Origin of the sequence: Candidatus Merdisoma sp. JLR.KK006 (genome assembly GCF_036941035.1) — a bacterium.
GTDB lineage: Bacteria > Bacillota > Clostridia > Lachnospirales > Lachnospiraceae > Laedolimicola.
In genome coordinates this window covers 1-57671 of record NZ_JAYMNS010000024.1, presented here as the reverse complement: position 1 = coordinate 57671, position 57671 = coordinate 1, and the positions used below count along the sequence as shown (strand labels likewise).

At 45.6% G+C, this 57671-nt stretch carries 45 protein-coding genes (1 of these 45 running past the window's edge); 5 read left to right on the top strand and 40 right to left on the bottom strand.

The window, feature by feature from the left end; genetic code table 11:
* Both nagA and VSQ61_RS16550 read left to right on the top strand, forming a co-directional pair.
* Positions 1–1136: the 3' portion of an N-acetylglucosamine-6-phosphate deacetylase gene (nagA, locus tag VSQ61_RS16555; protein WP_334345500.1), read on the top strand. It extends 7 nt beyond the left edge of the window; 1136 of the gene's 1143 nt are visible here — the last part of the coding sequence; its start codon lies beyond the left edge, outside the window; its stop codon occupies positions 1134–1136.
* Positions 1137–1163: 27 nt separating this feature from the next.
* On the top strand, positions 1164–2459 hold the full coding sequence (locus VSQ61_RS16550) for a class II D-tagatose-bisphosphate aldolase, non-catalytic subunit (protein ID WP_334345499.1): 1296 nt from the start codon (positions 1164–1166) through the stop codon (positions 2457–2459).
* Positions 2460–2549: 90 nt separating this feature from the next.
* Here the strand turns inward: VSQ61_RS16550 and VSQ61_RS16545 are convergent, their stop codons facing one another.
* From VSQ61_RS16545 to VSQ61_RS16495, 11 genes are all read right to left on the bottom strand, one after another.
* Positions 2550–3722 (bottom strand): hypothetical protein, encoded by a 1173-nt coding sequence (locus VSQ61_RS16545; protein ID WP_334345498.1) that lies wholly within the window; start codon positions 3720–3722, stop codon positions 2550–2552.
* Positions 3723–3726: 4 nt separating this feature from the next.
* Positions 3727–5055, bottom strand: a complete 1329-nt coding sequence (locus tag VSQ61_RS16540; protein WP_334345497.1) for a hypothetical protein — start codon at positions 5053–5055, stop codon at positions 3727–3729.
* 66 nt (positions 5056–5121) lie between these two features.
* On the bottom strand, positions 5122–10485 hold the full coding sequence (locus tag VSQ61_RS16535) for a fibronectin type III domain-containing protein (protein ID WP_334345496.1): 5364 nt from the start codon (positions 10483–10485) through the stop codon (positions 5122–5124).
* Positions 10486–10701: 216 nt separating this feature from the next.
* Positions 10702–11484 carry a hypothetical protein gene (locus tag VSQ61_RS16530; protein ID WP_334345495.1) on the bottom strand — a complete coding sequence of 261 codons (783 nt, stop codon included), beginning with the start codon at positions 11482–11484 and terminating at the stop codon, positions 10702–10704.
* Complete coding sequence (locus VSQ61_RS16525) at positions 11477–12616, bottom strand: C39 family peptidase (protein ID WP_334345494.1); 1140 nt, start codon at positions 12614–12616, stop codon at positions 11477–11479. The genes VSQ61_RS16530 and VSQ61_RS16525 overlap by 8 nt, the downstream gene beginning before the upstream one ends.
* Positions 12617–12895: 279 nt before the next feature.
* Positions 12896–13918, bottom strand: a complete 1023-nt coding sequence (locus VSQ61_RS16520; RefSeq protein WP_334345493.1) for an alcohol dehydrogenase catalytic domain-containing protein — start codon at positions 13916–13918, stop codon at positions 12896–12898.
* The gene (locus tag VSQ61_RS16515) at positions 13915–14571 is read right to left on the bottom strand and encodes an L-fuculose-phosphate aldolase (protein ID WP_334345492.1); all 657 of its coding nucleotides are present in this window, start codon (positions 14569–14571) and stop codon (positions 13915–13917) included. The genes VSQ61_RS16520 and VSQ61_RS16515 overlap by 4 nt, the downstream gene beginning before the upstream one ends.
* Before the next feature lie 30 nt (positions 14572–14601).
* A complete protein-coding gene (locus tag VSQ61_RS16510) occupies positions 14602–15672 on the bottom strand; it encodes a 2-hydroxyacid dehydrogenase (RefSeq protein ID WP_334345491.1) in 1071 nt (356 codons plus the stop codon).
* A complete protein-coding gene (locus VSQ61_RS16505; protein ID WP_334345490.1) occupies positions 15669–17072 on the bottom strand; it encodes a PTS galactitol transporter subunit IIC in 1404 nt (467 codons plus the stop codon). The genes VSQ61_RS16510 and VSQ61_RS16505 overlap by 4 nt, the downstream gene beginning before the upstream one ends.
* A gap of 18 nt (positions 17073–17090) precedes the next feature.
* Positions 17091–17447, bottom strand: coding sequence for a PTS sugar transporter subunit IIB (locus tag VSQ61_RS16500; RefSeq protein WP_334345489.1), 357 nt, complete (start codon positions 17445–17447; stop codon positions 17091–17093).
* Positions 17448–17487: 40 nt separating this feature from the next.
* Positions 17488–17940, bottom strand: coding sequence for a PTS sugar transporter subunit IIA (locus VSQ61_RS16495; protein WP_334345488.1), 453 nt, complete (start codon positions 17938–17940; stop codon positions 17488–17490).
* Between the two features lie 208 nt (positions 17941–18148).
* Between VSQ61_RS16495 and VSQ61_RS16490 the strand changes: the two genes are divergently transcribed.
* From VSQ61_RS16490 to VSQ61_RS16480, 3 genes are all read left to right on the top strand, one after another.
* Complete coding sequence (locus VSQ61_RS16490) at positions 18149–20140, top strand: BglG family transcription antiterminator (RefSeq protein WP_334345487.1); 1992 nt, start codon at positions 18149–18151, stop codon at positions 20138–20140.
* Positions 20141–20153: 13 nt separating this feature from the next.
* Positions 20154–21311 (top strand): iron-containing alcohol dehydrogenase, encoded by a 1158-nt coding sequence (locus tag VSQ61_RS16485; RefSeq protein ID WP_334345486.1) that lies wholly within the window; start codon positions 20154–20156, stop codon positions 21309–21311.
* 278 nt (positions 21312–21589) lie between these two features.
* Positions 21590–21862 (top strand): HPr family phosphocarrier protein, encoded by a 273-nt coding sequence (locus tag VSQ61_RS16480; RefSeq protein WP_334345485.1) that lies wholly within the window; start codon positions 21590–21592, stop codon positions 21860–21862.
* 379 nt (positions 21863–22241) lie between these two features.
* Here VSQ61_RS16480 and VSQ61_RS16475 read toward each other — a convergent pair whose 3' ends face one another.
* From VSQ61_RS16475 to VSQ61_RS16335, 29 genes are all read right to left on the bottom strand, one after another.
* Complete coding sequence (locus VSQ61_RS16475) at positions 22242–24317, bottom strand: ABC transporter permease (protein WP_334345484.1); 2076 nt, start codon at positions 24315–24317, stop codon at positions 22242–22244.
* Entirely contained in the window at positions 24314–25078 is a 765-nt protein-coding gene (locus VSQ61_RS16470) for an ABC transporter ATP-binding protein (protein WP_334345483.1), read from the bottom strand. The genes VSQ61_RS16475 and VSQ61_RS16470 overlap by 4 nt, the downstream gene beginning before the upstream one ends.
* A gap of 128 nt (positions 25079–25206) precedes the next feature.
* On the bottom strand, positions 25207–26226 hold the full coding sequence (locus VSQ61_RS16465) for a sensor histidine kinase (protein ID WP_334345482.1): 1020 nt from the start codon (positions 26224–26226) through the stop codon (positions 25207–25209).
* Positions 26223–26906 (bottom strand): response regulator transcription factor, encoded by a 684-nt coding sequence (locus VSQ61_RS16460; RefSeq protein WP_334345481.1) that lies wholly within the window; start codon positions 26904–26906, stop codon positions 26223–26225. Before VSQ61_RS16460 ends, VSQ61_RS16465 begins: the two co-directional genes overlap by 4 nt.
* Before the next feature lie 242 nt (positions 26907–27148).
* Entirely contained in the window at positions 27149–27913 is a 765-nt protein-coding gene (locus tag VSQ61_RS16455) for a nucleotidyltransferase domain-containing protein (RefSeq protein WP_334345480.1), read from the bottom strand.
* A complete protein-coding gene (locus VSQ61_RS16450; RefSeq protein ID WP_334345479.1) occupies positions 27913–28932 on the bottom strand; it encodes a nucleotidyltransferase domain-containing protein in 1020 nt (339 codons plus the stop codon). The genes VSQ61_RS16455 and VSQ61_RS16450 overlap by 1 nt, the downstream gene beginning before the upstream one ends.
* Positions 28933–29102: 170 nt before the next feature.
* A complete protein-coding gene (locus VSQ61_RS16445; protein ID WP_334345478.1) occupies positions 29103–31388 on the bottom strand; it encodes a hydratase in 2286 nt (761 codons plus the stop codon).
* A 120-nt stretch (positions 31389–31508) separates the two neighbouring features.
* Positions 31509–34133, bottom strand: a complete 2625-nt coding sequence (locus tag VSQ61_RS16440; RefSeq protein WP_334345477.1) for a sensor histidine kinase — start codon at positions 34131–34133, stop codon at positions 31509–31511.
* A gap of 2 nt (positions 34134–34135) precedes the next feature.
* A complete protein-coding gene (locus VSQ61_RS16435; protein ID WP_334345476.1) occupies positions 34136–34840 on the bottom strand; it encodes a response regulator transcription factor in 705 nt (234 codons plus the stop codon).
* A gap of 366 nt (positions 34841–35206) precedes the next feature.
* On the bottom strand, positions 35207–36091 hold the full coding sequence (locus VSQ61_RS16430; protein WP_334345475.1) for a DegV family protein: 885 nt from the start codon (positions 36089–36091) through the stop codon (positions 35207–35209).
* A 61-nt stretch (positions 36092–36152) separates the two neighbouring features.
* The gene (locus tag VSQ61_RS16425) at positions 36153–38078 is read right to left on the bottom strand and encodes an NAD(+) synthase (protein WP_334345474.1); all 1926 of its coding nucleotides are present in this window, start codon (positions 38076–38078) and stop codon (positions 36153–36155) included.
* A gap of 62 nt (positions 38079–38140) precedes the next feature.
* The gene (gene hslO, locus VSQ61_RS16420) at positions 38141–39022 is read right to left on the bottom strand and encodes an Hsp33 family molecular chaperone HslO (RefSeq protein WP_334345473.1); all 882 of its coding nucleotides are present in this window, start codon (positions 39020–39022) and stop codon (positions 38141–38143) included.
* Positions 39023–39036: 14 nt separating this feature from the next.
* Positions 39037–39801 carry a class I SAM-dependent DNA methyltransferase gene (locus VSQ61_RS16415; RefSeq protein ID WP_334345472.1) on the bottom strand — a complete coding sequence of 255 codons (765 nt, stop codon included), beginning with the start codon at positions 39799–39801 and terminating at the stop codon, positions 39037–39039.
* A gap of 116 nt (positions 39802–39917) precedes the next feature.
* Positions 39918–40172, bottom strand: a complete 255-nt coding sequence (locus tag VSQ61_RS16410) for an HPr family phosphocarrier protein (RefSeq protein WP_334345471.1) — start codon at positions 40170–40172, stop codon at positions 39918–39920.
* Positions 40169–41068, bottom strand: coding sequence for a DNA-binding protein WhiA (gene whiA / locus VSQ61_RS16405; protein ID WP_334345470.1), 900 nt, complete (start codon positions 41066–41068; stop codon positions 40169–40171). The genes VSQ61_RS16410 and whiA overlap by 4 nt, the downstream gene beginning before the upstream one ends.
* A 24-nt stretch (positions 41069–41092) precedes the next feature.
* The gene (rapZ, locus tag VSQ61_RS16400; protein WP_334345469.1) at positions 41093–41971 is read right to left on the bottom strand and encodes an RNase adapter RapZ; all 879 of its coding nucleotides are present in this window, start codon (positions 41969–41971) and stop codon (positions 41093–41095) included.
* A gap of 199 nt (positions 41972–42170) precedes the next feature.
* Positions 42171–43082 (bottom strand): UDP-N-acetylmuramate dehydrogenase, encoded by a 912-nt coding sequence (murB, locus tag VSQ61_RS16395; RefSeq protein WP_334345468.1) that lies wholly within the window; start codon positions 43080–43082, stop codon positions 42171–42173.
* Between the two features lie 105 nt (positions 43083–43187).
* Positions 43188–46022, bottom strand: coding sequence for an excinuclease ABC subunit UvrA (uvrA, locus tag VSQ61_RS16390; protein ID WP_334345467.1), 2835 nt, complete (start codon positions 46020–46022; stop codon positions 43188–43190).
* Positions 46023–46129: 107 nt separating this feature from the next.
* On the bottom strand, positions 46130–48118 hold the full coding sequence (gene uvrB, locus VSQ61_RS16385) for an excinuclease ABC subunit UvrB (RefSeq protein WP_334345466.1): 1989 nt from the start codon (positions 48116–48118) through the stop codon (positions 46130–46132).
* Between the two features lie 312 nt (positions 48119–48430).
* Positions 48431–49714 (bottom strand): tyrosine-type recombinase/integrase, encoded by a 1284-nt coding sequence (locus VSQ61_RS16380; RefSeq protein WP_334345465.1) that lies wholly within the window; start codon positions 49712–49714, stop codon positions 48431–48433.
* Position 49715: 1 nt separating this feature from the next.
* Positions 49716–50909, bottom strand: a complete 1194-nt coding sequence (locus tag VSQ61_RS16375; RefSeq protein WP_334345464.1) for a tyrosine-type recombinase/integrase — start codon at positions 50907–50909, stop codon at positions 49716–49718.
* Positions 50910–50928: 19 nt separating this feature from the next.
* The gene (locus VSQ61_RS16370; protein WP_044984356.1) at positions 50929–51117 is read right to left on the bottom strand and encodes a helix-turn-helix domain-containing protein; all 189 of its coding nucleotides are present in this window, start codon (positions 51115–51117) and stop codon (positions 50929–50931) included.
* A gap of 112 nt (positions 51118–51229) precedes the next feature.
* Positions 51230–51769 carry a type II toxin-antitoxin system PemK/MazF family toxin gene (locus VSQ61_RS16365; RefSeq protein WP_172509083.1) on the bottom strand — a complete coding sequence of 180 codons (540 nt, stop codon included), beginning with the start codon at positions 51767–51769 and terminating at the stop codon, positions 51230–51232.
* Positions 51770–52511: 742 nt separating this feature from the next.
* Positions 52512–52988, bottom strand: coding sequence for an RNA polymerase sigma factor (locus VSQ61_RS16360; protein WP_172507915.1), 477 nt, complete (start codon positions 52986–52988; stop codon positions 52512–52514).
* Positions 52989–53520: 532 nt separating this feature from the next.
* A complete protein-coding gene (locus VSQ61_RS16355; protein WP_172539601.1) occupies positions 53521–54213 on the bottom strand; it encodes a hypothetical protein in 693 nt (230 codons plus the stop codon).
* 8 nt (positions 54214–54221) lie between these two features.
* On the bottom strand, positions 54222–54812 hold the full coding sequence (locus tag VSQ61_RS16350; protein WP_172539600.1) for a heme exporter protein CcmD: 591 nt from the start codon (positions 54810–54812) through the stop codon (positions 54222–54224).
* A gap of 134 nt (positions 54813–54946) precedes the next feature.
* Entirely contained in the window at positions 54947–56257 is a 1311-nt protein-coding gene (locus VSQ61_RS16345) for a recombinase family protein (protein ID WP_334345463.1), read from the bottom strand.
* 89 nt (positions 56258–56346) lie between these two features.
* Positions 56347–56757 carry a recombinase family protein gene (locus tag VSQ61_RS16340; RefSeq protein WP_334345462.1) on the bottom strand — a complete coding sequence of 137 codons (411 nt, stop codon included), beginning with the start codon at positions 56755–56757 and terminating at the stop codon, positions 56347–56349.
* Positions 56750–57671 (bottom strand): recombinase family protein (locus VSQ61_RS16335; protein ID WP_334345461.1); only part of this gene is annotated, 922 nt, incomplete at its 5' end. The genes VSQ61_RS16335 and VSQ61_RS16340, both read right to left, overlap by 8 nt.

Genomic DNA, 57671 nt, shown 5'->3' with positions numbered 1-57671 from the left:
TTCAAAGTAAAAAAATATGGATTGCAGATCAGTTTATAGCTGCTATGCTTAACATCAGGGACGGAAAAATTGCTGATATTATTCCCTATGGAAGTATGCCGGCTGATGTAGATTATCAAGATCTGCGGATCGTCCCCGGCTTTCTGGATATCCACTGTCATGGCGCCTACGGTTTCGATACCAACGATGCCAATGAAGATGGTTTAAGAAACTGGACAAAGCATATAGTGGACGAAGGTGTCACTGGATTTCTGCCAACTACCATCACTCAGAGCGAAGAAGTATTAACGAATGCAGTTGCCAATGTAGCCAAGGTCATGGAAGATGGCTATGAAGGCGCTGAGATCCTTGGTATTCATTTTGAAGGGCCCTATCTGGACATGGCGTACAAGGGCGCACAGCCTGAGCAGTACATTGTAAAGCCCAATGTAGAGCAATTCAAACGCTATCAGGAAGCGGCCAAAGGCAAAATCCGCTATGTCACCATGGCTACGGAAACAGATGAAGACTTTGCCCTGACTCATTATCTGGCCACCCACGGCGTAACTGTGAGTATCGGGCATTCTGCCGCCACCTATGAGCAAGCAGTTATGGCCTATGCCCATGGGGCACGTTCCATGACCCATGTATACAATGGCATGACCCCCTTCACTCACCGTGCCAACGGACTGGTCGGCGCCGCCTACCGTATCCGCACTATGTACGGCGAAGTTATCTGTGACGGCAATCATTCTACAGTTGCCGCTCTGAATAATTACTTTATGTCCAAAGAACCTGATTATTGTATTATGATATCCGATGCTCTTATGGCAAAAGGCTCACCTGCAGGCACTCATTACCTTTTCGGCGGAAATGAAATTGAAATCTATCCGGACGGAAGTGCACATCTGGTTCCTTCTAAGACTCTTGCAGGTTCTACCCTGAAGCTGAACGAAGGACTTCGAATCTTAGTGGAAGAAGCTCTGGTTCCTTTCCATTATGCTATTAATTCCTGCACCCTCAATCCGGCACGCTGCATTGGCGTGGATGATCGCAAGGGCTGCATCGGTGTCGGCATGGATGCAGACTTGGTTGTTCTGGAACAGGATTATCAGGTGCATCAGACCTACTGTATGGGTAAACCACAGTTGTCCTAATAATACACAGAAAAGGAGAAAGATAAAATGAAACATCCAATTCAAGAAATGATGGAACAGCGCAGACAGGGAAAGAAGTGCGGCATTCCCTCCTATTGTACTGCTAACCCGTTGGTATTAGAGATTATTCTAAAACGTGCAAAGCTTTTGAATACGCCCGTACTGATTGAGGCAACTGCCAATCAGGTCAATCAATACGGCGGCTACACCGGAATGCTCCCCAAGGATTTCTATAATATGATACAGAAAATGGCACAGGAAATCGGTATCCCGGAAAGCTTGATTATTCTGGGAGGCGATCATCTGGGACCTCTGACCTGGCAGAATCTTGCCGAAAAGGAAGCCATGGAAAAATCGGCAGAGCTCGTATACCAATATGCCAGAGCCGGATTTACCAAAATCCATTTAGACACCAGCATGAAAGTTGCAGATGATCCAGAGGGGCTTTTATCCACAGAAATCATTGCCCGTCGGGGCGCAGAGCTTTATAAAGCTGCCATGAAGGGATATGAGGAATTGAAAGCCGAGAAACCTGATGTTATGCGTCCTGTATTTATCATTGGAAGCGAGGTTCCTATTCCAGGCGGAGCGCAGGAAGCGGAGGATAGTCTGGCCGTTACCAGTCCTGCCGCTTTCCAGGATACCGTTGCTGTCTATCGGCGCATCTTTGAGGAATCCGGTGTAGGAGAAGGCTGGAAAGATGTGGTTGCTGTTGTTGTTCAGCCTGGTGTTGAGTTTGGAGACGATCAAGTGTTTCTGTATGAGCATGAGGCTGCAGCAAATCTTTGTGCAGCATTGGAATCATATCCGGAAGTGTGCTTTGAGGGACATTCTACTGATTACCAGAGTGCGGAATGCCTGAAAAACATGGTTCAGGATGGTATTGCCATTCTAAAGGTAGGGCCTGCCCTGACTTATGGCCTTCGGGAAGCTTTGTTTGCCTTAAGCTTCATGGAAAAGGAGCTTGTGCCAGATGAAAAGCGCGCTAATTTCATTGAGACATTAGAACAGGTTATGCTGGCACAGCCCGGCAATTGGCAGAAGCATTACCATGGTGATGACAGGCAGCTTGCCCTGGCAAGAAAATACAGCTTTTCTGATCGTGCCCGTTATTATATTGGACAGCCCGAAGTAACAGAGGCAATTGACAGGCTATTTGCCAATCTAAAGGAATATCCGATTCCTATGAATATGCTGCATCAATATATGCCTGTTACTTATGCAAAGGTTCGAGACGGCATCATTCCTCTGGACCCCAAGGAGCTTGCTCTGGATGGCGTGACCAATTTTATGTTAGACTATGAATATGCGGTATCTGTATAGCTGCAGCCCCATGTAACAAATAAGGCTCTGCCGCAATTAGCCGGAAACTAATTACGGCAGAGCCTTATTTGATTCTTATTTAGATGCCCTTTACTCTTCCGGGGAACCGGCCTCACTCACATGCTCCATAATCTCTTCTATCGTATGGTTAAGACCGTTTATATTCAGATAATCCATTCGATCCATATCCAATATAAAGTCCCCTTTCTCCGGGCGGCTTCGGTAAAGGCGCACCTCCTGGTGTATATTGCCTTCTTCCTCAGAATATACATTCCGCTCATACTCTGCAATGATGATAATATCCAAGGCTCCATCCTGATTATAGTCTTTGAAGCTAACAGCCAGGAGCTGGTTAAACTGCTCATTTCTCCGATAATTCTCTTCCTCCACAGCCGGAAGCGCAAAAAGCTCCACTCCGTCACTGGGCTTTATGATACTAAAGGTTACGTCTTGATTTCCATAAGCGCTTTTATCCGGTGCGTAGGACACGAAAAGCACATCACCCCAGGGAGCGCCCAGATCCACATTAAAGCTCTGTTCCTCTATTCTCCAGATATCCTTGGAATACTCCACGCCCACCGTATAGATATTGGACACAAATTGATAGCCATCTCCATGCTTTTTTAAAGTCAGCCTGCTGGACGGATAGGGCATATAATTCTCATCCCCCGGCACACAGCTCAGTTCAAAGGTATATTCGCCTGTCTGTCTTCCGCTGACGCAGGTAAAATTTATATAATTTGTATCTCCATGCTGCCATACCCATGCATCTGTATCCGGCAGATACACCCATGTAAGCTTCTGCGTCATTTCATTCAGGCTGAGTCCCAGCTTTTCTTCCAGAACCCCGTTAATTTCATCAGTAGTCATTCTGGTGCAATCTGTATAGATCTCTTCCTCTCCGGTGATTTCCAGATATGCTGTCTCTTCCTCCGGGCTTAGAGGCGTTGTGTCAATACCTGCTCCTGTATAGAGCGCCTGATTCAGATCCACATCTTCTGGTCTGGTATACTCGGAGAGTAGAAAACCATAATTGCCATAATTACTTCCCTGATTAATCCATCCAGTAAACTCCCGAAGCTCTTCATTTGTCAATTCCCGGTCCATATCTCCAATCTCCGGAGCCCAAATTTCATCCTCTGTATCATTCACCTTCTCTGACTGCTCCTGTTCCGGAACCTGAACCTCCTGTTCTTTTTTACATCCTGACAGAAGCAGCAATCCGCAGGTTGCCGCAATCCAAAGCTTTTTTAATTCTTTCATGATCTTAGCTTATTTTTCTCCTTTTTCTTACATAGGGTTTGTTATTGTCTTTCCATACAGGCTGATCCGGATAGGTGTGCTTTTTCTGCGCATGCCTCTTTGCTGCCCCCTTCTTAGTCTGCACCTTCTGTACATGCCTTTTTGACTGTCCGTAGTTCCCAGAAGTTTTCTCCATCTGTGCTGCAGATCTTTTTCTGCGGACTTTATCAGCCTGTGAGGTTGACCTCCCTTTCTGAGAAGACCGCTGTTCTTCATGAAGAGAGACTGATCTTCTCCCTGTTCCTGCTGTCGAACGTGCCATATGGGAAGCTGCCTGTATGCGCCGTCTCCTCCGCTTTTTCCGTTTTCCGGATGCTTTTACTGCCAAGCTGATTCCTATAGCTGAGGCAACGGATGCTGACACTGCGAAAAGGCCAAAAAAGAGCTTTGTCCACACATCCATATCCACAGCTCCGGTCTTTTCTTTCCAAAGCTTTGCGCCTTCCTCCCAAAGAAGATCCTCTGAAAACCAAGATTCATCTTCCTCCTGTTCGCTGTCTATGAAATTATCTGAATCCGATTCTACATCAATCCTATCGACCCCTTCAGTCCAGTCTGCATTTAAAACTTTCTTTGAAATTCCGACAACTCCAGCATTCCCTGCTGTCTTATCTGTTGACTGTACGCTATTGCTGTCCTTGACGGAGCTTCCACTTCCAAAGGCGCCATTTTCATTGCTGCTTCCATCACCCGGGTTAAAATTCTCATTGGATGAGCCGGGGGTGCCTGTTTCTCCGCCAACTCCTGAATTATTATTGTCCGCATCCCCACCCGTATTACCGTTATTTATCGTCTGTCCTCCATCTCCTGTATTAACCTCGCCCTCATACATTCCATGGGCTTTATTAACCGTTTTAAAGCTGTTCTTTACCACCTTTACCGATGCAGTCTTATCTGAATTTACAACTACCTTTCCTAAAGGAATCTCAGGATTTTGAGCTTGATTCAGTCCTTTTCCGGAATACAGATCCTTTTTTCCGGAAATATAGATACTCAGGATTCCTGTGTCCTCCTGATAATTGTACTTCTGTACTGTTGCTCCCGAAAATCCGGCATCAAAATCAAAGGAAATATCCTCCTTTTTTATGGTTCCCTCCCCTGTCTCTATCTGAAAGCTGAGCTGCAGGGCTACGATTTCCTCCGCTGCCTCTCCCGGCAGTTCCAGGGTTGCTTCCACTTTCCCGTCTACATTCGTCAGGGAAACGGTTTCCTTTTCCGCAGCCCGAACCGACAGCACAAAAGCCGTGAAACAGACAAGGGAAATTCCCAGCCAGAGAATGAGTTTTTTTGTCATTTCTTTTTCTCCTTATATTCAGTCTCTCTGTTGCCGTGTTTCCATTCTTCTGTGTCCTGTCATACACTAATTTCTGCTGCCCAGAGTAATCTCCGAAAGTGTCTGAGGTACTGTTACAAATTCCGTGTCGCTGACCAGGCGCTGGCCTTCATTGGTCAAAGCATTATCCACCCGATACAACTCTGCCCGCACCTTTTTGGGAAGAGTGTCATTTCCGGAGGGCGTAATCCAATAGATCCAAGTTCCCTCGGAAGTTTCGCCCAGCAGGGCATCCTTCGGATCCTCTGCCAAAATAACCTGATGCGCCGTAAGCGTTCCGTCTGCGTCCGTACCGCCTACAATGTTTCCGTTTTCATCATAAAGGACTACTACATTATAGGCCGGATTTCCCTTATAGGTTCCCGTGAACACAATAGAGCCTTTGGCAATTTTCTCATTTTGACCGTAAGAATAATCGTTGCTCAGAATACCCATAGCCTTCTGGCCCCCCTGAGCCGACAGGAACTCCACATTATCTCCTGACGGGCCGTACAGGTTAAGTTCTGCAATAGAAAGGTTCTTGCCTTTCTGCCCTGTAGCAGTCAGTCTCACATAGGCCGCATCGTAAGTGCAGACCCAGTTGTCCTCACCGTTGGTAAAATATACTGTCTCCTGTCCGTCCGAAAGCTTAAAGGTCCCCGTCCGAACCTCCCGGTATACCTGACCATCCTGGCTGACCTCAATCTTATACTCTCCTACCGCCTGACCGCTTCCTGACGAAATGTATTCAAGAGCAGATACCTCCGTGATCCGATTCAGCTCCAGAAGAATATAGGGATCCTCTGACTCTGTTTTTCCGGTAAAGACTGTTGTTTTATTGCTGTCAATCACTTTTGTTGCTGTTGATAGAATCTCACTTTCACAGGGACTTTGCTCTGTACCGTTAGGCTTGGTATCCTCTGCAGATGTCATATTGGTAGAAACCGTCCATCCACTCTTATCCTGCAGACCGTCACCCTTTATCTTTACGGAGCCTGCCTCACAGGTCTGAGAACGATTCATATATTTATCAATGGCTGTGACCTCATAGCGAATCACATGATTTGCCGCAAAAGCTGCCTGATCCGTAAATGTACCTGTCTGTGTAAATCCGGCTGTTTCCCTGCGCTCTTGTCCTTCCTCTACAAATACACGGACAATCTCATAACCCTGAAGCAATTCCGAATTTCCTGTGCAGGTCATAGTCAGGGTCACCTGGCTGTTATTTGCCGAAGCCCTGGCTGTCACTATCTGCTTTCCTTCAAAGGTTTCACCCGTTCCATGCTCCATCTCATAGACCCGAGCCGCATCATCCACATAGTAAATAGCACGTTTCTCAGGCTCAAACTGCTTCATATAAGCCAAAGTCGCCGTATCCGGCTTCATGCCCCAGCGGATGAAAAATTCACTTAGATCTTTTTCTGCCGCCGCACTTGCCAGACGCATCAGGTTCTGATCTCTTCCCCCGTCCAGAGAAAGGGCCACTCCGCCCGGCTTAGGTGCCCGGCTGACATCTCTGGCATAGCTGTCTACTCTTGCAAAGAAAAGATGTTCAAAAGTTTCCTGATAGGTATCATAGGTCTTATAATTATAGTCCCGATCATAGGCCAGATGAAGCTGCCAGTACATGCCAAGCTGCGTAAATACATTGCTTGCATAGCCCTCTGTACCGGATGTCACCTTCTTAAATACCTCCGGATACTGGAAACGGACCGTGTTGTTGGTATCCCTGGACTGAGCCAATACGGAAAAATAATTATTGGTCACTTCTGCATGGGCATAGGCTCCCTGATTGATCTCATGGCCAATCTCATGGGCAATTCCCCAGCCATAATACCTGCCGCTCTGGTATCTTCCGCTCTCGTCCGATACCACCGGAACTCCCCCCATCATGCCGGATGTCTCATTCCACTCAATACCGATGTGATTTCCGGCCGCATACATGAATGCTCCTGCAAACATCTGCATGTAACGAATGTTCAGATATTGATAAGGCAGATGATTTTTGGCTATGATACTGCTGCTCGTTCCCTCTGCAAAGGAATTTGTCAAACCCTTATGCTGATAGAACAGCGTCATCATTCCCTCCATAGCCTCCGCAGTGCTTAAAAGCTGCTCCTCCGGATTCGATCCCAAGCCTGCCAGAACCTGGCTTGCCGGAAGGGAAAACATCATTTGATCCAACTGAATATCCGTAAGATTCAAAATACATTCTTTCTCATTATAGCTATAATTCACATTTTCATTCTCAGAACTGTCGTGATGCTCCTGATGCTTTTTACTCAAGCTTGATACGTATGTTCTTAGCTCAGCTACATATGCCTGAATCCTCTGGGACCGTTCTTCCTCTGAGGTACCATACAGGCGAAGCACAGGATAGCTGCTTCCGCCGCTGACACGAACTGCATAGGCATCTGCTTCATTGTTTCCTGTATACTGAATATAGAGTGCTCCGCCTCTTTCCTTTTCTGTAGAGCAAATCTTGGGAACTGTGATTTCATTCCTTCCGATTTTCAGGCTTATAGAGCTGCTAAGGCTGCCGGATTCCGCATGCTGCTGGGTAAATACCAGACTCAAATCCGTTCCGGCCCCCTCTTTCTTTCCCGAATGGCCCACATAGACTACTATCTTATCATCAGCTGCCGCTGTAACTCCAAGAGGCTGCCATGCATTTAAGCCGCCAACCGAAATCCCTGCATCTTTTTTGGAGGTAATATCCGGGTTCACCTGTAGAACCCCGCCAAGGCCTCCTGTCTCCAAAAGCTCCTTAGCCGTATCCAATTCCTTTTGCAGCGCCTCCCGCTCCGGATGATACTCGCTGCTTACCGGATCATTGGTATCCAGACGCTTCTGAAGCTCCTCAATGGTATTGGCTGTCACATTCTCCCGAAGGGAAATATGAAGATCGTCTCCATAAAGGTTCATAATATCCTGCTCAATGCTGTCATATTCATAAAAGCGGATTTCCGATATGGTAACTTTCCGAAGACCGCCATTATATCTTCCAATGCCAAGCTGTATCTTTGAAGTGCGGACCGGCTCCTTGAACTTAAGCAGATAATAATCTCTGTTATTGCTTCTTTTCTTTACCAGAGAAGCGTTTTTTACTGTCTGCTTTGCACCGTTCTCATCCCAGTACTGAACGGTAAAATAGGAATAGAGCCCCAGGTCCAAAGGTTCCGCAAAGGCTATCATTCCGAGCTCGTACACTTTATCCAATTCTGTGATAACACCCTTATCCGCACTTGGATAGGCACCGCCATAATCCCAGTCCTCCCGATAGACATAGGAAGCATAGTTGTTGTCAAAAAGACCCAGTGCACTGTTCTTCTCCATATCCAGACCGCTGTCCACCATATAGGCACCGCCTCCTATGGTGGCTGTGGTAATATGGCTGCTCAGCACGCCGTTTCCATTGGAAGTATTAATCAAACGGTAAGCCGGAAGCTTTGCATCAATCAGGCCGCTTAAGGTTTTATCCGAAGCATCCTTTGACTTCGCTCCCTCTCCCAGCTCATTAGTCGCCGTCACATACACAATATATTTTGTATTGTCTTTCAAATCATTAATCTGATAGTACAGTCCCTCAATTCCTGCAATTTTCTGGAACGAAGCTGCTCCGTCCTCTTTCCAGTATACATTGTAGCTGTCTGCATCCTCCGCCTTTTTCCAGCGCACATCGATGCTTCGATAGCCGCCCTTTACCGACAGATTGTCAGGTGCCGGAGGCTTGGAGCTGGCTTTGGGCACTACTTTTTCTTCTGTACTATAGGCACTCTTCCATTCTCCGTTTGTAGAACGTACCTTTACCGTGTACTCTGTTCCATTCACCAGCTTGTCCTTTGCAAACTGAGCGATGGTTAGCTGAGTTGCCGCAGTTTTCTTATAATCTGTCTTTCCTCCGCTGGTGATAAACACCTCATAGCCTGTCACATTTCTTGTCGGATTCCAACTTATGGTAAAAGACTTATTTCCCGGTACTGCTTTCAGTCCAACCGGAATATCTGCGGAAGGTTCCGGAATTCGGCTTTCCATATCGTTTAAAAATTCTACCCGGGAGATCTCGGCCAGATTTGTAGATTTGGCTGTTTTTGTGATCTTTAAAGTTACATGCTTAATAGCGATCTGGCTGCCCAGATCGATACACAATGCTCCGTTTTCATCCCATTTCACACTGATACTTTGACTTTTTTCATAGTTTGGAGCGCTTAAGAGCCGCAGATCAGCCGGAGCCAAAAAGTCCGCAAACTCATACTTCTCCACTCCGTCTTTTTCATAGCGGATCAGAAGCTGGCCTGCCTCAATTCCATTTTCACTGTTTCTGGGGGATGCAATTACAACGCCGTCAAGATACACTTGCTCTGAGGCAGTGAAATCAAAGTCTACCACTACTGGGTTTTCTTCGGATATGGTTCCTCCCCCTTTCGACGCAAGTGTCACATTTCCGCTATCGCCTTTTAAAAGATCTGTCAAACTGCCATTCTGAACAACCGTCCCCTCCGCCATACTTGGAGCCGCAGTCTCCTCCGGAATCAGTTTTTCCAGAGAAGACTCCTGATTCTTGCTTCCCTCCATTGTGGTAAAATAATCAAGATCCAGCAGATCCACTATACCGTCACCATTGAGATCGCAGCTCTCATTCGACTCACCGCTTTCAATGGCATTTACTATCATCTCTCCATCCTTGTCATCAAGGACCTGGTTATTATCCACATCTCCATAAACAATTAAGCCAGGATGGTTCTTCCCCTCATCCATCTGAGGGATGCTTCCTGTATAAACCTGAACCCGATACCCCAGCTTGTTTACATCAACTTTCTGTTCATAGGTAATGTAGCCTTGACCTGATATCTTCAGATGGTATGCCTCCTCATTAAGCTCCGGAAAACGCACCGATGCCTTTGGCGCTGTCTCGTCTCCCTGCTGCCGGACAGGAAGCGTCACCTTTTTCGAGACTGAACCGCTGCTCTCTCCTGTGAGCGTTACATCAAATTGCTGCTCCTTAGACACCTCAATCCCCGAAAAGATCTGAATCTCCACAGAGCCCTTCACAGGATTTCCCTGTACGGTGGATGTTGTCTCATCTTTCGGATCTATTATTTTCAAGTCTCCCTGCTGGGGGTCATTTTCCGTTGATTCCGTACTTTTCGGTTCCGTCTCACTATCCAGGTTTCCATTTGGTTCGACAGACTCATTATTCTCTGATGTTTGAGAATCCTGCGGCAAAGTCTCTTCCCCTGAACCATTGTCATTTTCCGGAGCCTCTGTGGTTGTTTCCTGAGGCTCTGTGGTGATCACCATTGTTTTTCCATAACTCTGATTCATTCCTGCCAACACAGTACTGTTTCCGGAAGAAACCATCAGTATGGCAGCCAAAATTCCTGCAAAAACTCTTGATATCTTCTTTCTCATAATTTCCTCTCTCTTTTATGCATTTTTCCAAACGGCAGATAGATGTCGAATCTGCTGCATTTTTGGGTGATATGACACTATTTTATTATGAACACCCGCAAAATGCAACTATTTTCGACAATTTATGTAACCTATGAAAAGCTGTCGTGTTTCTGCCGCTGCCTATAAAAATGCTAAAAGAAGCAGTTGTCCTATTTTGTTTATGACAACTGCTTCCTACATTAAATAATTCAATATAATTTCTTTTATGGTGTCCTCTCCCAAGTGCCGGATCCCCCAAGTGCTTCCAAGCTTATTGCACATATTTCTATAGTTTCCGTTAGGAGTAAGCTTTTCCTCAGACTGATTATAGGCTTCTACTTCCTCATCTATCTCTCCAATCAGCTCTCGGGCAGCCGTATCGCAATTGTGCGTATAAATCTGGTAAAGAGGAATATCCGCCCTGGCCAGAAACTCATCCACCTGCTGCTGAATTTCTTCTTCCTTTTCTCCGGAATTCTGGTACATCTCTCTGCATAATCTCGCATACTCATCTTCTGCTTCTACATAGAGCTCTGCAGCTTGTACTACCTGTTCATACTGTTCTCCTGTAATTCCCCGCCAGAGGGCCCTGTCAAAATTGCTGCATTCTTCATATTCCCCTGCCGTAAGATTGCCTGTATCCAGCAGCTCTTTCACGCAGTCCTTATCCAGAATAAACTCTTTCATCTTTCCAACGCCCTTTTTCCCAAGGAGGCATTGAAGCAGATTATACTGCATGCCATTATAGCTGAATATACGCCCTTCCCCATCTTCATCCACCAGCATCAGAGCTCCATGGCCAAGGCCTTTCATGCCATCCAGGTTCAGCAGATAATAAATCCTGCAATCCTCATTCTCCGCCGTCGGGCATTCCCTGTCAGGCATATTGCTGCGGGTTATCAGCCGATATGCCGCAAAGTTCAAAAGCAAAATCAGAATTATTCCGGATATTTTCCCTGCTTTTTTCTTTTTATTCATCCGAAGTCCCTTCTGCACCGTTATAGCTGTAGGCCCACAAATTCTTAATCTGGCTCATAAGTTGATTGATATCCCAGGATTCTTTGCTTCGGATCTTGCTGTTTGGATCATTTAGAGTAATTTTCCCTTCCTCATCTACTCCTGTAAGTACCAAAAAATGTCCGCTATTCGTAAAGTCCCCGGGACCTACAACACAGATTACGGGAGTACCTGCTTCCAGAGCTGCTCTGATATGCTCTTCATCAAAAATCATTGCTTCCGCCGTTAAACCCAACCGTGAAGCTCCCTCGGTCATCAGATCCCAGGAAGATCCTGCTCCGGATACATAGTAGCCGCTGTTCTCTGCCATGCGGGCGGTTTTGTAAGGATTCCATGTGCTGTTGCCGCTTAAGCTGCAGTATACCATAGACAGACAGGTGGGTCCGCAGCCAGTCAGTGCAAGGAAATCATCACCGTAGATTTCATAGCCCCAGCGTTCATCCCACTGAAGAAACAGAGGAACTTCTCCCTGCTTTACCTCTTTGGAAATATCAATATCCACATGCTTGTCCTTGTTTTTCGGATAATTTAATACAAAGTCCTTTGTTTCCGGATTCTTTTCCAAAAGCATCAGCAGACTCTCGGGATATTCTTCCTCGGCAGCCAGCTCCTCAATATCTATCTGTTCTGTCTCTTCTGCCTTTTCTTCCTTTTCCTCTGGCTGCACATTCCAGTTCTTCATCAATCTCACTGCCAGAAACAGGGCAACGCCAAGGAGTGCGGTTGTACATAGCAGCACTCTTCTGCGGATTTTGGCTCTTCGCTTTTTTTGAAGCTTAAGCTGTCTTTTTCGCTCCTGTTCTTTTTTTTCCCGTTCCCGACGTTCTACCTCCAGTCTGTCCGGCCAGTCTCTGGCGGCTCCCCTTGGATGAGGCTGCCTGCGAACCGGCTGTTCTGTTGTTCCTCCTGTACCAGCCGGCCTGCGAACCGGCGTTCTCTGCGCACTTCTGCTTTGTTGATTTGCTCTGCGCCCCGGCGATTCATAAGAATACCTTTGTCTGCTGCGGCTCTGCTGCCCCTGACGGCTTTCTCCTATTCTTTGATCGATAGGCCTTCCGGAATCACTTCGGCTTCTTCTGTCATCCTGTCTCATTGACAATTTCCCCCATATAAGATTTGGATGTAACAGTTCCCCTTTACTGTTCCGCATCAAAAGTCGAACTGTTACAGCTTAAATCTCCCTTATCCTTATTATTGCAGACAGGGCATGAATATTTCTTTAGTTTTTCTTAGGAAAATTAGAGTAATTTCTTACATTATATCAAAAAATTTTTAAAATTCAAAAAATATCATGCTAATCCTTTAAACCTATTTAAAAGAGGATGTTTCAAGACTATAACCAATTTACAGCCCAAAAACACCCTCTTATGCATCAATCCAAAATAATTTTATTTTTAATGCACCGCCCCTTAGAATGCTCCAGAATCGCTTCCTCAATCTGTTCTAACATATAACTCTTCGAAATAAAATCTTCTGCCTTTATTACACCATTTTTCAACATTTCAAAAGCAGCCATCGTATATTGGGGAATCGTATGATACAGCCCCATGAGCGTCAGCTGCGAATAATGTACTAAATTCGCATCAGCTTCCAGCTTTGTACCGGCCTTTGTTCCTCCAAATAAAAGTACGATTCCTCCTTTCCTTGCCATTCGAATATTTTTTTCCCAAACCTCCGGATACCCGGCAGCTTCAATGGCAATATCACAGCCTCTCCCCTCAGGCGTCAATGCTTTCACTAATTCTACGGTATCTTTGCCGGATGCATTTACAGCCTTGGCCGCTCCCAACTTCTTTGCTGTCTCCAAACGCACATCTGACAGATCTGTTGCAATTACATATGCGCCCTTTTTTACAAGCAGCGCTACATACATCAGCCCAATAGGGCCGGCACCATTTACAACAACCGTATCGCCAAGCTTTACACCTGCGCTTTCCACCCCATAGGTTACGCAAGACAAGGGTTCCATCAATGCGGCAGTCTCATGAGACATCCCCTGGGGAAGAATAAATGTATTCTGTTCCACGATTCTCTGTGGAATTACCTGGTATTGGGAAAAAGCTCCCATATTCCAAAGAATATCATCACACATAGAATGGAGCCCTTTTTTGCAGTAAAAGCATTTCTGACAGGGTGCGGAATTATGGCATACAACTCTGTCCCCAACCTTTACCCTTGTCACACCCTTCCCGACGGCATGCACAATACCCGAAGCTTCATGGCCAAATCCATACGGCGGAATATCTCCAGGGTATCCTCTCATATAAGTTTTTACATCTGTACCGCATGTAAGGGCCACCTTATTGCGGACAACAATTTCTCCATACCCCGGAACAGGAATCGGAGATTCCTCAACCCGAATATCTTTCGGATTATAAAACACGACCTTTTTCATTCCTCTGCCTCCGGCTGAACCCCATAGGCTGCAAACTTTTCAATAATCACATCCATCTGCTCTTTATTGAGCAATACAGGCTCTCCCACTGCCTTGCATTTATAATAAATCTCAGCACAAAACTCAATCTCTTCCGCCGTGTCAAAGGCAGTAGGCAAATCAAGGCCCCCTGCAAGCAATCCATGATTCCCCAACAGCACCGCATAGCGATCTTTCATTCCTTCCAGGGCGCTTTGGGCCAGTTCTTCCGTTCCAAATGTCTCATACTTTGTACAACGAACATTCCTCCCCGCAGAGCCAATTAAATATGAGCAAGGTTCAATTCCCCAATTCAAGCATGCAAGAATACTTGCATAAGGGCTATGAGCATGTACTACAGATAAAATATCTGTTCTTTCTCTGTAGAAAATACCGTGCATTTCATATTCACTGGACGGCTTTCTTTTCCCGTCCACAACATTTCCTTCCGGATCCATAATCACAATATCCTCTGGCATTAATTTAAAGTAATCCATGCCGCTTGGGCTGATTGCCATAAGCTTCAGCTCCGGACTATATACACTGATATTTCCGCCGGTTCCTTTTGTTAACCCATGTGTAATGAGCATCTTTAAATATTCTACAATTTCTGTTCTTTCTTGTTCCATTAACATGATGCCTGCCTCCTGTACATATGATTTTCTTTAATTCTTTAACCTATTGCAAAGATGCTTTTCATTTCCGTTTTCAAGATAATCTCGAATTACATTTACCAACTGGAACGGAGAGCGTGCAATCGAATCTACGGTATCTCCCGCAATATGCGGCGTCAGTGTCACATTCTCCATTTTTGTCAAGGGATGCCCTGCTTCAAGCGGTTCTTCCTCAAATACATCCAACGCTGCTCCTGCAATTTTGTGTAATTGTAATGCATTCAGCAGCGCATCTTCGTCAATCAACCCTGCTCGAGATGCATTAATAAGATAAGAAGTTTCTTTCATTTGAGAAAGCAGCTCCCGGCCAATCATTCCTCTATTCTCAGCTGTTAAGCGTAAATGAATTGAAATGATATCCGCACGTTGGAATATATCTTCCAGAGCTTCCACCGGTTCTACCGGCATTGTCTTCACAACAGCCCCAGGAAGAAATCCATCATAGCCGAGCACCTTTACATTAAGGGCATGAAGCTTTTTTGCAAGAAGAGCCCCAATATTCCCCAATCCTACAATTCCAACCGTCATATTGCTTAGGGTTGATGTAAATTCCGTATTGCAAAAGTCTGTTGTCCATTCCCCCATACGGATTTTATGATGACTGCGTGCAATATTTCTGGTTTCAGCCAGCATCATTCCCAATGTAAATTCTGCTACCGCTTCTGCATTTCGGATAATATGTACCAGCGGAATTCCCCGTTTCGTAAGAGCAGATACCGCTACATTTTCTGCCCCTCCCCGGCAGATTCCTACAAGCTTAAGTGCTTTTGCTCTTTCCAGCAGCGCTTCCGGAAGAGGGCAAAAATGAATCAACAGCATATCAGCGCTTTCAATAAGATTATCCAGCTCCTTGGGATAGGCTGCTCCCTCCGGACCAAGCTGTTCAAGCCTGGTTTGCATTTCTGAAAACTCCTCTTTATTTCCGCTGCCCCACATCAGGCTATGGACTTCTACATTTTCAAAAGGCAGTGTATGTGCCGCTTCTGTTAAAGCAGCCGGAGACACGTAGGCATCTCCGACTACCAGAATACGACGGATTTGGTTCTTTGCATTCTCCATCATCCTGCATTCACCCCATCAGCTTCTTCCGCATCATTGCAAGTAAGCATGTAACGGATAACAGCCTCTTTATTCTTTTTGAAAAATACATAGAGAACAATATAAGCAATAATTGTCAAGCCAATCCAAAGCGGATTCTGAGACAGGAACGCCGCAAACAGTAATGCCAGAAAGGGCATAAAACAAGTACACGTAATCAGCATTGCAGAGCCGGTTAGCTCAAATCCAACCTGTACCGCAACTCCGGTATAAAGTTCCGCCATCCATCCCCACACATACAGGGCAAGCGAAAAATAGAGGATCGTTCCAATTAAAGTTTTCAGCATATTTCCCTTTGAAATACTAATCATCGGAATCATGCAGTAAGGCATAGCAATCAAATCCACCATAATTAGTGCACGATTTCCAGGCAGGGTAAAGGCAAGAATCAGCATAATGGGAATCATCAAGGTTCCTACCATAATCGTCGCCGGCTCACCATAGCCGGTTGCGTCATTAACCGCCAAATACCATTCTCTTCCTTTTCCATGTTTCTTAGCCGCACCTTTTGTAGATTCTGTTAATAATGTAAATGCCGCCGCAAACAAAGATGCAATCTTCGGGAAAATGGCCATAACTGCAGCAGTACTAATTGCTGCCGCAGCAATCTCCCCCCATGCGGCCAGAGTTCCCAGATCTTGAATATTTCCTGCAAATCCAAGAATCAATCCTACAATCAGGCCTAATACCATAGGTTCTCCAAAAAGACCAAGCTTTTTCTGCACATTTGTAAGATTAATATTCACTTTATGCAATCCCAGCTTATTCATTATAAAGTTAACCAACACATAAAACGGAACACCCTCCGCATGGTGCGGAGCCGTCAAAGCACATCCGGGATAATTGTAATACGTTGAAAAACAAGGGGCCAAAATCTCTGCAAACAGCAATACATACAGATTCATAAGAACCATCAATCCCATAGAGAGCCATGCTTTTCCTGTTGCCAGATATAAAGTTGACCCCCAGAGCATGAAAGAATATGTGTTCCACAAATCTGACGGCATGAAAATATCCGTCCATTTAACCGCAAATAATATCAACTGCAATATAATCGCAATTACTAAAAACGCCATGCCAATCTTTGTTGAATAAGCTACCAGTGCACATGCCTGCCATCCCACATCAAGTACCGGCAGATTGATGCCCGTATTATTTACCATTTTATCAACAATGCCGCTGATTGTTGGCATATATGCATTGATCATCAAGCTAAAACCAGTCAAAGCAACACCTGCCAGTAACGCCGAACGAAATGCCTTACTTGGTTTTGCACGCATAGCCACTGCAATAATAAAGATAATTACCGGTACTGATACCGATGCCCCAAATGTATCAAATATTTCTGACAAGGTAACTAACATATTTTTTTCCTCCTTCTCCTATTTTCCCAATTCATCCAAAACATGCAACGCCTCTTCCATAAACTCTTCCTCTGCAAATCCGGTCATAAAATTTACCGCATTGATTTTCGGAATATTAACTTCTTCCTCCACCGGACTGGTATAAGCAATAAAATCATAATCACCTGACATCAGCGCAGTCTTAACTCCTCCCGGATTTACCTCCGTCGCTTGGAATCCGTAGCCCAATTCTTCAAATTTTTCCTGCATTTTTACTGCAATCATTGTGGAACTGACAGTACCCGACCCACACACCGATAAAACCCTAACCGTCTTTCCCTCTCCCCTCAGCGGAACAGCGTTGTCAGATTTTTTGTTTTTCTTCTTAAACAGCATTCATTTCCCTCCTTACATTATTTTTTGCGTATGCCAATATTTACGGTTCATCAATATAGCGCAGTGTTTTGTACATTTCCTCAGCCGTTTTACTTTGCATTAATGTATCGATAACCTCTTTCTCTGAAAACAAACGCAAAATCTTTCTAAGCAATACCAATTGTTCCTGGGGATTCGAAATAGCCATCATCAATATCAAAGATACGGAGAGCCTGGAATCTGTTGAAGCCATTTCCAAAAATGTAACCGGCTTTTCCAGCTTCGCCACTGCAATGGCAGGCTCAATTACATGCTCTGCAAAAGTATGCGGCATGGCTATACAATATTTCCCAAGGGAAAGCCCTGTGGGATAACTTTTCTCTCTTTCAAGAACCGCATCCTTATAGGTATCCTTTACTTTTCCCATACCCAGAAGCTTATCTGCAAGCAAAGAAATGATTTCCTCTTTTGTTTCGGCATTCATACTTGCAAAAATCAAATCCTTTTGTATCACACCGTTCCTCCTTTTCGCCAACATTAAACAACTTGGCATTTACTCTTTATGATGGTTGTGATTATAGCACAAATATTTTTATAAAAAACGTCTAATTTTGTTCAATTTCCAGGAAGTACCTTAGACTTCTCTGAATTCATTTGTTATATTACAATATAGCGTGACAATATTTCTTAAGGTTTTGGGTTTCCTGAAAGGGGCAGGCATTATGGGCATCAATAAAAAACAACGGGATTTTTTTCATGAATTAATCCGGCAAAGGGAACATTGCCGAAGCTATCAGGACTTATCAAAAGCTTTGGGTGTAAGTACTCGTTCCATACGAAACTATTGCCAGTTTTTTGAAGAATATCTCTTTGAAATGGGAATCTCAAATGTTATTAAACATACAACTGCCGGAATTACTTATGCCGGAACTCCCGAGCAAACAAATCAAATTCTGTCTCGAATAGGCGAAAGTGACTTCTATGAATATCACTTGTCACCGGATGACCGCATTTTGGCTATTGTTCTGATCCTTTTAGACACTACGGTTCCGGTAACTGTTATGGAACTGTGTAAAACTCTATATGTCAGCCGTGCAACATTACTAAATGATATGGAAAAAGTAAGGCTGTATTTTGAACAGTTTCATATTTTCTTCAACCCAAGTACCAATCGCGGTTACAACCTGGATATCACAGAATCACAGCGTCAGGAAATCATTTGCACTACCTGTTTTCCTTATTTGCGGGGATGGAATATATTGGGAAATGAAATGGGAACTTCGCATTTTTTATTTGAAAATATTCTGCATCTCTCAGAACTCCTTCCGCATATATGTCAGATTATTCAAAATGCTGAACGTATATATGGAATTACTGTCACTGATGCTATTTACAAACAGGCAGTATTTACCGCATCCATTTTATGCAAACGGCTTACACAAAATCAAATGATTGAGGACTCACTCCACCTGGATACCAAGCTATACCATGTATCAGCAGGTAATATAGCACGCTTTATTCTCGCTGCTCTGCAAAAAATATTTTCTTTTCCCTATGGGGATAAGGAAATTCTATATCTCGCCTGGCATCTTCATCTATGCCATTTTGATTTATTGCAAAATTTTGAGCATTCCGTAGATCTGTATTTTTATATGGAAATACAGCAATTTCTAAGAGAAATAGAAAATGAGCTTCATTGTCCAACACTAAGAGAAGAATATTTTTCTATTATGCTGATTCGGCATCTTTGGAGTATCCGAAACACGTCTCCCGAAATCGATGCATCCATGGCTGAAGATATTATTTCTTATTATCCCGATTGCTGCCAGGCAATCAAAAAGCATATCGGCATTATTGAAAAATGTATCGGAAGAACCTGTACTGTCGCAGAGCTCCATTCCATACTTATTTATGTTGTGGCAGAAATCGAACGGCAAACCCCGAAAATCAGCAAACCCAGGGCTGTTGTTCTCTGCCATACAGGAATAGGAACAGCCAACTTCCTTGCGGATCGTTTGACTGAAACCTTTAATCTTGACATTTCAGAAGTAACAACCATACATAGGCTTTCAGAAATATTAGAAAAGGAGCATTATGATTTACTCATTAGTACTATTCCTTTAAAGCCGCCAAATGTTAATTGTATCACAGTTTCTCCGAACTTAACTGATGCAGATATCATTTCAATTCAAAGAGCAATTGCTACGGTACAGCGAACCAAACGGCTCAATTCAGAAAATCAAATAAATACAAAACATTTGGATTCTCGCTTGTCCGAGCTTTTATGCCCGGATCATATCATTTGGAATGTACCCTGTGAAAGCTGGCAGAAGTCTATTGAAATTGCCGCAGGTCCTCTTCTTGATGCAGATGAGATACTTCCTGGCTATTTGGAGGCTGTCCGGCTATCCGTAGAAAAAAACGGTCCTTACTTTGTATTCTGCCCCGGCATTGCTTTGGCACATGCGGCGCCTACTGATGGTGTTAATAAATTTTGCTGCAGCATTTACAAGCCACCGGCTCCCATAGCCTTTCATCACCCAGCTAACGATCCGGTCAGGCTAATCATCATGATTGGAATCACAGATGCTAAAACTCAAATTCAATCCATTTCTGCTCTGATGAATTTTTTTAGCAAAAAGCCCCTAAGGGAACAGCTTCTTTCTGCGTCTTCTCCGAAAGAAATGATTTCTATTTTACTTAAATATTGTTAAGGAGGATCTTTAAATGCCAAATACTTCATACTTTTTCTTACCCAATGTCTCTCTTTTAGGTCGTGGGGCGCTCAATCATATCGGTGAACAAGCAGCCCGCTTTCACACAAATCATTTTTTACTGGTTACCGATAAATTTCTGGCAGCCACAGAGCTTCCGAACCGCATTCGTAAGCTGCTCGGTATTGAACAAATTGACATGGTTTTATATGATGGTGTAGAACCAAATCCAACCCTTGCCAGCGTAAATGCAGCTTATGAACTATATTGCCAGACAGGATGCGGCGGTATCATCAGCCTTGGCGGCGGTTCTGCCCATGATTGTGCAAAAGCGGTAGGCATCCTTGCAACGAATCCCGCCCCGCTTGCCCGGTATGTGGGAGTAAATCAGTTTCCAAACGAAAGTGCTCCTGTCATTACTGTTAATACAACCGCCGGAACTGCCAGTGAAATTACGAACTGTTTTTTAATTACGGATACGGACACAAATGTAAAGCTTATATTTGAAGGCGTAAATGCACTTGCAAATGTCGCTATTGACGATCCGGAACTAATGCTTACCCTTCCCAAAGGGCTAACAGCCGCAACTGGTATGGATGCCCTCACTCATGCGATTGAATGTTACGTTTCTAATCTTTCCTTTAAATTGACGAATGAACTTGCACTTATAGCAATCCGATATATCTTCCGAAGTCTTGCCACTGCTGTTCAGGAGCCAGGCAACCTGGAAGCACGTGATGACATGGTATATGGGCAATATATGGCTGGCATGGCATTCGGCAATGGTGGTGTTGGCATTGTTCACGCTGCGGCACATGCATTGGGCGGAACTTATAACCTTCCTCATGGATTATGCAATGCAATTCTTCTTCCGCATGTCATGAGATTTAATATGAAAGCGAGTGCTAAACGTTATGCGCACATGTACTACACGATACATCCCGATACTGCCGCAGCTCTTTCCGACGAAGATGCTTCCAATGCCTTTATTGAAGCCGTTGAAGAACTTTCTGCTGCAATTGGAACAAAAATACCTCTCCATGAGCTTGGTGTTCAAGAATGCGATTTCGAGCTGCTGGCAGATAAAGCATTGAAGGATTCCTGTTGTGAAACAAATCCTATATTCCCTGCCAAAAACGACATTATTCTGATTTTAAAAGCTGCTTTTTAATTAAATGCCATAAACAATTTACAGACGCATGCATTTGCGGCCGGGAATTGTTTTATATAGAGGTGTATTGATAGGATATTACGGAACTTAAAATAGTCCAGCTAAGAAATGTCAAGTGTTTTAATAAATATTTTATGCTGGACGGTAAAGTCGCAAAGGCACACGAGAGGAACTTTCATGAGTGCCCTTTCGAATGAAAGTTTCTCTCATTACAGGTGTGCCGAAGTAACTTTACCCTTTAGTACCGTTGCGTAGCAACTTAAGATAGGAGGATTATTATGTATAAAGCAACAACAACGATTGTAAATCCCACCGGGCTTCATGCCCGCCCTGCTGCAGACTTTGTTTCACTTGCCAAATCTTTTGTCTCCGATATTCAAATTAAAGACCTTGCAACAGAAGAGCCTGCCGCTAATGCCAAATCCATTCTTCGTGTCCTTACTTTAGGCTTATCAAAAGGGAAAAATGTAGAAATATCTGCCGCAGGTGAAGATGAAGAAAAAGCCGTAGCCGAATTAGTTTCGCTCATCAAATCTGGTTTTGGTGAATAATTTCCGAAAGGAGAATTTACTATGTCCATGAAAGCTTGCCGTAAATTAGCTTCTGCGCTTGCCGCATTGACTATCATAAACGGGTTGGTTTGCAAGTTATTTCCCGGACTAAATGCTGCTGTCATAGGAATTTTGTCTGTCTGCGCAATCCTGCTTGCATGCTCCTGCGTATTTATAATAATTCGCTTTCACAGATGTCCCAAGTGCCATAAATTTATTCCCATAACGCTCCGCCCTGACACTTGCCTTCATTGTAATGCAGATTTGAATTAAGCAAGAACAATAGCAGAAGTATAAAAAGGGGCTGATGTCTTATTTCCTGACAGCCCCTTCTTTATTGCTTTATACAACTGCTATTATTTTCGTTCTTTTATTTCCTTTACTCATTAAGCGGCCGATTCACAATCCGGAAGTAAGTTCTGGTTGTTATAAAATAAACCAATCCATAAGCCACGGCAAACAGCCAAAAGCTAATAAGCGCCACCTTTATTAACAATGGTTTATCATCCAATATACTGCTTTTCAGCATCTGGTAAATTCCCGGAAATGCAAAGATAAGGTGAACGCCCGCAGCCAAAAGGGGCAGGCAGAATACCGTAAGCATCTGGGAATTAATGCTTCGCTGAATCTCTTTTTTTGTCATGCCGATTTTCCGCATGATAGAAAACTGCTTCTGATCCTCGTAGCCCTCGGATATCTGCTTATAATACATAATCAATGTTGCTACAAAGACAAATACGCCGCTGATGGCAAATGCCAGGAACATCACCCCTCCGGCAAGGCTTTTTAATTTGGCCCACTTTTCAACCTTTGTATAAAAATTGATATACACGTCTTCTTCCGTTTCCGACAGTCTCCTGATCCACTGATTGCATGCATCATCTATGACAAACTGCCTGTCTCGATCCTCTGCCAGATTCACATCATACTCCCAGAACATCAGAACCTCATTCTTTGTGCTCCATTGGGAAGCGTCAAAGCCTTTCCAAAACTCAGCCATATCCGGAACTACAACCACAAGAGATTCCATCATCATATCCGAATAGCTGCCATATAGCTCAAAGGCAGAAAGTCTGGGCTGCTTTTTCACTGCTTTTTTGACCATATATTCACTTCCGTCCCAGCTTCGAACTCTTTTTACCCCGGTTGACTTATTTCCGCCGGCAATCAAAACCTCCCCGGCGCTTAATTCTTCCGATGTGTGGCAGAACTGATTGTAATCCTCCAAAGCTAAAATACGTATACAGGCAAAATGTTCAAGATATTCATCCCAGGCATTAACATTTCCCTCTTCCGGAGCATCCTGATAAAGATCGACGCTCAGATCCAGTATATCGTTCTCAAAGGGCGCAGCCATACCTACGGCATAGGTTTCAACCGTTTCTCTTACACTGACCTCCATGTCTTTCCATATGTCCTCTATTTCTGAGCGATAGGCAGCACCCTCGCCATTTTCCCCGACTCCTGCAGTTTCTATGATAACTCCTAAGTCATAAGGATAATGACTGCCTATAATCTCATCCACACCTGCATAACATCCAATAGATGCTACCAGCGCTACCAAAATAACCGTAGAAAGAATACAGATAGATGCAAGGCTTGCTCCGTTTCGCCTCATGCGGTAGGACAATGAAGATATGGTGACAAAATGAGCTGTCTGATAATAATAACGCTTCTTCTTTTTCAGCCATCCGCACAGAAACACGGAACCGGCAATGAAGAGAAGATATGTCGCAATTACCACCACGCCTCCAATCAGAAGCAGCTGCATCAATGCCTCTCTGGGATTCTCAATCCCCACCGCCCATATATATGCGGTCACAAGCAGTACCATACCAATGGCTGCCAGCAACCATCTGCTTTTGGGAGGGCGCTCTCCTGCTGATTCGCTGTGAAGAAGCTCGATGGGATTATTCTGATGAATCTGACGCATAATGTTCAGAAATATCAGAAAGTAAATTCCGGCATAGAGAAAGATGGCTGTCAGAATCCCTTTCCACTCAATATAAATATGATAATTGATCTCTTCCTCCATAATATTTACCAGGCCAAGCTCCGCAATTTTCGAGAATACAACTCCGGAAAGAATGCCGATAGAAATCGCAATTCCATAGGCCATCAGTGATTCCCAAAGGAGACTGACCATAATATTTCCTTTATTCATGCCAAGAATATTGTAAAGGCCAAACTCCTTTTTTCGTTTTCTCATCAGGGAAGAGCTGGTGTAAAACAGAAAGGGCAGAGAAAACATGCCTACCAGAATCTGTCCGCAAAGAAGCAGTGAAGTCATAGCTTCTCCTCCCCGCAGGCTGTGAACCATATCCGATGCCGTCAGAAATGCAAGAATATAGAACACCATCACCATGACTGCTCCGGACAGCAGATATGGATAGTAAAGCTGTTTATTCTTCTTAATTCCCGTCCATGCAAGTTTTAGATAAAGCCCTCTGTTCATTTGCGATCACCACCTGTCATTAATATGGTCAGCGTATCAGTTATCTTCTGATAGAGCTGCTCATCGCTGTCCTTTCCCCGGCAGATTTGATGAAACACCTCTCCATCCTTAATAAACAGGACGCACTTTGCTCTGCTGGCTGCGGCAACAGAGTGAGTAACCATAAGAATCGTCTGCCCATTTTCATTAACCGCTCCAAAGAGACGAAGCAGTTCGTCAGATGCACGGGAGTCCAGTGCCCCGGTAGGCTCGTCTGCCAGAATCAAATGGGGCTTTGTGATAAGGGCCCTTGCAACGGCCGCTCTCTGCTTCTGTCCGCCGGACACTTCATAGGGGTACTTTTTCAGAAGCTCCGTAATGCCAAGCATCTTCGCAATGGGTTTCAGCCTGCGCTGCATTTCCTCGTAAGGCGTGCCGGCCAGTACCAGGGGCAGATAAATGTTGTCCTCTAAGCTGAAAGTATCCAGAAGATTAAATTCCTGAAAGACAAAGCCCAGATTGTTTCTGCGGAATTTTGCAATCTGCTTTTCCGATATTTTTGTAATGTCCTTTCCGTTTAGCAGCACGGAACCACTTGTGGGTTTATCCAGTGCCGCAAGAATGTTAAGTAAAGTGGTTTTTCCCGAACCGGATTCGCCCATGATAGCCACGTATTCTCCCTCTTCCACAGAAAAGTTCACGTTCCGAAGCGCCGTCACCTGATTCGAACCAAATCGTGTGGTGTAGACCTTTTTCAATCCTTTTACTTCCAAAATGCTCATATTGGAATGCCTCCTTTTTAAGTTGCTGCGCAATAGTACGCAACTGTTTTATATCCTCACAGTTACCGAAAAGTTTTTCGGTGTCATTATATTATCAAAACAAGGGAGATGCATTCCATTCATTCGGCTTACATTTCCCTTTGATTTCTAACAGTTTTGTAAGAATTTAAGGGATCCCGGCTTAAATTTACTTTTACCGTAGTTCCCGTTTCCACCTGTGAGATTATGGAGATTTTGGCTCCCAGACGATTGCAGATCTCTTTGCAGAGGTATAGGCCGAGTCCGCTTGCCCGTTTGTCTCTGCGTCCGTTGCTGCCGGTGTAGCCTTTTTCAAAGATTCTCGGTATATCCTCCGGTGCAATGCCAATGCCTGTATCGCTGATACAAAGCGTTTTGGGCTCCTCAAAGAAAATGGTTACGGAGCCCTTTTTGGTGTATTTGAGCGCATTGGAAAGGAGCTGTTCTATTACAAAGGAAAGCCATTTCTCATCGGATACTATGGTTTCCTTTGAGGGAATGTAGGTCAATTGGAGCTTCTTCATAATGAAATCTCCTCGCAGCTTTCGGATGTTTTCTCTCACTATCTTGTCCAAATGAATCGTGCGGAACACATAATCCGTAGACTCTGCTCCCATCTTAAGGTAGGTCAGCACCATCTCCACATACTGTTCAATATGGAGGAGATCTGACTTAAGCCTTTGGGACAGTTTAGAATCCTCTGCTTCCAGATTCAGGCGCATAGATGCGATTGGTGTCTTAATCTGATGGACCCATATAGTAAAGTAATCCAACATTTCCGCATAAGAACCTGAAAACTGTTCCTCCAGCATCTGCCTTTCTTCACACAAGGCCCGGATGATTTGCTGATAATCCTCACTCTCTATGGTTGTACTTTCCGGCAACGCTTCCTGCAAAACGTTTCCCTGCAGGGCTTTAAGCCCTGTTAATTTTTTGTGCTTTTTATATATGTGGTATATGGAGATAAGTGCAAATACAGAACCAAAAAGAAAGCAAATCCCGGCTGGATACAGGACAGCTCCCAGAGGCAGATGGTACAGATAGAATGTAATTCCGAAAATGCAGGCAAATAACAGTTCCAGGCATATGGCCGGAAGATGCTCTCGTAAATATTGGATTGCAAATGTCATGTTCTTTCCTCCCCCATATAATATCCCTCTCCAAATTTTGTCTGAATGAAATCTGTAAGTCCATTTGCCTCCAGCTTTTTTCGAAGACGGCCGATGTTTACGGTCAGTGTATTGTCATCAATATAGCAGTCAGATTCCCATAAGAGATCCATCAGGCGCTCCCGGCTTACAACCTGTCCTTTGTTTTCCATGAGCAAAGACAGGATTCGATGTTCGTTCTTTGTAAGATCAATGGTTCTATTCTGATAGGTCAATGTTCCGTTATCCTTATTGAGAAAGGCTCCCCTATGCTGCAGTATAGGCGTTGTCCCTGCAAAATCATAGGTGCGGCGCAGAAGCGCCTGTATCTTTGCTATCAGTACATCCATGTCAAAGGGCTTCGCCACAAAATCATCGCCTCCCATGTTCATGGCCATGACCATGTTCATATTGTCAGAGGCAGAGGACAGGAAAATGATGGGAACCTTTGATATTTTACGAATCTCAGTGCACCAATAGTAGCCGTCAAAGGCAGGCAGGCCAATGTCCATAATGACCAGATGGGGCTGCAGCTCTGAAAATTCTAACAGGATTTTTCGGAAGTTCCCAACACCGGTGATCTGCAACTCCCATTTTTTCCCTTTGCTTTTTACTGCTTCCAGGATTCCCTGATCGTCTTCTATCATATAAATGCGGTACATTTTTCGGCTTCACTCCTTTAAAACTTTTGCTGATCATTTGTATCATGCATCTATTGCTTGATTCTGCCATTCATTTTCATACCATATCTTATTATACTCAATTAGCCCATAAATACCTTCATTCTGTTCCTGGTCTAACAATTTCTTGTAATCTGGTTTTCCACATTTCCTTTTCTCCTGCCAATAAAATCAACTTCATTTGCTCCTATGTGTAATTTGAGCCTGTAAAATCCCACAGCTTCTCACCCTTGTACCACCTTCAAAAACACCCTGTCCAATACCTCCCAATCCACATTTCTATCATCCGCCATCTCCTTCGAGATCTTCCCATACCGCACAATCTCATTCTCAATAAACCTTTGAATGGCAGGCATTTTCGGATTTAAATCCTTTTCATCACTGGCTGCCTTCCTCACAAGCATTTTACCGATCTCGTCCGCCACTTCTCCCGGAAGCTCCTGCTCAAGCAAATCATCAAACCGCACCGGAGGAATCATGTGAGTATTCTCTATATACCTGCATGCCAAAAGCGGCCGAAGCGCATAAATATACTTCTTATACCTTACCATATCCCCCTGCAGGTACTGCTTATAAGTACCGTTAGCCGTTCCATAATAATGGTAAAGGGCCGCTTTCCGGGAGAAATACGCCTTACAGCTTTCGTAAATTTCTTTCCATTCCCCAGTTGTCTTGTAAACAATCGGAGAATTTGCCCACTCAAAAAGCGTAGCATTTCCCTTGCGGAACTGGACAAGGGTTTTCTTCAAATCCCATCCGTTGATATCCAGCACTTCATCAAGCTGCCACTCAATCACATCCCGTCTTTCCTGAATGCTCAAATAATCCTCTTTGGATCTTACATAGACAAATCTCACATCATAATCACTGTCCGGAGATTCCACGCCCCAAGCCCTGCTGCCGGATTCCACAGCATAAAGCACTTTCACATGTTCTTCTTTTTCTATCTCCTTAAGCTTACCTTCTATCTCCCTATTCACATCTCTCATCAAAAATCACCCTCTATCGCTCTGCGATTCACATATTCCACAAGTTTTTCAACTGCTTCCATATCCGGGTTGTCCGGCAGTTTTGTATTCCGTGCTGCCGTCTCTAATCGTACCTCATAATCAGACAGAAGAACATAAAATTCTTTTGAAAATGTCTTATCTTCTTTTTGAAAATCACCCCGCCGGATGCTCTTTAGCAGCTCCAAATCATCCGTCCGATGGGTTTTGATCTCACCCTTTTCCAAAATATCAATGGCCATCATAAAAAGGCGCATCAAATGCATGGCATGTTTATTCAGATGATTATCATCCTTCTTCTTGTTGCGTTTTCCTATCTTATCATAATCCCGAACCACATTGTTCATAGCTCCTAGCATATTTTCATAATCCCGCAAAGGCAGATGCCGATAATCCGCATCTATAAATATTTCTGTCTCCAGTTCCGGATTTTCCGATTTATCAATATAAATGCGAATATTGCCTTTATCAAACATTTCATTTTTAAGCCTGAAATCCTCCAAAGCATTTTTTACAGAATTATAAATATGCTGTTCTCGCTCCTGCTGCGGCATGGAGTCTCTGGCAATTGCATTCTGTAACCGCCGAAGCTGAGCGCTTGCATACCCTCCAAAGGACTTGGCCGCCCTCTTTGAAAGAAAAAGGGTTTTGTTAGCCAGCAATTCTTCCCCTATGGATGTCTTAATCAAATACTGTTCCTCATCCAGTCCCAGCAATTCAATGGTATTTGGATTGCATTCCAAAAGGAGCCTTATGATCTTATTAAAAGAATAAATCACCGTATCCGTATTTTTATCTTCATATTGTTCAAATTTCGTCAACCCCAACAGATCCGATGAAGTATTTAACACAATTCCCCGAAAATCAATGTCACTGTTCTCGTTGTTTGTTCCGTAAGCATAGCTTCCTCCAAGCCCCATAAGAATAATACGTCTGCCAAGCCTTTTGTTTGTTCTTAAAAAATCATATTCCGCCGAATAGACAAGTTTTCTGAAATCCATTTTTTCGCCCTCTAAAAACTAGGGCTGCCGCCCGGCCAATAATCCCCGCCGATGCAGCAGCCCATCCTTTTCTCTAAATACAGCCTCCAATAAATTACTATGCCAATTACGCCAAATACACTTTCAAGTATACAGACCAAAGCTCAGGCACAGCAGTGCTGCATCAGAATCTATCCCTTATAATAATTAATCAGGCATCCTTTCAAAATAATCTCACGCTCATCATCCGTAAGCGCTCCCAGGCGAAGCGTCACCTCTCTGCCCTGCTCTCCATTCACATAAGCCTTTACTTCACTCTGATTTTCTTCAATCGCTTTCCGAACCTTTGGTATAAACAGGAAGTCCCCCTTGGTAAAGGGCAGCTCTCCTTCATCAATCAGGAACGGCAGCATACCCCAGTTAATCAGGTTGGAGCGATAACGCTTGGTCGCATAGGAATTGGCAATATTCGCCCAGCCTCCCAGTACCTTCTGGCAGGAAGCTGCCTGCTCTCTGGCGGATCCATCCCCGGGCTTCACGGCAAAGATCGTACTTCCCACGCCCACATTGGTTTTGTCCACACCCGGACACCATGGATTCAATGCTTTAAAGATCTCTTTCAGCTCCGGAACGGCTTCTGCCGGACACTCTCCTGCTTCAATGGCTTTCTGCGCTGCCTGAATCTCCTTGGCAAGTCCCACATAAGCGGGATCCTTTCTGGAGAGAGTAAACTCCGCAAGCCCTAAAGGATTGGAGCGATAGGAAGAAGTCTCACCGGAGGGAATCAGCTCATCCGTAGTCGTAACCGGATCATGAATCTCAGATACGACTTTCAGTATCATATGCTCCGGCAATGCGGACATAGCCGGCCAGTCCTTGATATTGGGTCCAAACTTAATCTCCACATCCGGATCTGCCACGCCCTTGCTGTCAAATACTCTGTTTTCATAAATCTTACTATCAAAGAAATACCTTGGATTGGTATACTTTACATCTATCTCCGTAGCTGCTGTCAGGTAGCCCTTATTAGCCGCCGTAGCCGCAATAGAACGGGCATCCATCAATGCTACCGAGGCAATCTGCCCATTCTGAAGCTTGGAGCCCTCCCGGTTGGGGAAGTTCCTGGTTGAGTGGCGGATACTGAATCCATTGTTGGACGGCGTGTCACCGGCGCCAAAGCAGGGGCCGCAGAAAGCCGTCTTCATAACAGCCCCCGTCTCCATAAGGGCTGCCGCTGCTCCGTTTTTCACCAGCTCCATGTACACCGGCATACTGGCCGGATACACGCTTAAGGTAAACTCATCCGGGCCGATGCTGGCTCCTTTCAGGATATCCGCCGCCGCACAAATGTTCTCAAAGCCGCCGCCTGCACAGCCTGCGATAATTCCCTGATCTACATACAGCTTACCGTCACGAATCTTGTCCGTCAGCCGAAAATCCACCGCATCTCCCAGGCTTACCAGAGCTTTTTTCTCCACATCACGAAGAATATCTCCCAGATTCTCCTTTACCTCCTCAATGGTATAGGTGTTGCTGGGATGGAAAGGCATCGCTATCATAGGCTTAATTGCACTCAGATCCACATAAATCATACCGTCATAGTAAGCGGCTGCTCCCGGCTTCAATTCCGCATAATCTCCGGCTCTTCCATGAATCTCATAGAACTCTTTAATTATATCATCGGTTTTCCAGATGGAGGACAGGCAAGTAGTCTCTGTGGTCATTACATCGATTCCAATTCGGAAATCAGCGCTTAAGTTCTCTACACCGTCGCCGATAAACTCCATCACCTTATTATTTACATAACCCTTTTCAAATACGGCGCCGATAATAGCCAAAGCCACATCCTGAGGCCCTACGCCTTTCTGCGGTTCTCCTGTAAGATAAACGCCTACAATCCCCGGCATGGGAATATCATAGGTCTTATTAAGAAGCTGCTTCACCAACTCCGGGCCGCCCTCACCCATGGCCATGGTGCCAAGAGCTCCGTAACGGGTATGGCTGTCGGATCCGAGAATCATCTTTCCTCCTGCTGCCATCATCTCACGGGCAAACTGATGGATCACTGCCTGATGAGGCGGAACATAGACGCCGCCATATTTCTTGGCGCAGGTAAGGCCGTACATGTGATCATCCTCATTAATGGTTCCGCCCACTGCGCAGAGGCTGTTATGACAGTTGGTCAGCACATAGGGAATGGGGAACTTCTCCAGCCCCGATGCACGGGCAGTCTGAATGATTCCCACAAAGGTAATATCATGGGAAGTCAATTTGTCAAACTTAATCTCCAGCTTTTCCATATTGCCGGATGTATTGTGCGCTTCTAAAATGCCGTAGGCAATGGTCTGCTTTTTCGCTTCCTCTTTCGATGGCGCCTTGCCCAGCCTGCTCTCCAGAACACTTACCGCATCCTTACTGTCTGGAATAATCTCCGTTCCATTCAGCACGTAGGCTCCGCCTTCAAACAATTGAATCATAATATTCCTCCTATTCCAGTTCCATAATTGCCAATTTTCATCAAATTGCCGGCCAAGGGCAGTACGCCTTGTCCGGCAACACTAAGCTTATTATAAATAGCGCCAACAAAGATTGCAAGTTTATTCTGTGAGAATTTCCGCCTGCTGCACATTCTTCTCCTGATTTTCTGCTGTGGTCTCTTCTTTGGCCGCCTCCGGGAAAATAATTGTTATCTTAAACAAATCTCCGTCCAGATAGATATCAAAGCTTCCTTTCTGCAGCTCTGTCAGCGTCTTGGCAATGGAAAGTCCAAGTCCGCTGCCCTCGGTGCTTCTGGCCACATCTCCCCGGATAAAACGCTCCGTCAGCTCTCCTGCCTGAATATTGAGGGGCTGCTCCGAGATATTCTTAATGTGAAAGCGCACCATATGGCCAACTACTGTCAGCTCCACATACACTCTGGTTCTTGGCATGGCATATTTTGCCACATTTCCGTACACATTTTCGAGAATCCTCCAGATTCTCCGGCCGTCCGCTTCAATAATAACCGGCTCCTTGGGCATATTTACCACAAGTTGCAGCTCACGATCCTCAAATTTCTCACTAAATTCTCCGTTTGTCTGATTAATAAGCTCCTGAAAATTAATTCTCACAAGCTCCAGCTTCACATTTCCGGAGCTAATCTTGGAAGCTTCCACCAAATCATCCGTCAGATGCTTTAAGCGCTGGGACTTATCCTCCAGAATGGCAATGTAATTTCTTGCCCGCTCATTTTGAATATCCTCCCGCTTCAGCAAATCCACATAATTGATAATGGAGGTGAGCGGTGTCTTAATATCATGGGACACATTGGTGATCAGATCCGTTTTCAGGCGCTCATCCTTTACACTCTGTTCCACTGCCGTGGAAAGCCCCTCCCCGATGTGATTGATCGCTTCCGCCATTAAAAGGCTGTCACCGGAGAGTTTTTCCGTAGTAATCTGATGACTCAAGTCCCCCTCGGAGATCTTTCGTATTCCATCCAGGACACGTTTTCTCTGCTGAGCCTGCTGAAGCAAAGCCGCACCTACCGCAATATCCAATGCAATAAGCAGCAGAATTCCAAAGATGCCAAAAGACAGCAATAACCCGTTGCCAGCCAAAAACAGCATGTAGGACAGCATTACTCTCGTAGTCACTTTCCAGTTGCGCACCACCTGGTAACAGCTGTCCAGGATCTTATGAAGCACACTGTTGCTCCAGAGGGTTCTGGTTTTGATCCGCCTTACCAGGCTCAAATAGCCGCAAAGGAAAAAAAAGTTCATCAAAAAGGTGAGCACACCGCCGAAGACTCCCGCCTCCCAGATGCCGGACACCCGGCTGTGCAGCACAGCTCCCGCCAGGAGCACCAGCCATGCCGGAATCACCAAAATCAGCACGGCTGCCTCTGTCTGAATCCGATCAAAGCTGTTAAGCCGAACGCTTTTGTCCTCTTCCTCCGTTCCTCTTCCTGTCGCCAGGGTCAGGTACACAAGTGTCAGAAGATACAGAAGCCCTCCCAAAAGCACTCCATATACCGCCAGACGGCTGATGGGCCGAATCTCCTCATACTGTTGCTTGTATGCCTGCAGGTTGTCACTGGCAACATAACTGGGATCAATGGCAATGGCCAGAATATAGTTTCCCTCCACTGACATAGGATAATCTTTCAGATAACTGCTGATCTCACTTATGGAAATGGGCATATGGCTGGATTCAAAGCTCATATCGGAGCTGTCAAAAATCAAATAATCCGGATGTCTCCGAATGTAAGCCAGCAAACTGTCCCGATCTGATATTTCCGCATCACCAAAGCTTTTAATATTGGTAATGGTTTTCTGCTCATAATCCTCTTTTGTCAGCCGTGTCACGCTCTCCGGCAGCACCAGATAACGCATATTGGTCATGCTGGGGCTGAACAGCTCCAGGTTTTCTTTATAAGAGTAAAAATCATTGTAGATATTACCGAGAACATTTTCCAGCGCCCCATAAATCTCTTGAAGCTCCTGGGTGGACAGCCTTTGAGCCTCCGCATAATCAATAATGCCGGGATATTCCACAGGGGCATAGCGCTCATCTATCGCCATGATTTCTTCCACATCCTGAATCACTGCCTGCCCGAATATGCTCTCTATTTCTTCTTCAACAGCGTCCGTCTCCGCTTTTGGTACAAAGTTTTCCTCTGACTCTATTTCTGAGTTTTCCTCCAAATTCTCTTCTATATAGGAAAGAGCCTCATCATAGGATACGGAAACGGAAGCCACGGCTGATCCGCCGTCATAGATAGCCTGCTCTGTATAATTCATAGAGCTTTTGGAGATATAACCCACTTTTCCGTCATCATAGGTTATCTTAAGGAGCGAGCTGTACGCACAGCCATCCAAAGACCAGTTCAGCAAATCCGTCAGCCTGTAGCAAAGTCCTCCGTCCTCCGCCTTTGTGTGCAGAATCTGCCCCTCGGATGCGTATTCCTGAACATTCACTACAAGTGATGCATCATAAGCGCCGTTTTTCTCAAACTTGCTCTCCCTGTTTGCCGCCCGGATACAGCGGCGAATCTGTTCCCGAACCTCCCGCTGAAAATAGGCGGTGTTCTCAAAGGTTTCCTCACCCCTGAGGGCCCGAAATCCATTGTTTCCCACATAAAACAGGCTGACCGCAATAGACAGAACCAGCACAACCGCACAGACCTGATTTAATATAAGGGCAAGGGCTTTCCACCCCCTGGAATATTCCCATCGTCTCATTCCTACAGCTTCTCCACTTTATAACCGATTCCCCATACTACTTTCAGGTATCGGGGTTCTTTTGCGTTGATCTCAATCTTTTCACGGATATGGCGGATATGCACCGCAACCGTGTTATCTGCTCCAATGGCATCCTCATTCCATATACTTTCATAAATCTGGTTGATGGAAAATACTTTTCCCTGATTTTTTACCAGCAGGAGCAGGATATTGTACTCAATGGGTGTCAGCTTTACGGGCTCTCCGTCTACCGTTACTTCCTTTAAGTCGTCATTCATCACCAAGCCGCCGGTCTGATAAACCTTTTGAGCATCCTCCGCAGCGTTGCCAAGCTTGGTGTAACGGCGAAGCTGGGACTTTACACGGGCCACCAGCTCCAAGGGATTGAAAGGCTTCGTCACATAATCGTCCGCCCCAATATTTAATCCCAGAATCTTATCCGCATCCTCGGATTTGGCAGATAGAATGATAATGGGAATACTGCTCTTTTCCCGAATCTTGAGCGTAGCTCTAAGGCCGTCCAGCTTGGGCATCATGATGTCTATAATCAGCAACTGTATCTCATTCTTCTCCATCATGCTGACCGCCTGCAGTCCGTCATAAGCTTTTAAAATGTGATAGCCCTCCTGGGACAGATAAATCTCTATGGCATCTACGATTTCCTTGTCATCATCACATACTAAAATGGTATTTGTATTCATCTTCATCACCTCTGCTCCCATTTTACCGATTCTTCTTGATTATAACAAGGCTTTTTTAAGTTCTATGGGAGGGAATTCTTAAGATTTTGTTACTATTCTTACTTCTTTGGGACCATAAACCATGGATAGATTTTAAATATAAGCAGCACAGAAAATACTCTTGTAAATTCTGTTCCGCCATTATTCTGTAAAATGGTCTTTTCAAAAAGTTCAAACAAAAAGAAGAGGTTCGGATATTGGTATCATCCCATCTCTCCTTTTCTTTCATGTCGAATTATTTTTGAAAAAGCTTTTGCAAACTGTGTTTAATTGCAAATTTTTTGTAAAACATTGTTACAAAGAATAAAGCATCCTCTAATTATGGCAAAAATTTTATTTCAGATACTCCCCATACTTCTCCTCACTGGCACTTAAGAATACAATTCCAATAATCCCCGGCCCCGTATGTGCTCCGATAGCGCAGCCTACCTGAGACTCCACAATCTTCCTGCAGTGATATTTCTCTTCCAGCATCTCCCTTACCTTCGTGCAGGTCTCCGGATCATTACCGTGGACAATGCCTATCTCCTGCTTTTCCAAGTTCACACCACGTTGGCCTACAAGCTCCACACAGCGTTTCAAAGACTTCATACGCCCCCGGACTTTCTCAAAGGCAACCAGAGCTCCGTCATCATTGACCTCAATAATAGGCTTGATATCCAGAACACCGCCCACTACGGCGGAGGTTCTGCTTAAGCGCCCGCCCTTGTACAGATATTCCAGGGTATCCACAGTAACAATATGCTCCATATTATCAAAGAAATACCGGGCGGCTTCCACAAGCATCTCCTTAGAAGCTCCATTCTCCTGCATACGCAGAAGCTTCATGACACCCAGGCCAAAGCCTATAGATGCACACTTGGAATCTACAATGGTAATTTGGAAATCAGGATATTCCTCCAAAAGTTCTTCCTTAGCCAGATTAGCCGCATTGAACGTTCCGGCAATTCCCGTGGAAAAGCACAGATAAAGCACTTCGTCTCCCGCTTTTGCATAGGGTTCAAAATTTTCATGAAACATAAATTGATTAATGTGGTAGGTCTTAATCTCCGCACCCTCCGCCTGAATTCGATAAAAATCATTTGGCATAATCGTTTTTCCATCAAAGTAATCGGTTCCATTGATGGTTACGGGCGTTGGTATTACATGAAGCTGATATTTATCAATAATCTCTTTCGGCAAATCGGTTGCCGAATCGGTAACAATTTTAAGAGCCATCTTTATCCTCCTATTTAAAATCACTGCGTGATAGCACTAAAGGGTAAAGTCACGCAATCCCCTATAATTCTTCCAACTCTTTCAGCCAGATATCGCTGCAGGCATCACTGGGCATCCGCAGATCTCCTCTGGGCGATACTGCCACGCTTCCCACTTTGGGGCCGTCCGGCAGGCAGGAGCGTTTAAACTGCTGGGCAAAAAATCTCTTATAAAAAGTCCGAAGCCATTTTAAAATTACTGCTTCCTCATAAACATTTTCAAAAGCCGTCTTTGCCAGCCGATAGACCTTGGACGGTGAAAATCCGAACCGCAGAACATAATACAAGAAGAAATCATGCAGCTCATAAGGCCCTACCAAATCCTCTGTTTTCTGAGAAATGCTGCCATCCTTGGGCGGCAGAAGTTCCGGGCTTACCGGTGTGTCCAGCACGTCCAGCAGAACCCCGGAAAGCTCCGGGTCCCCGCAGGTATCCGCATAGTAACGCACCAGATGGCGCACCAAAGTCTTTGGGATTCCTCCGTTTACTCCATACATGGACATATGATCCCCATTGTAGGTTGCCCACCCAAGGGCCAGCTCGGACATATCCCCTGTTCCCACTGCCAGACCGCCGTTTTGATTCGCAACATCCATCAAAACTTGAGTTCTCTCTCTGGCCTGTGCATTTTCATAGGTTATATCATACCTCTCCGGATCCTGTCCAATATCCCAGAAATGGGCCATAACCGTCTCCTTAATATCGATTTCCCGCAAAGTAGCTCCCAGCTTCTTTGTAAGCTCACAGGCATTCTCATAGGTCCGGCCCGTGGTGCCAAAGCAGGGCATGGTTACACTGATAATCTGCTCTCTTGGAAGTGAAAGATAGTCGAATGCCTTTGCCGTCACCAGCAGCGCCAGCGTTGAATCCAATCCGCCGGAAATTCCTACAACGGCCGTCCAGCAGCCCGTATGCTCCAGACGCTTTTTAAGCCCCATAGCCTGAATGGATAAAATCTCCTCACAGCGGCGTTCCCGATCCTCCTTGCTGTCCGGGACAAAGGGCATGGGATCAATCCGGCGTTCCAGACTGGTTTCCTCCATATTCAGATGGAAGCCAACCTCCGTATAGCTGTCATCATTTTTAACGGAAAATGTATTCATCCGTCTGCGCTCTCCCCATAAGCGGAACACATCAATATCTCCATAAGTGATTTCATTATGAAAACGCTCCGAACGGCTGAGGATCTTTCCGTTTTCCGCAATCAGATTGCTGCCCCCAAAAACCAAATCCTGGGTGGACTCCCCCTCTCCCGCATTGGCATAAATGTATCCGCACACCAGCCTTGCGGATTGGCTGCCGACCAATTCCTCACGATAGCGATCCTTGCCAATGGTCTCATCACTGGCGGAGCAGTTCACAATCACAGTGGCTCCCGTCAGGGCATGACGCACACTGGGCGGTGCCGGAACCCACAGATCCTCACAGATCTCCGCAGCTACCGCAAGCTGGGGCAGCTCCGCACAGGCAAATATCATGTCCGTTCCGAAGAGCACATAGTCCTCCCCCTGGTTTCCCCGTCCAAGCCATACATATTCCGTTTCCTGATTTCCCGGCTCAAAATGGCGCAGCTCATAAAACTCCCCGTAATTGGGCATATAAGTCTTAGGCACCATTCCCAGAATCTCTCCCCGGCTTAATGCCGCAGCCACATTATAAAGCTTTCCCTGCTTCTCCCAAGGAAGCCCGACAAACACCAAAGCATCCAAATCTTTCGTAGCATCGGCTACGGCAAACAGAGCTTCTCTTGCCCCATTTAAAAGCGTTTCCTGAGAAAATAAATCTCCGCAGGTATAGCCGGTAATGCACAGCTCAGGAAAAACAATGAGCTTTGCGCCCTTTTTGGCCGCTTCTTTCATTAAACGTATAATCTCCGTCCCGTTATACTCCGGCTGGGCCACCCGGATCTTTGGTGTGACAGCCGCTGTTTTTACAAATCCATGGTTCATATCTTTTCTCCTATTCCAGCTCTCTGGCAGTTGTACCTTAGCTCTTTCTCAAACTGCCGAAGCTATCGTTTTGCTTTATTTAAAATTTCCTTTAAATCTTCTATTGTAAAGGTGTAGGCTTCATTGCAGAAATGGCATTTCACCTCAATGGGCTTTCCGTCCCGAATCATATCCCGTATTTCTTTACTTCCTATACTGATAATGGCCTTTTCCACCCGTTCCCTGGAACAGCTGCAGGAAAATGCCGCAGGAACCGTATCATTGACGGTCAGTCCAAATTCCCCTAGCAGATCCTCCAAAATTCCCTCCGGCGACAAGCCCCGGTCCAGAAGCTCCGTGACGGAGCTCATGGCGGCAAGCCGCTTTTCCAGGGCATCAATCACCTTTTCCTCCGTATATGGCATCAATTGGATGATAAATCCTCCCGCCTGGCGGACCGTATTGTCACGGTTCAGCAAAACGCCAAGTCCCACAGAAGAGGGAATCTGCTCCGAGGTCGCAAAATAATAAGTTAGATCCTCCGCAATCTCTCCCGTCTGAAGCTCCGTCTGCCCTGCATAGGGTTCTTTCATGCCCAGATCCCGGATTACCTGAAGCATTCCCCTGCCAATGGCGCCTGATACATCCAGCTTTCCTTTGGCATTGGCCGGAATCAAAACTGCCGGTTCATTTACATAGCCCTTTACCTGGGCTTTGGAATCGGCTGTCACCGTGATTCCGCCTAACGGACCGTCTCCCCGTATCTGAAGAGTCAGCAAGTCCTGCTCTCCTTTCATCATGGAGCCCATCATGGCTCCCGCACTTAAAGTTCTTCCCAGGGCTGCCGTTGCCACCGGACTGGTATTGTGAATCTGTCTGGCTTTCTCCACCAAGTCCCTGGAGGTTATGGCAAATGCCCGGATCTGGTTGTCCGCCGCTGTTGCCCTTACAATATAATCTGACATGGTTCTGTTTCTCCTTATGCTTCCATACTTTTTCCATGCTCTCTCACAATTACATGAACTCTCTGTGTATCTTCCTTAATCTCCTGACCGGTTTCGGCATCACATACCCTTACAAGCTCCATGCCTGCCTTTTCCACAAGTCTTGCAATCTGATCAAGGCCATAGGCCCTCTGAAAGTGTGTCTCCTCATATTTCCGGTAAAGCCCGTCTTCCTGCCGGATAAAGAGAGTCAAATCGTATTCATTCAGCTTCTCCCCGGGATCATAATAGTTCTCCCAGATAAAACTCCCCTCCTCACGGTTTTCCGCAATGGTATTTTCCGCCAAAAGCGTCTCGTATTTATAAATGGTATTCATATCAAATAGAAAGATTCCACCCGGATCCAGGTAGTTATTCACCAGTCGGAATACCTGCAGCAGATCGGCTTCCTCCGTAATATAATTAATGGAATCGCAGACACTAATCACCGCCCTGACGGTTCCGTAAAGCTCAAACTCCCGCATATCCTGAAGCAGATACAAAATGTCATGGCCGGATTTTTCTTTCTTTTCTGCCGCCAGTTCCAGCATTTCTTCCGATGCGTCCACGCCAATCATATCATAGCCTGCCCCTGCCAGAAGCTCCGTCAAGGTTCCCGTCCCGCAACCCAAGTCCAGCACCAGGCCGTCATTCACATCATATTCTTTTAACAATTCCACAATCCGCCGGCACCATTTCTCATAAGGAACATCGTCCATGAACAAGTCATAAACTGCCGCAAAGCCTGCATATGCGTCCAAATCTCTCTCCCGTTTCTGTCAGTTCTTCCCTTTGTCTTTCGTATCATCATATCAAATTTTTCTGCAAAAAACAAGACAGCCCCTAATCGAAATCAGAGACTGTCCGATACTCTTTTTTACTTGCTGCTCAAAAACTTCTCTATATTGGCCATGGCTTCTTCCTCGTCCTCACCATTGGCTGAAACAGTTACCGTCTCACCTGCATAAAGTCCGAGAGTCATCATACCCATAATGCTTTTGGCATTTACTTTCTTGTTATCACTTTCCACATAAATCTCACTGCCATACTGACTTGCCACCTGTACCAGCAGCGCCACCGGTCTTGCTTCCAAACCGTTTGGAATCTGAATCGTGATTTCTTGCTTGATCATAATAACCTTTCCTCCTTGTGCTCCCTTAGCTCCTCTGCAATGAGACTCAGTTTCCTCAGCCTGTGATTGACCCCCGACTTTCCCACGGAGGGAGTCAGCATCTGCCCTAACTCTTTTAATGTCGCTGACGGCTGTTCCAGGCGAAGCTTTGCTATCTCGGTCAAACTTTCGGGAAGCTGGTCGAACCCGATTGTTGCTTTAATGAATTGTATATCTTCTATCTGCTTTACCGCTGCAGAAACGGTCTTATTCAGATTGGCAGTCTCACAGTTCACCTGCCTGTTCACAGAATTGCGCATCTCTTTCACGATTCGGATATTTTCGAAATTCATGAGGGCTACATGCGCCTCCATCACGTTCAGCATATCCACAATCTGTGCACCCTCTTTGATGTATACGATATGATTTTTCTTCCGCATGGCAGATCTGGCCTCGATACCAAAGCTTCCAATCATATCACAGAGCTGATTCACTTTCTCAAGACTGTTGCAGACAATCTCAAAGTGATAGCCTTTCTCCGGATCACTGACAGAACCGGATGCCAGAAAAGCTCCCCGGATAAAGGCCCGCTTACAGCAAAGATTCTGAACCAGCACATGCTGTATGGCGGAAAGGTCCCCATAAGATACAACCTCAAAGCTGCGGCCTCCCCGTATGCCCTTATTTTGCCGAACCATTACATCAAGTCTTATATTAAAGGTTTTTTTCAATAATGTAAAGTACTTTCTTGCAACTGCCAGATTTTCCGTATGCATTCGAAGGCCCAAAGACCCGTTTTCTTCCTCAGTTACTCTGCTGCAAAAACTTAAGATTGCGGCAATCTCCGCCAACTGACAATGTCGGGCTGTTGGAATCTGGCCCGACAGTTCTTCCTTAATCTCACTGGAAAAAGACATCTGTTACCTCATATCATTTACCATTTAATGCGCTTTTACAATGGCATCTTTTTCAATATCCCGATGCTCGCACCGCACCATATAGTCTCCGTTTTCCATCAAACGCTCATACAGCTTGTTCGCCAGAGTTACGGAACGATGCTTGCCGCCTGTGCATCCCACCGCAATCACCAGCTGGTTTTTCCCCTCCTGCACATAGTTGGGGATCAGAAATCTTATCATGTCTTCCAGCTTATCCATAAATTGATAAGCCGCCTCAAATCCCATGACAAAATCCTGAATCTCTTTATCATTTCCATTTAATCTGCGGAGATCCTCATAATAATACGGATTAGGCAGAAAACGCACATCAAAAACCAAATCCGCATCATTGGGAATTCCGAATTTAAATCCAAAGGAAAGAACAGAAATCACAAGATTTCTGAATTCCCTGTTCTGTACAAAGATTCTGTCCAGCTCCACCTTAAGCTCTCTTGTCAAGAGGCTGCTGGTATCTATAATATAATCCGCCTGCTTTTTTAAAAAGGTCAGGCGTTCCCGTTCCCGCTCAATTCCCTCCGCAATCCGTCCGTCTCCTGCCAGAGGGTGGTTTCTTCTTGTTTCTTTATATCGCTTAATCAGTACATTGTCGCTGGCATCTAAAAACAGGATCTCGTAGGTGTAGCCTGCCATAGCCAGCTCTTCCAGAGACCGCTGCAGATCGCTTAACGCCTGTCCGTTCCTTACGTCAATCCCAAGAGCCACCTTGGCAATCTCGCTTGTCCCGGAATATACCAGTTCCGAGAACTTTCCCATTAAAGAGATTGGAAGATTATCCACACAAAAATAGCCTGCGTCTTCCAGCATCCGTAGGGATGTATATCTTCCGGCGCCTGACATGCCTGTTACAATTACAAAACGCACGAATCTTCCTCCTTAAGTTGCTACGCAACGGTACTAAAGGGCAAAGTCACTTCGGCACACCTGTAATGAGAGGAACTTTCATTCGAAAGGGCACTCATGAAAGTTCCTCTCGTGTGCCTTTGCGACTTTACCGTCCAGCATAAAATATTTCTTAAAACACTTGACATTTCTTAGCCGGACTATTTTAGTTCCGCAGATTTTAAAACCCCAGCAGCTTCACTTCCAGTTCAAGTTCTACCCCAAACTGATTTCGGACCTCTTTTTGCACATGAGAAACAAGAGCCAGCACATCCTCTGCAGCGGCGTCTCCCCTGTTTATTAAAAAGCCGCAATGCTTTTCCGCCACCTGAGCGTCTCCCACCCGAAAGCCCCGAAGTCCCGCATCCATAATCAGCTTCCCTGCAAAATGCCCCTCCGGCCGCTTAAAGGTGCTGCCTGCACTTGGATATTCCAGGGGCTGTTTTTCCGTCCGTGCTTCTTTAAGCTCTTTCATCCGTGCTTCTATGGATGTTTTATCTCCCTGCTTCAATTCCAGCACTGCTTCTAAAACGATTTGGCGCTGCCGTGCAATGCTGCTGGTACGATAGCCAAGCTCCAGTTGTTCCCCGGACAGCCTTAGCTGTTCTCCGTCCTCTGTCAAAACCAAAGCTTCCCGCACCACATCTTTCATCTCACCGCCGTAAGCGCCTGCATTCATCACAAGGGCACCGCCTATGGTGCCGGGAATGCCGGAAGCAAACTCCAGGCCGGTCAACCCCTCCCGGGCTGCCAGATGAGAAGCTTTCACTAACAGAGCGCCTGCATCCGCATACAATCTGGTTCCCTCTATGCGGATCTCATTCCTATTCTGAAAAATCTGAATCACAACACCGGAATATCCCTGATCGCTCGCCAGGATATTACTGCCGTTTCCAAGAATATAATAGCTCTCTTCAAATTCCCGGCAAACCCTAATAACTGCCGCCAGCTCTTCCCAGGTCCCTGGGAGACAGAAGTACTTTGCCGGACCTCCTATTCGGAATGTGGTATGCTTTTTCAGCGGTTCGTCAAGTAACACCTGACCTTCTTCTCTAAGAATCTCACATAGTTTCTCATAGAACTCCTGTTTCATGCTGCGCTCCCGTTTCTTTCTTTCTGACTTTAGTATATGCCAAAACATCGGAAAGTACAACCCCTTTCCGATGTTCTGACAATTCACATACATTCCGATTTTAAACTATTTTTTGCCCTTTCCCAGATACTTCTTCAGATATTGGCCCGTATAGGAAACAGGCTGCTCTGCTACCTCCTCCGGTGTTCCTGCGGCAATCACCGTGCCGCCCCTGTCTCCCCCCTCCGGTCCCATGTCAATGATATAATCCGCCGTTTTAATCACATCCAGGTTATGTTCAATGACAATCACCGTATTGCCGCCCTCTGTCAGACGCCGCAGAATCTCCGTCAGCTTATGCACATCTGCAAAATGCAGGCCCGTAGTAGGCTCGTCCAGAATATAGATGGTCTTTCCGGTACTGCGGCGACTCAATTCCGCAGCCAGCTTAATCCGCTGAGCCTCTCCGCCGGAGAGCGTGGTAGACGGCTGACCAAGCTTAATATAGGAAAGTCCTACGTCATAGAGAGTCTCAATCTTCCGGCTGATGGATGGTATGTGCTCAAAAAAGCCCAAAGCCTCCTCCACTGTCATATCCAGAACATCAAAAATGCTCTTTCCCTTATATTTTACGTCCAGGGTTTCCCGATTGTAGCGCTTTCCCTGACACACCTCACAAGGCACATAAACATCCGGGAGGAAATGCATCTCGATCTTAATGATACCGTCTCCGGCACAGGCTTCACAGCGCCCTCCCTTTACATTGAAACTGAAGCGGCCTTTCTTATAGCCCTTGCTTTTAGCATCCGCAGTTGAGGCAAAAAGCTCCCGAATCTGATCAAACACTCCCGTATAGGTTGCCGGATTGGATCGAGGCGTCCGGCCAATGGGCGACTGGTCAATGGCAATTACCTTGTCCAGCTGTTCCACTCCCAGGATCCCTTTATTTTTTCCGGGAATGGTTCTGGCCCGATTCAGCTTTTTCGCCAGCGTCTTATACAAAATCTCATTTACAAGGGAGCTTTTTCCTGATCCGGACACTCCTGTTACACAGGTCATCACTCCCAAAGGAAACTTCACATCAATCTTTTTCAGATTATTCTCCTGGGCTCCCTTTACTTTCAGCCAGCCGGCTGGCCTGCGCCTGGTCTCAGGCACTGGAATCTGCAGTTTTCCGCTTAAATAAGCTCCTGTGACGGATTCGGGGCAAGCCATGATCTCCTCTGCCGTTCCTGCCGCCACTACTTTTCCTCCATGCTCTCCGGCTCCCGGCCCGATATCCACAATATAGTCAGCGGCATACATGGTGTCCTCATCATGCTCAACCACAACCAAGGTATTGCCCAGGTCCCGAAGCCGCTTCAAGGTTGCCAGAAGCTTGTCATTGTCCCTCTGATGAAGCCCGATGCTGGGCTCGTCCAAAATATAAGCCACTCCCACCAGTCCGGAGCCTATCTGAGTTGCCAGACGAATCCGCTGGGCCTCTCCCCCCGACAGGCTTCCCGTTGCCCTGGCAAGGGTCAGGTATTCCAGTCCTACATCAATCAAAAATCCAATACGCGCCCGAATCTCTTTGAGGATCTGTGCTCCGATCAGCTCCTGCTGCCGGGTAAGCTTCATATCCTGCAAAAACTCATGAAGCTTTAGAATCGACATAGCCGTAAGCTCGTAGATATTCTTGTCCGCAATCGTTACTGCCAGAGAAGTCTTCTTTAGCCTCTGTCCGCCGCAGCTCTTACAGGGGGTGATCCGCATAAATGTCTCATATTCCTGCCGCATAATCTCCGAACCCGTCTCCCGGTAGCGGCGCTCCACATTCTTTATTAAGCCCTCAAAAGCCACATCATAGACGCCCTCGCCCCTCTGCCCTTTATAATAAACCCTAATCTCCTTTCCGCCCGTTCCGTGAATCAAAACCTGCTGAATCTTTGAATCCAGCTTCTCATAGGGCGTATTCAGATCAAAATGATATTCCTCTGCCAATGCCTTTAAAATACCGTAAGTAAAGCTGGAGGGATCCGTGCAGGACTGCCAGCCCGTTACCACAATAGCTCCCCCGGCAATGCTTAAGGACTTATCCGGTATCATCAGCTCCTCGTCAAATTCCATCTTATAACCCAGTCCGAAGCAATCCGGGCAGGCGCCGAAAGGATTATTGAAAGAAAAGCTTCTGGGCTCTACCTCCTCCATACTGATGCCGCATTCCGGGCAGGCATAGCTGGTGCTGAAAGTCATCAGTTTTCCGTCCATCAGATCCACTACCAGAAGACCGTCCGAAAGATTCATAACAGTCTCAATGGAATCTGCCAGCCGGCGCTCAATTCCTTCTTTGACTGCCAGCCGGTCCACCACAATCTCAATTAAATGCTTAATATTTTTATCCAGCTTGATTTCTTCCGAAAGCTCATAGAGATTCCCGTCAATCTTCACTCGCACAAAGCCGCTTTTCCTTGCCTGCTCCAGCACCTTTACATGTTCTCCCTTACGTCCTTTGACCACTGGCGCAAGAAGCTGAATTCGGGTGCGCTCGGGCAGATTCATGATTTGATCCACGATCTGATCCACGCTCTGCTTTTTGATTTCCTTGCCGCATTTCGGGCAATGGGGAATTCCCACTCTGGCAAACAGCAGACGGAAATAGTCATATATCTCCGTTACGGTTCCAACGGTAGAACGAGGATTTCTATTTGTTGATTTCTGATCAATGGAAATAGCCGGCGACAGTCCCTCGATGCTCTCCACATCCGGCTTTTCCATCTGACCCAAAAACTGTCTGGCGTAAGATGAAAGCGATTCCATGTAACGCCGCTGTCCCTCCGCATAGATGGTATCAAAGGCCAGAGATGACTTTCCGGAACCGCTCAGGCCTGTCAGCACCACGAATTCCTCTCTGGGGATATCTATGCTCAAATCCTGAAGATTGTGTTCGTTTGCACCACGAATTCTGATGTAATTCTTCATTTTTTGCTCCTCTTTTTGTTTTTGTCATTTATATACTCCGTATGGAGTATTTACTCCACAATACGACCAGTGAAAGCGAATCCTTTCCCTGGCCTGCATGTTGTCCATTACTCATTGCATCCTGCAATACTTTTTTTCAATTCAATCATTCGGTCACGCAACTCTGCCGCCGTCTCGAAATCCAACTCTGCCGCAGCCTTTTTCATCTTCTTTTCAATGTCCGCCACCAGCTTATCCAATTCCTTTTTGCTCATGGATTCCGGATCTTTCTCAAACTGAAGATCTTTCTGTGCAATCTCCTTGGAAATGCTGATAAGATCCCGCACGGATTTCTTAATGGTCTGAGGTGTGATTCCATGCTCCTGATTATATCTCTCCTGCAGCTCCCGGCGCCGCTCCGTCTCTTCAATAGCAAGACGCATGGAGTCCGTAATGATATCCGCATACATAATCACATGGCCCTCAGAATTTCTTGCCGCCCGGCCAATGGTCTGAATAAGCGAAATCTCCGAACGCAAAAAGCCCTCCTTGTCCGCATCCAGAATTGCAACCAGCGTAATCTCCGGAATGTCCAGACCCTCCCGGAGCAGATTAATTCCTACCAGCACGTCAAAGACATCCAGACGCATATCCCGAATAATCTGAGTTCGCTCCAGAGTGTCAATATCCGAATGGAGATACTTCACCCGAATGCCAAGCTCACGCATATAGTCCGTCAGATCCTCCGCCATCCGCTTGGTCAGTGTAGTAATCAGAACCTTATGCCCTGCTGCCGTCTCCTTATTTACCTCGCCTGTCAGATCATCAATCTGCCCCTCCACCGGGCGTACTTCAACCTTTGGATCGAGAAGCCCTGTGGGTCTGATAATCTGCTCTGCCCGCAGAAGCTCATGGTTCTCTTCATACTCTCCCGGCGTAGCGGATACAAACAGAATCTGATCTATTTTACTTTCAAATTCTCCAAAATTCAAGGGTCGGTTGTCCTTTGCCGACGGCAAACGAAATCCATAATCTACCAGCGTTGTCTTCCTAGACTGATCTCCTGCATGCATACCTCGAATCTGCGGAATCGTCTTGTGAGACTCATCAATAATAATCAAAAAGTCCTCCGGAAAATAGTCCATCAGCGTATTGGGCGGAACACCCGGCTCCAGCCCTGACAAATGCCTGGAATAGTTCTCAATGCCGGAACAAAAGCCTGTCTCTTTCAGCATTTCTATATCAAAATTGGTCCGCTCGGAAATGCGCTGGGCTTCCAGCAGCTTGTCTTCACTCTTAAAGTAACGGATGCGTTCTTCCAATTCTTCCTCTATGGCTTTTGCCGCCTCCCGGATTCGATCCGCAGGCACTACATAGTGGGATGCCGGAAAAATCGCCGCATGCTCCCGCACTCCCTTAATCTCTCCGGTCAGCACGTCAATCTCTGAAATGCGATCGATCTCGTCTCCGAAAAACTCCACCCGAATAGCCGTATCCATCTCACTGGCCGGAATAATCTCAAGCACATCTCCCCTAACCCGAAAAGTTCCCCTTTTAAAGTCCATGTCATTTCGATCATACTGAATGTCCACCAACTGGCGCAGTACTTCATCCCGGTCCTTCTGCATCCCCGGCCGCAGGGATACCATCATCTTTTCAAAGTTCTCCGGCTCTCCCAAGCCATAGATACAGGACACGGAGGACACAATAATTACGTCCCTGCGCTCAATCAGCGCAGCAGTAGCTGACAGGCGAAGCTTGTCGATCTCGTCATTGACGGAGGAGTCCTTGGCGATGTAGGTGTCGCTGGAGGGGACGTAGGCTTCGGGTTGGTAGTAGTCGTAGTAGGAGACAAAATACTCCACTGCATTCTCAGGGAACATCTCCTTGAATTCTCCGTAAAGCTGCGCCGCAAGCGTCTTGTTGTGGGCGATGACCAGCGTCGGCTTCTGCAATTCCTGAATGACATTCGCCATCGTAAATGTCTTGCCGGAACCCGTAACCCCTAGTAAAGTCTGGAATTGATTGCCCTCCTTGAAGCCTTTGACCAGCTCGGCGATGGCCTGCGGCTGGTCGCCTGTGGGCTTGTAGGGGGCTTGTAATTTGAACTCTGGCATATGAAAACCTCCAATTTGTGACCGAAAAAAGTTTGCCTATTCGCCCGAAATTCGTGTAATTTGATTTTCGATTCGTGTAAAATGGGCTTGCAAAGCTGGCGAATAAGCGTTAAAATAGCAATTACACGAATGCAGGTCACAAAACCGTATTTTTAAAACGAAACAACACTGAATAACACCAGCCAGTACAGATAGTATTATCCAGTCATTTGGTTTTTCATTATAACATATAAGTCAAAAAAAGTACAGACCAAAATCGAACTTTTGTTCTGTACTTTTTTCATGCGATTTGATTATGCCAGTATCTTATTTTCATGCAAGAAATTCACTGATTTGTTCTATATAATTATCTTGTGAAAAATCTGTACCGCTTTCACTTTCTTCTTTCGGGATTACTTCATCAATAAACGGCTGGAGATCGTCTAAGCAGTCCTCAATGATTTCGGCGGTATCTCCATAAACATCTATGGTTATGATTTCTTTCGCATGTCCCATGAGCTGTGATACTGCTTTTGGATTGAAGTTGTTCTTTAATAAAATGGTACAGAAAGTGCTTCGTAAATCATGCCACCTTATATCAGGCAGTCCATTGTCCTCCAACAGCTTCTTATAATGCCTCCAGTGAAAATCCTTGCTTCTCGGATGTCCATAAGTGGAACAGCAGATATAATCCAAATCCTGAAATGTGCCTGACCTCCTTCTACGGTTCTTCTCATACACTTTTCTTTCTTCCAGAATGGCTTCAAACACATAATCCGGTATGGGGATGGTTCGGTAGCTGGACGGCGTTTTCAATCCGATTTCCTGTTTTGTAAACGTCTTAGCCGGGAAGTCCCCGGCAGTCGTGTTCGGTTTCTTGCCTAACTGCCGCTGTACCTTTAATGTCCGGTTGATATAATCTATATCCGAATATTTTACCCCATTGATTTCACACCGCCTCAATCCCAACAGCACTGCAAAAAGTACCTGCATATGGATTGGCGTTTCCCTGCTCGCTTCAATGAGCGTTAAAACCTGCTCCATATTCAGCGTCTTTTGTGTATCAATGTTCCGGGTGTGATAGGCTTTCTTCTCTACCTGTTTTGGCAGAGCCACATCAATCGTTGGATTTATGGAAATGATTTTCTTATTCACAGCATACTGCATGGACGTATTCATCACTGTTTTTACCAATCTTGCGATAGAAACGGAAGCAGCCGCTTCTTCATAATAAAGGCTCTGGATATGGCTCCGTTTAATTTCCGTCATTCTGATGTTGCCCATCGCCGGAATCACATGGTTATTCACAATATTGGAATAGGTTTCATAGGAGCCGCTTGTAATGCGTGGACGCATTTCTTTTTCAAGCCAGAACAGCATAAAGTCTTTCACTTTTACACTGGTATATACCACATATGTGCCAGAATATAATTCGCCCAGCGTCTTGTCCCTGTCCGTGTTCGCCGCTTTCTTTGTAGCAAATCCGGATTTCTGCTGTGGTATTTTTGTCCCGTCCGCATAAATCAGAACCACACGATAGCCAAACTTATTCTTAATCGGCGTGACGTTATAAACCTTCCAGTCCACAAACTGCTGTAATTTTAAATCAAATTCCATATTATCCTGTCCCTTCCCTGCCTTCAGGAGCAAAAGCGTCATTCATAAAGGCAATAATCTTTTCTTTCTCATCCATGACATCGCAATAATATTCAAAGGTTGTATTGACAGAACTATGTCCCAATAACCCTGATATTTTTGCAAGCGGAACACCCTGTTCCACCAAAATGGTGGCAAACATATGGCGGAGTCCATGCACGGTTACAGCAGGAAGCCCATTCCGCACACACAGCTTTGTCAAAGCGTTATTCATGGCGGACAGGCTATGTACCTTTCCATTTGCCTGACAACTGATATAATCGTTATCAATAAAAGCCTCCTGCATCTTCTCTTTATACATATCTATCTGACATTTTCTTTTCTCCAACTCCGTAATAATGACCTCTGGCACACGCAATACCCGGAAACTGTTGGGCGTTTTGGGATCACGTTCGATTGAAATATTTTCTTCAATCCTGCTACCCTCTTTTATGATGGGGTTTGCAACAATCTGCCTGCTGATTTTCACACTACGGTGTTCTAAATCAAAGTCGGAAAATTTCAGGCCATAGATTTCACCTTTCCGCAGTCCGCAAAACAGTCCCAACAGAATTTCCAGATACCAGTTATCCTTTGAAGCCGCCTGAAGGAGTATTTTTATTTTCTCCCTGCTGAGAATCACGATATTGGGTTTCTTTCGCTTATACGGCTTTGTTTCCGGCACAGGATTCACATTGATATAGCCCTCTATAACTGCCTCTTTCATGGCAAGATTCAAAATTTCCCGTCCTTTGTTTCCTGCCGAAACACAAGCCTTTGACGTCCTCTCCAGAAGTCCGTCCAGGTATTCCACGCTGACAAACCTCATCTTTATATCATAATCAATGTTCGGGATTATCAAGTCATATAAAGCGTATGCCCCAACCATTCTTGTTGTCGTTTCAATTCTTTTTGAAAACACTTCTTCAAACCAGTAGATAAGATAATCTTTAAAGAGAACGTCTTTATTGGATTTGCTGGAAAGCTGCTGTTTCCGCAACAGCGTATTAAATTCTTCCTCGCATTTCCGATAACTGGCCTCTGCCTCTGCCTGACTGGAAAATCCGCCTTTCTTTCCATATTTAACAATGCCGTTGTCTTGCAGTGCCTTTGTCCGGTGATACCATGAATTTCGTTCAAAAAAAGCAACACTCTTTTCCTGTGTTTTCTTTCCCATTCCTATCACCTCCGCACATTTAGCTCGCTCCATTTAACCATTGATCGAATCCCTCTTTGGGAACCCGGTACAGCTTTCCTATTTTTATCACCCTGAATGGTTTCTGACTCTCATAGGCTTCATCCAGAAATGCGTATGCCTTGCTTCTACCAATACCCAATAACTTTTGAATGTCATCAGCGTCATAAACCTGTTTTTGCAAATTCATGGTATCTATATCAGTCACCTCCCGAAATACAAAAGGGAGTGCTTGCTATTATCATAGCTTTACAATCCCTTCCCGTCTAATGTGCGAATTTTCAAATCGCATCCTTGACTTTTCAATTATTCTTGTTCTCACTGCAATACCTTTTCCTTATTAAATAATCGTATCCCTGCCTGCTGTTGCAAAACATACAGGTATCTTTTAAATTTTGATTCTTATCTGCCCTCTGGATAAAATGCTCTTTGGAATCATAAAAGGGTTTTGCACATATTGGGCATAAGCACATTAAAATCGGTTTATCCCGTTTTCTCATTCCTGTGCTGGAGCATAACGCTTTATCAACCTTCATCATTTGCTGCCTGTCCAATGTCCCGATATAATCTCCCAGTCTCTTTTTGTCCAGTGTTCGGACTTGCTCTAACAGCACAACAGAATCTTTTTCCAGACCTTGCATATCTGCCGGAACCGGGACATGAGTGGGCATTTTTGATTTTGGCCTGCTTGTAATTGCCGCCACAATTACGGTTGGGCTGTATTGATTCCCTCTGTTATTCTGAATCACTAATACCGGACGGTATCCGCCCTGTTCACTTCCGAAAACGGGATTTAAGTCTGCATGGTAAATATCCCCTCGTCTGATTTTTCTTTCTTCCATAGTAAAAATGTCCTCCATAATCTTTACTTCCTGAATCCAGTCTGATTTTTCTTTCATGGCAGAAAATATAAATTTGCAGAATACATCTTGCCTGCCGAAAAAAATTTCCTGCATTTCAGGTATGTATCAGCCGAACACAAAAGCATGACTTTTTGATTATTCTTTAAGAATATTTTCATGTTTTGTGTCCGGCTACCACTTTTAGCCTGATAAGCCTATTTGTCCTCGACACCCCGGCTTACATAATCTACCGCTTTTACGGCAAACATAGGGAAGTCACCAAACGACTGGCTGCTGACCAGTTCCACGGGAATAGAACCCCTCCGGGGATCGCCCGGAGCCGCCCTCATTGGTTGCGGCGTTTTTACACCTGATGGGTATTTACGCTCGACCTGTGACTGGACGGGAGTATCATTGTCCCTGCTGCCTGTTATCGCCTTACCAGTAGCAAGCTGGCAGTTATAGCCCGGTATTTTCCGCTCCTTAAATGAGGATAGGACAGCCGCAAACCATTGTCTTTTTATCTGTGCGATTTCGATGCCTTTATCACCATTTAGCTCATGGCGTACCTGCTAACGTGGCTTACGCTCATCACGATAACAACAGGAATGTATTTGATGAATGGGTATGAAATTTTCATGGTACGAACCCATTCACCACATAAATGCAGAAAACAGGTGAAGGAATTTTTATCTCCCTCACCTGTTTCCTCACTAATCAGGCAAAACCCGAAAGTCCTTTTTTAATTTTTTTCAAAAAACTTTTTCAGGCTTTGCATTGCCCCGTGGATACTGTACTCTACTGCTCTGGTTGAGCATTGCTCCCGCTCTGCGATTTCCACATAGGTCAACTCCTGAAAATAATGCAGTATCAGCCTTTTCTTCTGTTTTTCAGGCAGTTCGCTGATTGCCTTATGTAGCTTTTCTGCCTGAAATCTGCGGAACACGATTTCCTCCATGCTGTCCGGCTTTTTCATCGCTCTCATATTCAAAGTGTTTTCCCACACCTCGGACTGCTCGATATGCCTGTCCACCACGTTAAGATATACCAAATCGCTTAATTCAAAAGAATCAAACGTGTCATACAGCGCCTTGCTGATTTCAAGTTTATGTGATACACCTTGTCCATCTTTGAATGAAACGTAATACTGGCCGTCTTTCTCGAATATCGTATAAGGATTGTACTTATCCTTTCTTCTTTTTGGGCGATTACCCTCCATATCCTTTCCTCCAATCTGAATTTTTTTGTTGAAAATTCAGATTGGAAGGCGGTGAGCGGCAACCGATGATGAATAACTCCCTGCGGCGTAATCCGGCAAAAAACGACAAAAGAAAAACCGCAAAGGCTGTCACACCTTTACGGTCTATGGAGAATTTATTTCTATTATGTAGAAATTTGACCTCTACTTGCGGGGTAGAAAGCCCCCTTGTATTGGCAAGGATTTTTTTAACGGGTTATCCGTCCCTTTATATCGTATATGAAAATAGAAATTGCTATTTGCAGGCAATAAAAATCCCCCCAAACTTGAAACAGGTTTGGAGAGTGTTTGTTAAGTCTTTCGGGCATAGCAATACCGCCCACCAAATTGCTGTTTTTTTTAATTTGATGGACGTATCTACCTATAGTTCTGTAAAAAGAAAAGCCGACAAACTGTGATTTCTCACATGTTCATCGGCTCTGCCCGTGTCAAGTAAAGGACAAAAATTTTTCAACTTTTTTATTCCTTTACATATGTATTTAACATTCTTCCCTTAATCAATATCTATATCATCCCAAAAATCTTTAAAATCCTCTTCCTCCAATCGTTTGACATTCACTTTATTCCTTATCTCCAAAACCATCTTCATTATCTCTTCTCTTGTATGCGGGCTGTCCTCCATCACTTTTTCTATATCAATGTCTTTATGCCTCATTTTTACCAGACCGTCTATGATATGAGAAACATGATCCACAAATACCTCTTCCATAATCGCATTCTTCGTTTTAGCATCTGCCCCCTCATACTCGTCATAATATGCACTGATATATTCCGAAAATTTCTTTATCTTCTCCGGGGACTCCAAAAACGCTGCTAATGTTTCATCCTCACAGTTTTTCTTACTCCGTTTCAGATACGAAACAATTTTTCCAAATACCTTTTTAACAATGTCATATGACATATTTCCAATCAAACCGCTTGCAACAGCTACTGCCACAAAATTTAATATCTCACCGCAGGGTTCTGTATAATAGCGTTTCCCATCGTCCTCTGCACCTTCATACTCTTCCCTGCATGTCCATCCTCCAAAAACAGCCTGCCTAATACCCTGCATTACTCTTTCATATTCTGATGTCGGTATGCTTCTGCCACAAAACGGACACGTCAATATTTCTCCATCCTCCATCTCATAAATAGAAGCGCAGTGAAAACATATTTTTCTAAAGTCATCCTCTTTGTGATCCATTTTCCCTCCTATGCCATTTCCGCTTTTCCTGATCTCTGTTCTTCAATTATTTCTTGAACAATCGTTATGTAATCCGAATAAAACTCATTCTTCAAGTTATTACTTCTAATCCTAACAGACGCAAAGAATAAAAACATCAAAACGACCACTCCCATTAAAAAAGCTCCCCAAATATAAAAACACATCCCTGAATGTAAATTTTGTTCCAATGCCTGATATATCATCTTTGGGTTATACCCTGTATACTCCAAAAATTCTTCATCTATTAATGTATTTATCGAATTATTATAAGTATTTATCACATTGACCACTGAAAATACAAATGTATATACAATCGTAATGAACACCGTCAATAACGGCATTGTACACCCACTCCACATTTCTTTTCTGCTCATAATTAGATTTTTCTCACGCTTCAAAAAATGCACAAAATTTTTCAGTGTAGGCTCTGCGTACTTACCGCCGCCATATTTCTCACAAACATAAGCACGCCATTCACAATAATTTTGATATACCGATTTCTCCTCCCCTATCTCACTATATATTATCAATTCTTCATCTGTATTAAATCCATACGCATATTCCTTAATTCTTTTCATTCAAAACCTCATCCATGCCTTTAGCTATATCAACTATAATGCTTCTTCTCTTTTCCACTGTATTGTATTATACCCCAAAACCAACAAAGCCACAAGCACCCCGCTCATGGCTCCGTCAATCTTCCTACCAATTTTTACGAATCTCCCCCGCCGAACATATCCCCAGCCTTCCAAACCACCTCAATCCGCCCTTCTCCAAACACCCTGATCCTCTCAATCCCCTTCCGCAGCACCCCCTTATCAAACTCCCGCAGAGCCGCTATCCCTTCCAGCACAGTCTCCCCGTCCCGGGAACCGCACCCTTTCAGTCTCTCAATCCCATCCTCTGCTTCTCCCATCTCCTTCCCAATTTCCTCAACCCGCACACCCATACTCCCCGTCCTTGCCTTAAACTGCTCCCGTGTCATACCCCCGGACCGATACTTATCATACAAAAACATCTTCTCCGCCGAAAGCCGCTCCTTCTCCTTCCGCAAAGCATCCAACTTCTTCTCCAGCGTCTCCCGCTCCGCTTCCACGTCCTTCCTCCCGGAATTGCCCAGCATCACCTCCGCCGTCTTCCGCACATACTCCATAACGCTCCCTTCCAGCGTTTCCATATCCTCCACCGCCCTCCTGCACTCCGTATCAGAGCCGCATGTCCGGTAACGGCAGCAATACTTATGGTTCTTCTTCACCATGGACCGCCCGCAATACCCGCATACAAACAGCACCTCCCGCTTAAAGCCGCTCATATCCACGCCGCTCCTGTCCCGCTTCTTCGGCTTCGCCCTCTCATTCGCTAGGGCAAACAGTTCCTCCGACACCAGCGGCTCATGCTGCCCGTCCACAACCACCCACTCCGAACGGTCATGCCACAGCATCTTCTTCCCCGTAGTAATAGACTTCTCCGAACGGTTCCACACCACCTTCCCGATATAAGTCTCATCCGACAGTATGGAACGCACCGACTGGGTCCCCCACAGCTTCTTCACCCCGCCGCCCGGATGCTGATACCTGCTGTCCTTCCTCTGCTTATACTCCACACAGGTAAGCACACCATTATCATTCAGATACCGCACAATCCCGGAAATCGTAATCCCTTCCGCCGCCATGGTAAATATCTTCCGTACCACCTCCGCCGCTTCCGGGTCAACCACCAGCCGGTGCTTGTCCTCCAGGGACTTCTCATACCCATACCTTGCAAAGCCGCCCAGATACTCCCCTTTCCGCGCCCTCGCCATCTGCGCAGACCGTATCTTCTTAGACAGGTCCCTGCTGTACAGCATATTGATCAGATTTTTAAAAGCCACATTCAGTCCGCCCGCAGTCCCCAGCACACCCTCACTGTCATAACGGTCATTCACAGAAATACACCGCACCTCCATCAGCGGAAATATCTGTTCCAGATAACTCCCAACCTCAATATAATCCCTCCCCAGCCTGGAAAAGTCTCCTTGTGTCAACTAAACACGAAAATTTTTACGAATGCCAGAGGCGGCCAACAGGTCTTTTCCAGACCGCCTCCGGCATCCGCTTTATGCAGAAAGAAACCTCACACCACAGTTTGCTTTGCCAGCGGGAACTGTCTCACTCCCCGGACAGAAAAATCTCCATTCAGGCAGACAACCTCAACCTTGTGCTTCTCCAGCCAGCCAACATATTCGAGCGTGTTCCAGATGTCGCGTCCCAGCCTTGAGGCGTTCAGGACAAGCAGGATGTCCATTTTGCCCTGGAGCGCCGCATTGGTGATCTCAGCCAGTCCGGGGCGAGTCATTGTTGTGCCGGCCTCATGCCTGGATGTGCAGCCCACAATATCATAGTGGTTTTTCTCTGCAAAGGCCGTAAGTTCTTCCTGCTGTATCTTTAACGCAAAGGCGTTCGGCTCCGCTGTCCGGCAGTATATCCACGCCCTGGGCGCTCTTGCGACCCTCATATAGATTGCAGCCCTTCTCGTTTTATCCATTGTCTGCTTCCTCCTCTTTTGTGCCAAAGTGACCGCCAAACACATCCCGGAACTTCCAGACGATCTCGATCTCTGTGGGAGATGAGACCAGAACTTCCTTGATGAATGTCCCCGCCAGTTCCGCCGTCAATTCCGTTGCCCCGGCAAAGGAATTGAACACATCATCCTTCTGCTCCTTGTCCTGAAAAACCTGCCGCTCCAGTCCAGATAAAAGCTGTTCCTGTGCCTCCTGTTCGGCTTTGGCGGCGGCGAGTTTGCTGTCGATCTCCTCCCGCTGTTTCAGATAGGCGTCCTTTGTCAGTGTTCCGCCACTGAAATTCTCATAGACCCTAAACTTCTCCTGCTTGTACCGTTCCTGCTGTTGCTCCAGCCTTTGAAGCTCTGCAACACAGGCGGCGATGCGCTCCTTGCGGGTCAGCGTCAGGGATGACTTCTGCTTTTTCCGCTCCTGACATATCGCCAGCATCTGCATGATTGCCCGGAACACAATGCCCTCGATCTCTTTCTCAGTAAACAGTTTCCCTTTCGGGCAATCGCTGGCCTCGTCCGTCCTGCTTTTGGTGCATCGGTAGTAATAATATCCGGCACTGCTGTGGACCCGGCTCAATGTCCTATGGCAGTTGCCGCACTTGAGAAGCCCTTTCAGCGGGTACTCCTGCGGCGTTCCTCCGGCCCGCCTGGGTCTCTGCCGGATGATCTCCTGCACCCGCTCAAAGTCCGCCTTGCTGATGATGGCGTCATGCGCCCCTTCATAGATGATCCAGTCAGACTTATCCTGTGGGACTGTCCTTTTTTCGTGGAGGCTGGCCTTGTACCGCTTGCGCCCCACCAATGCCCCGGTGTACTCATACTGGTGCAGGATGTTCAGCACCGATGCCGCCGTCCAGCCATTCTTTTCGGAGGCTTTGCGAAAG

What these genes read in the sequence shown, in the direction of transcription:
- VSQ61_RS16455 (WP_334345480.1), bottom strand. Translation starts at nt 27,913, where the DNA reads ATGAGAGATGTGAATAGGGAGATAGAAGGTAAGCTTAAGGAGATAGAA.
- VSQ61_RS16435 (WP_334345476.1), bottom strand. Translation starts at nt 34,840, where the DNA reads ATGAAGATGAATACAAATACCATTTTAGTATGTGATGATGACAAGGAA.
- VSQ61_RS16360 (WP_172507915.1), bottom strand. Translation starts at nt 52,988, where the DNA reads ATGGAGGGTAATCGCCCAAAAAGAAGAAAGGATAAGTACAATCCTTAT.
- whiA (WP_334345470.1), bottom strand. Translation starts at nt 41,068, where the DNA reads ATGTCTTTTTCCAGTGAGATTAAGGAAGAACTGTCGGGCCAGATTCCA.
- VSQ61_RS16350 (WP_172539600.1), bottom strand. Translation starts at nt 54,812, where the DNA reads ATGAAAAGAATTAAGGAATATGCGTATGGATTTAATACAGATGAAGAA.
- VSQ61_RS16460 (WP_334345481.1), bottom strand. Translation starts at nt 26,906, where the DNA reads ATGTACCGCATTTATATGATAGAAGACGATCAGGGAATCCTGGAAGCA.
- VSQ61_RS16530 (WP_334345495.1), bottom strand. Translation starts at nt 11,484, where the DNA reads ATGAATAAAAAGAAAAAAGCAGGGAAAATATCCGGAATAATTCTGATT.
- VSQ61_RS16370 (WP_044984356.1), bottom strand. Translation starts at nt 51,117, where the DNA reads ATGAATTTGCAAAAACAGGTTTATGACGCTGATGACATTCAAAAGTTA.
- VSQ61_RS16505 (WP_334345490.1), bottom strand. Translation starts at nt 17,072, where the DNA reads ATGTTAGTTACCTTGTCAGAAATATTTGATACATTTGGGGCATCGGTA.
- VSQ61_RS16480 (WP_334345485.1), top strand. Translation starts at nt 21,590, where the DNA reads ATGTATAAAGCAACAACAACGATTGTAAATCCCACCGGGCTTCATGCC.
- VSQ61_RS16470 (WP_334345483.1), bottom strand. Translation starts at nt 25,078, where the DNA reads ATGAGCATTTTGGAAGTAAAAGGATTGAAAAAGGTCTACACCACACGA.
- VSQ61_RS16525 (WP_334345494.1), bottom strand. Translation starts at nt 12,616, where the DNA reads ATGAGACAGGATGACAGAAGAAGCCGAAGTGATTCCGGAAGGCCTATC.
- murB (WP_334345468.1), bottom strand. Translation starts at nt 43,082, where the DNA reads ATGAAACAGGAGTTCTATGAGAAACTATGTGAGATTCTTAGAGAAGAA.
- VSQ61_RS16545 (WP_334345498.1), bottom strand. Translation starts at nt 3,722, where the DNA reads ATGAAAGAATTAAAAAAGCTTTGGATTGCGGCAACCTGCGGATTGCTG.
- uvrA (WP_334345467.1), bottom strand. Translation starts at nt 46,022, where the DNA reads ATGAAGAATTACATCAGAATTCGTGGTGCAAACGAACACAATCTTCAG.
- VSQ61_RS16490 (WP_334345487.1), top strand. Translation starts at nt 18,149, where the DNA reads ATGGGCATCAATAAAAAACAACGGGATTTTTTTCATGAATTAATCCGG.
- VSQ61_RS16520 (WP_334345493.1), bottom strand. Translation starts at nt 13,918, where the DNA reads ATGAAAAAGGTCGTGTTTTATAATCCGAAAGATATTCGGGTTGAGGAA.
- VSQ61_RS16475 (WP_334345484.1), bottom strand. Translation starts at nt 24,317, where the DNA reads ATGAACAGAGGGCTTTATCTAAAACTTGCATGGACGGGAATTAAGAAG.
- VSQ61_RS16485 (WP_334345486.1), top strand. Translation starts at nt 20,154, where the DNA reads ATGCCAAATACTTCATACTTTTTCTTACCCAATGTCTCTCTTTTAGGT.
- VSQ61_RS16515 (WP_334345492.1), bottom strand. Translation starts at nt 14,571, where the DNA reads ATGTTAATGGAACAAGAAAGAACAGAAATTGTAGAATATTTAAAGATG.
- VSQ61_RS16410 (WP_334345471.1), bottom strand. Translation starts at nt 40,172, where the DNA reads ATGATCAAGCAAGAAATCACGATTCAGATTCCAAACGGTTTGGAAGCA.
- VSQ61_RS16430 (WP_334345475.1), bottom strand. Translation starts at nt 36,091, where the DNA reads ATGGCTCTTAAAATTGTTACCGATTCGGCAACCGATTTGCCGAAAGAG.
- VSQ61_RS16380 (WP_334345465.1), bottom strand. Translation starts at nt 49,714, where the DNA reads ATGGAATTTGATTTAAAATTACAGCAGTTTGTGGACTGGAAGGTTTAT.
- VSQ61_RS16550 (WP_334345499.1), top strand. Translation starts at nt 1,164, where the DNA reads ATGAAACATCCAATTCAAGAAATGATGGAACAGCGCAGACAGGGAAAG.
- VSQ61_RS16500 (WP_334345489.1), bottom strand. Translation starts at nt 17,447, where the DNA reads ATGCTGTTTAAGAAGAAAAACAAAAAATCTGACAACGCTGTTCCGCTG.
- VSQ61_RS16540 (WP_334345497.1), bottom strand. Translation starts at nt 5,055, where the DNA reads ATGACAAAAAAACTCATTCTCTGGCTGGGAATTTCCCTTGTCTGTTTC.
- VSQ61_RS16450 (WP_334345479.1), bottom strand. Translation starts at nt 28,932, where the DNA reads ATGGATTTCAGAAAACTTGTCTATTCGGCGGAATATGATTTTTTAAGA.
- VSQ61_RS16375 (WP_334345464.1), bottom strand. Translation starts at nt 50,909, where the DNA reads ATGGGAAAGAAAACACAGGAAAAGAGTGTTGCTTTTTTTGAACGAAAT.
- VSQ61_RS16510 (WP_334345491.1), bottom strand. Translation starts at nt 15,672, where the DNA reads ATGATGGAGAATGCAAAGAACCAAATCCGTCGTATTCTGGTAGTCGGA.
- VSQ61_RS16445 (WP_334345478.1), bottom strand. Translation starts at nt 31,388, where the DNA reads ATGATTCAATTGTTTGAAGGCGGAGCCTACGTGCTGAATGGAACGGAG.
- VSQ61_RS16535 (WP_334345496.1), bottom strand. Translation starts at nt 10,485, where the DNA reads ATGAGAAAGAAGATATCAAGAGTTTTTGCAGGAATTTTGGCTGCCATA.
- VSQ61_RS16340 (WP_334345462.1), bottom strand. Translation starts at nt 56,757, where the DNA reads ATGGATAAAACGAGAAGGGCTGCAATCTATATGAGGGTCGCAAGAGCG.
- VSQ61_RS16440 (WP_334345477.1), bottom strand. Translation starts at nt 34,133, where the DNA reads ATGAGACGATGGGAATATTCCAGGGGGTGGAAAGCCCTTGCCCTTATA.
- uvrB (WP_334345466.1), bottom strand. Translation starts at nt 48,118, where the DNA reads ATGCCAGAGTTCAAATTACAAGCCCCCTACAAGCCCACAGGCGACCAG.
- VSQ61_RS16365 (WP_172509083.1), bottom strand. Translation starts at nt 51,769, where the DNA reads ATGGAAGAAAGAAAAATCAGACGAGGGGATATTTACCATGCAGACTTA.
- hslO (WP_334345473.1), bottom strand. Translation starts at nt 39,022, where the DNA reads ATGTCAGATTATATTGTAAGGGCAACAGCGGCGGACAACCAGATCCGG.
- VSQ61_RS16425 (WP_334345474.1), bottom strand. Translation starts at nt 38,078, where the DNA reads ATGAACCATGGATTTGTAAAAACAGCGGCTGTCACACCAAAGATCCGG.
- VSQ61_RS16355 (WP_172539601.1), bottom strand. Translation starts at nt 54,213, where the DNA reads ATGGATCACAAAGAGGATGACTTTAGAAAAATATGTTTTCACTGCGCT.
- VSQ61_RS16465 (WP_334345482.1), bottom strand. Translation starts at nt 26,226, where the DNA reads ATGACATTTGCAATCCAATATTTACGAGAGCATCTTCCGGCCATATGC.